The organism is Mesorhizobium sp. M1088, from assembly GCF_040318575.1.
In the GTDB taxonomy this organism is placed as follows: domain Bacteria; phylum Pseudomonadota; class Alphaproteobacteria; order Rhizobiales; family Rhizobiaceae; genus Mesorhizobium.
Genome location: NZ_JAMYMO010000001.1, coordinates 502874 through 558851, shown reverse-complemented (window position 1 = coordinate 558851; position 55978 = coordinate 502874). Strand labels below are relative to the sequence as shown.

Genomic DNA, 55978 nt, shown 5'->3' with positions numbered 1-55978 from the left:
CATCGAGCCGGCGCCGCCGAACAGGCTGGTGCCGCCGATGACCACGGCCGCGATGGCCGTGAGCTCATAGCCCATACCGTCATTGGCGCTGCCGAAGTTGAACTGACCCGCATGCACGACGCCGGCAAGGGCGGCGGCAAATCCGGTAATGGCATAGACCGAGATCTTGACCATAGAGACAGGAACGCCCGAAATGCGCGCCGCTCGCTCGTTGCCGCCGACGGCAAAGACATAGCGGCCGAAGCGCGTGGTATTCAGTACCAGGGTAGCAATGGCGGCGAAGACGATGAAGACGATGGTCGCCACCGGCACTGTGTTGTTGAACAGGCGCTCGCCCAGTACCGCGAAGACAGGTGGCGCCAGGCCGGGCCCCTCGCCATAGGAAATATTAATGTACTGGTTGCCGGAAACGACCAGCGCGAGACCCCGCGCCGCCTGCAGGCCGGCGAGCGTGACGATGAACGGCTCAAGCCGAAAGCGGCTGGAAATGGTGCCCTGGATCACGCCGAAGACGGTGCCCATTACCAGCACCGCGAGAATGGTCGGGATAAGCCCGAAGCCGCCGGAGATCATCATCGTCGCGGTGACGACGCTGGAGAGACCAAGCACTGCCCCCACCGAAAGGTCGATGCCGGCGGTGATAATGACGAAGGTCATGCCGATGGCGATAATGCCGGTCTCCGACACGGCGCGCACGATGTTGGCCATGTTGTCGGGCGCAAGGAACAGTATCTCGCCATGGCGCCTGGGCGAGAAGATGACGCCGCCGATCGCCACCAGCACCAGGCCGATCAAGCTTTGGAAGCGCACGATCAGCGCGAGTGGATCGCGATGCTTTGCGGCCGGTGCGGCTAGCACCGGACCGCTCGCAACCGAAATCTTCTGTTCGGACATCACGCCTCCCTGCCATTTGCCGCTGCCATCACGGTGTGCTCGTCAACGCCACCGGTGAATTCCGCTACATTGCGCCCCTGGCGCAGCACCACGATGCGGTCGCACAGGCCAATCAGCTCCGGCATTTCGCTGGAGGCAACTAGGATGCCCAGGCCTTGTGCAGCCAACTGCCGCAGCCGCTGATAGATCTCGCCCTTGGCGCCGACATCGACGCCGCGCGTCGGCTCGTCGAGCAGCAAGAGCCGGGGATTGCCAAGTATCTCCTTGGCCAGCACCACCTTCTGCTGGTTGCCGCCGGACAGCGCGCCGACCGCGATGTCGGGATTCTTCGGCCGAATGTCGAACTGGCCGAACGATTGTTTCACCGCCTCGGCCTGGCGGCCCGGCGACATCAGTCCGCCCGGCGATATTCGCCGGATCACCGACATGACGAGGTTGAGGCCAACCGCCATCCTCAGCATTAGGCCACTGCCACGGCGGTCGTCGGTGACGAAGGCGATGCCGGCAAGGCGCGCGGCTCTGATCGAATCAAGCTTGATCGGACGGCCGGAAATGACCACGCCGCCCTCCCATTGGCCGGAAAGGCCGGTGCCGTAAAGCGCGCTCAAGAGCTCGGTGCGCCCTGCCCCCATGATGCCGGCCAGCCCGACGATCTCGCCTTCATGCACCTCGAGTGAAAGCCCTGTCGGGGCCTGCCAGCCGGCGCTTTCGCGCGCTAGCCGGAAGCTGGCATTGCGCAGGCTGAGCAGAGCCCGGCCGACGGCCGTGGTGCGCTGGGGATAGAGTTCGTCCAGTGGGCGCCCGACGAGCAGCCGCACCAGTTCGGCCTGCGGTGTGTGCGGATCGGTGATGCCGGCTACACGTCCGTCCCGCATCACCGTCACCCGGTCCGCGATCTGCGGCACTTCCTCCAGACGGTGGGAGATATAGACGATGCCGACGCCACTGGCGGCGAGCTTGCGCATGATGTCGAACAGCCTCTCGACCTCGCCCACCGTTAAGGCCGCCGTCGGCTCGTCCATGATCAAGACCCGCGTCGCATAGGACAACGCTTTGACGATCGCAACGACCTGGCGTTGCCCTATCGAGAGGTCGCCGACTAGCCCAGCGGGATCGATAGCCAGTTCGATAGCTTCCAGACGCTTGCGAGCTTCGCGGCGCATCCCCGCCACATCGAGCAGTCCGCCCGAGCGCATCAATTCGCGGCCAAGGAAGAGGTTTGACGCCACATCGAGCGTTGGAACGAGATCAAGCTCCTGAAAAATGGTCGCAATTCCGGCCGTCTGCGCCTCGCGCGGGTTGTTGAACCGCACCGGCTTGCCGTCAATCTGGATTGTACCTTCGTCGGGTGCGTAAACTCCCGACAGCAGATTCATCAATGTCGATTTGCCGGCGCCGTTCTCGCCCAGCAGGGCGTGGATCTCGCCTGGCTTGAGATCGAAATCGACACCGCGTAGTGCCTGAACGCCGCCGAAGCGTTTCACGGCCCCTGTCACCGATAGAAGCGGCGCGCTCATGCCGGCCTCCCGCAGGATTGACGGGTATGCAGCGTCGCCTGAAGCCGCACCGAGCGGGGCTCTGTATCCGTTGATGCAATTCGGGCGCTAAGCAGCGATGCGGCCTGCCGCCCGATTTCGGCGCAAGGCTGCGCAATAAGGGTCAGTTGCGGCTCAAAACAATCGGCCCATTCGAAGTCGTCAAAGCCGACAAGTGAAAGATCCCGAGGTATTTCGAGACCTTTTTCGCGAACCGCTCGGACCGCTCCGATCGTCGCCATATTGTTGCCGGTGACCAAGGCCGTAGGCGGCGAAGGCAACGACAACATCGCGCGGGTCGATGCCGTAGCGCTCGCCGTGTCGACGTTCCCTGGCTGCAGATATTCCGACACGTAGGCAAGTCCGTTAGCCATCAAAGCTGACTTGAACGCATCGATACGTTCGCGAGTCGTAGCAAGGCCCGGCTGCCCTGCAATGAACCCAATCCGCTGATGGCCGAAGGATGCGACGTGATCGATAAGAGCGCGCATCGCAGATTGGTTCTCAACGCCGATCTGGTCAAATCGTTCGTCGGCAAACCGGTCGATCAGAACGCAGGGAACCATTTTCTCGGCAAGGTAATTGGTGGCTCGCTCTGGGGCACCCGAGGGCGCCAAAATAACGCCGTCAACACGTCGTTGATGGAAGGCGCGAACGACCGCAAGCTCCCGATCAGGATCGTCCTGCGTGTCGGAAAGGAAAACCATGAGGCCAAGACGCGCGCATTCCGCTTCCACGGCACAGATGATGTCAGTGAAATACGGGTTCGAGATCGCCGAAATCGCCAAGCCGACGCTGTTGGTTGAAGCGACCTTGAGGGAACGCGCCAGCCCATTGGGCTGATATCCAAGCAAAGCAATCGCTTCGTTAATGGCTCTCGATTTCGCAGGCGAGACAAAGCGCGTGCGGTTGATCACATGTGACACCGTTGAGACCGACACCCCGGCACGAAGGGCTACCTCAACCATCGTTGCCATTGCGGCTCAAACGGAGTGCTACTCGCAAGCGCTCCTCCCTGATGTTGCGCTTTAAACCCGCTCTGTCCTGGCGGATACAATAACCCTAGTGCCATCGAAACGTTTGCGCAATCGATTCGATAGTCGTTTTGATCTGATTAGACTAATGTTGTCTCGAATGAAGCAAAGCAGACATACGACGTCCGCTCGCTCACCACCCGAACTTTGTGGGCACGTTTAGGAACGGTGCGCGAGCAGATACCAACCCGTCGGAAAGATCACGGTCCCGAGAGACGCTTCAATCTGGCGTCACGCACCTTATCGGCTCGCTGGCGGCACTGGCGGGACATCGTCGGCTATTTCCTGCCTGAGCCTTGGTCCTTTGCTGAGCCGGCGACCGAGCGCATCGACGAAATTGTCGTAGCGCTGCAAGCCCTTGGCGCGCGCCTCCGCTTGCGCCGATTCCGGCAAGGCTGGAGTCGATTTGAGCCAAAACCGGACGAACAATGCTAGCGTCTCAATAGCAATTCCGACGTCACGCTCGACCCGCTGCACGCGTCGATCGATCTGGTCGAGGCGGCGAGTGATCGCCGCTTGCTTTCGTTCTTCGGCGTCCGGCGACAGGAACGACGCGAGCGCAGCCTCGGCGACCAGTGACAGCGAGACCTCGCGCCGCCCAGCGTAATCCGCCAGTGCCCTCATTATGTCAGGGTCGAGATAGGCAGACAGACGTCTTTTCTTGGCGTTCTTCATGCGCTCAAAGCTCAATGCCATCATTGGGGTCAAGGGCGGCCTGACGAGCTGCGCGTCTCATGGCTTGATCGACACTGCGGCGACGAACGGCGTCATCATCGGGCTCGTCCCTGTCGAGGTCGAACTCATCGTCGCAGCGTGCCGTTCGTTCCGGCGCGATGTCTTCGTGTTCGGGAAGCTCGGGCTGGCGGCGAATGCCGCCATTGGCCGGATCCTCGTCCTGCTGATCCCTGGCAAGCCTCAGCTTGCGAGATTTGCCTTCCGGCTCAGCAAGAAGTGTCGTGTCGGTCCAGTCGTCAGGGCGAGCGTTCTGCGTTGTCCCTCCGGTCCTTGGTGGCGGCAAGACGCGCTCGGCAAGACGCGGGTCGGCAAAGTAGCGTGCCTTCTTCGCACGGACTGGGAACTGGCCCGAGATCATAATGATCGCCTCGGTCGGCGGCAGCTGCATGATCTCGCCCGGCGTCATCAGTGCACGCGCCGTTTCCTGCCGCGACACCATCAGATGCCCGAGCCAGGGCGACAATCTGTGCCCCGCATAGTTCTTCATGGCGCGCAACTCGGTCGCGGTCCCCAGAGAGTCTGAGACGCGCTTGGCCGTCCTCTCGTCATTCGTGGCGAAGCTCACCCGCACATGACAATTGTCGAGGATGGAATTGTTCGGTCCGTAGGCCTTCTCGATCTGATTGAGCGATTGTGCAATCAGGAACGACTTGATGCCATACCCGGCCATGAAGGCCAGCGCGCTTTCGAAGAAATCGAGCCTGCCAAGCGCGGGAAACTCGTCCAGCAGCATCAAAAGACGCTGCCGGTGATGAAGATCTTCGGCGAGCCTGCGGCCGATCTGGTTAAGCACGAGTCGGATCAGCGGCTTTGTGCGACTGATGTCCGATGGCGGCACGACCAGATAAAGCGTCGTCGGCCGTGCCTCCTCGACAAGGTCTGCGATCCGCCAGTCACAGCATGACGTCACCTTGGCCACAACTGGATCGCGGTAGAGGCCCAGAAAACTCATGGCCGTCGAGAGCACGCCGGAACGCTCGTTCTCGGACTTGTTAAGCAGTTCCCGAGCAGCCGACGCAACGACGGGATGCGGGCCTGCATCACCCAAATGCCGCGTCAGCATCATGGCGCGCAGCGTTGCCTCGATTGGCCGCTCTGGATCGGAAAGGAAGTTCGCCACGCTTGCGAGGGTCTTGTCTTTCTCCGCATAGAGCACGTGCAGTATTGCGCCGACCAGCAACGCATGGCTGGTCTTCTCCCAGTGGTTGCGGCGTTCCAATGTGCCTTCTGGGTCGACCAGGACATCCGCCACGTTCTGCACATCTCGAACTTCCCACTCGCCCCGTCGCACCTCCAGCAGAGGATTGTAGGCTGCTGATCCAGCATTGGTCGGGTCGAACAGAAGCACCTGGCCGAAACGGGCCCGCCATCCGGCCGTCAGTTCCCAGTTTTCGCCTTTGATGTCGTGGACGATTGCCGAACCCGGCCAGGTCAGTAGTGACGGCACCACCAGGCCGACGCCTTTGCCGCTTCGGGTCGGTGCGAAACATAGCACGTGTTCCGGACCGTCGTGGCGCAGATAGTGTCGGCCCAACATACCCAGGATCACCCCATCCTGACCGATCATCCCAGCGGCCTTGATTTCGTCTCGCGTCGCCCAGCGCGCCGAGCCGTAAGTCGTGGTGTCCTTTGCCTCGCGCCCCCGCCACAGCGACATCCCGATCGCTGCGACGATAGCCATGAGGCTTCCGCTCGCCGCAATCGCCGCGCCCTCCAGGAAGACCTTCGGCGCGTAGGCGTCGTAGAAAAACCACCACCAGAAAAAGGCTGGCGGCGGATAAACGGGCTGTCCAGCCAATTCGAACCACGGCGGACCGAGTTGGCTTTGAAAGCCGAGCCGCCCTGCCGTCCACTGTGTTGCTCCCCATGTCGTCGCGACGACGATCAGAAAGGCGGTGAGTATCTGGCCCCATAAAACCTTGCTTGCCGGCATCGGTCGTTTCCCAAATGGATGATCGGAACAACCGAAAAGCTCGAATTCCTAAATCCGCAAGAAGAAAGGGGCGGTCGAAGCAGCATGGCGTACCCGGACGTGGAAAGACTTGCCCGATGCGGGCTCGAATGTTGAACGAGCATCGGGGGGCTGCTTTCTTCTGGAGCCGTTGAGCCGCTACTTTGCCCAATGATAATTAGTTGTCTCGGCTCAGATGCATTTGACGAGATGGACGGGTTCTTGGAGAACCGCGGATTGCCCACGACCAAATGAACAAGAGCCCTCGGCGGCGCGCCGAGCCGGAGAACGCTCTAGTCCCGGCAAGTGGTGGTCAGCCGGAATTGACGTTCTGCTGAGCTCGAATCTTACCGCCTCCCTGATCGGTAGCGCGATAGATCCAGAGCCGACTCGATGAGCAGACCCATCAAGTCTGTTCAATTTTGTTAATCAATTCAGTCACATCAACTATTGCCATGGACTTTCGTTGGAACTGTTGCAAGCCGCGCCGGCCTCACGGGTCGCGGAATCTATTGGGCCGCACCAAAGTTCCAGATGTCCCGATGCAGGCGCCACGTCCCGTCGTCCCCTTTTTTCCAAACGACAATGTACTTGCCCGCAACGGTGGAAGGGGCACCGCCTTTGCTCGGCACACCGAGCGTAAATGCGCCAACTTCGTAGGCGAGATTCCCGCTCTCTTCCACTTCCAGCGCCTTCAGGGTGAGATTCTTCATCCCGGCCTTGATTGCGCCCTGCCAGAATTCTTCCACGCCCTTGCGGTCATCGACGCGTTTGCCGTCGGGTGGCAGCAGGGCGGCATCGTCGGTATACATTTGACCTACCGCTGCTGCGTTTCCGCTGTTGAAGGCGTCCATGAATTTTACCAACGCCGCTTCGATGTCCTCACGAGCCGAGTGGGCGGCCGCAGACAATGCAGACGAAACAAGCAGCACAGCAGCAAATGCAAATGACTGAACCAGTCTCATTTCGTCCTCCCTTGCGTGCCCGACATGCCCACCCGATGAATAGCGCCGACCCAAGGGCGCCGCGGCGCGTTCGATGGCCAGGCGCCTATTTTATTAGACTTATCTGATATGACGGCGCAAGCGCAACTGCGACCCTCGGAATGACCAGCGTAGCAGCTGCCGGAGAACTTCAAAGCGGCGGCTACCGCCTCACTGCCCTCCTCGTCTCGACGAAAGAGTTCGTTCGAATGATGCTTTTCCGTGGCTTTGCTCGCAAGTTTTCGTCAGCCAGCACAGGGCCTCCTCTTACGGTCGCTGGTCGTCAAGGCCCAGCGGCCACTAGCTGACAGTCCCCCCCGTAGCCAAGCCGCTGGGCCCCTCGACGTGGGGAACGAGCATTGGAGAGATGTCTCGCTTTCCGTTACAGCCCGAAGGCGGGTGACAGATGACCGCGTCAGCCTCTCCACTCCGAGCTACGTTTTCACGCATTCGATCAGGCACAGCTCTCTCGGGCTAGCGCGCCAAGCATGAGTCAGCTCCCGAATGAGCAGGTGCCGCCCAGTTCAGCTTCGGCCCTTGCGCGCGCAAAGTATTGGGCGAGATCGATCGGCAGTCCGATCGGCAAATTGGGGCAGCGATGGCGAGAATGAATGCCAGGAACTTCCCTTCGGTGCCGCTTCGTCGATCTGTCTGCCGAGAAGACGCGCGCTGCGTGCCGCCCCTCATACCGCAGAGAACTCACTTCAGGTCACACACACACGACGCCACCGAGATCCTGCATCACTTTTCTACTCCGACGCCGCCACGTCACCAAGATCAGTCGCAAGCGTGATCGCGGCTATCGATCGCGCACCAGAGCGCTCTATGAGTGAGCCCCGAACGGCGCGCTCGAGCAATCCGGCTCGACGTAAGGCGGGCCATCCGTGCCGGCCTCGTGACTAAGACGGGCGAATGGCGGTTCCTGGACTCACCTTTTTGGTCTGAAGTCGCTTCCTTGAGCCGGTGGCGGAGTTCTTGCTTGATCGACCTCAGCACTGTTTTAGAATCGGTTTTCGGAAAATTTGTCTTGTGGCATCAATTTTCATGGGATAGGATCATTTTTCATAGGTTTTGCCGACTAAACCAAAATTCAATGGAAGGATTCGCGTTTCATGCCTGCGGTGCAACAGCACCAATTTTCAGGTCCTGTTACCGTTTTTCAGGAAATCCGCCTTCCTGAAACGGCGACCCCGGCCGGGTACAGCGCCCTGATCGGAGCCTACAGGCTCGCCGCGCCCTTGCCCCGTAGGTTGTTCGCCACTGGCGAGCATCATCGCATTACCGAACGGGATGGCTGGCGGATCATGACCCCCCGCCATGCCCCAAATCCTACCCTCGAAGGCCACCTGACCTTTGCGCTCAAGTACGAGGGACTGGACCTTGCCGTCCTCAAGCGGCTGTTCCAAGTGACCGGTCCCGCGCCGATCGAGGCGCTGGTCCGTGAAAGCCCGACCGGCAGTTATGCCCGCCGCATCTGGTTTTTATATGAATGGCTGAGGGACGCGCGTATCGATCTGCCGGACGCGGAGGCCGGACGATACATTCCGGTTGTCGATCCCGAGCTGCAGTGGCCCGGACCCGACAAGACCGCTTCGCGCTATCGCGTAAGGGACAATCTCCCCGGCACGCGTGAGTTCTGCCCTCTGGTGTTCCGCACCAAGATTCTCGAAAAATTCATCGGCCTTGAACTACCGCGGCGCGCGGAGGCAATCGTAGCGGACGTGCCGCGCGACCTCCTTGCTCGGACCGCCGCCTTTCTTTTGCTCAAAGACTCGCGATCAAGCTATGCGATCGAGGGCGAGCACCCGCCGCAAGATCGCATCCAGCGCTGGGGCCGCGCCATCGGCGAAGCCGGCCGCTGGCCGATCGATCGCGATGAGCTGCTGCGTCTGCAAAGAATTGTACTTGGTGACGCTCGTTTCGTAAGACTTGGCTTCCGAAAAGAAGGAGGTTTCGTCGGTGAGCATGATCGAGACAACGGTACGCCCTTGCCCGATCACATCAGCGCTCGGCCCGAGGACCTGCCGCGGCTAATCGATGGAATGGCGGCGTTCGATCAGGGCCCCGCGCAAAAGCTTGATGCAGTCGTAGCCGCCGCAATCCTCGCCTTCGGCTTTGTCTATATTCACCCGTTCGAGGACGGAAACGGCCGCATTCACCGCTACCTAATCCACCACGTCCTTGCCATGCGCGGCTTCAATCCGCCGGGAGTGGTCTTTCCCGTCTCGGCCGCGATCCTGGACCAGATCAACGAGTACAGGGGCGTGCTCGAGAGCTATTCGCAGCGCCTTCTGCCGTTGGTGGAATGGGAACCGACGCCGCAATTCAACGTCCGGGTGCTGAATGACACCGGTGATTTCTACCGGTTCTTCGATGCAACCCCGCACGCCGAATTCCTCTATGCTTGCGTTCAGCGGACGATCGAACGGGACCTTCCCGAGGAAACCGCATTTCTGCAGCGCTACGATCAGTTCCGGCAGCAGGTGGACGCCTTTATCGACATGCCCGAGCGGTTGACCGATCTGCTCTTCCGTTTTCTTCACCAGAATGATGGCCATCTATCGAACCGCGCGCGCGAGAAGGAATTCGCCGCGCTGACCAGTGACGAGGCAGGAAGAATCGAGGCGATCTACGCGCAAACCTTTGGTGCCCATTGAAGGTGTGATCATCAGGATCGATTTTTAGTCCGACGCTTTGCGATTCCCTTGTCCTTGCCTTCATCTCCGACGCTTGACTTGTCACCGAGACATGCACGATTTTTTCCGCACGGTCTGACCGGCCGCCGATCAGCCGCGGCCAGAACGCGCTTGACAAACCGGAGCCGTCCCGTCCAACCTCACGCATTCACCAGGGGAGTCCCGGCAAGGGGCTGAGATACTGCTGGCTTTCGCGGCGCAGTGACCCGTTGAACCTGATCCAGTTCATACTGGCGTAGGGACGGTGCAAGCGCTTTGCGGGAGTTCACGCCCGAGGTCCTGTTTCGGCAGGTCGACAGAAGCGTCTTTTCATCCTTCCGGCACAGAACTGGGTCTCCAATGCACGAGCAAAGGAGCCTCAAGATGAATGCCCTCACCCCCGCCGTGTCGACGGGACCGCTGCCTGCCTCACGCAAAATCCACAAGCCCGGTGCCATCCACCCGCAGATCAGGGTGCCGATGCGCGAAATCTCCGTCCATCCGACGGCAGGCGAGCCGCCGGTGACCGCTTACGATCCGTCCGGCCCCTATACCGACCCGACTGTCGAAACCAGCATCGAAAACGGCCTTGCACGGCTTCGCCATGAATGGGTCACCGCGCGCGGCGATGTCGAAGCCTATGACGGCCGCCACGTCCGGCCAGAAGACAATGGGTTTGCGGCGGGCGAGCGCCTAACACCGGAATTTCCAGTCCGCAACCGGCCACTCCGGGCCCAGACCGGCAAGGCGGTGACACAGCTTGCCTATGCGCGCGCTGGCATCATCACGCCCGAAATGGAGTTCGTCGCCATCCGCGAGAACCTTGGTCGCGAGATCCTGCACGGCAAGCTTGAGCGCGACGGCGAGGCCTTCGGCGCGGCGATCCCCGACTTCGTCACGCCTGAATTCGTGCGCAACGAGGTGGCGCGCGGACGGGCGATCATTCCCGCCAACATCAACCATCCCGAGAGCGAGCCGATGATCATCGGCCGGAATTTCCTGGTCAAGATCAACGCCAATATCGGTAACTCCGCCGTCACATCGTCGATGGCTGAAGAGGTCGAAAAGATGGTGTGGGCGATCCGCTGGGGCGCCGACACGGTGATGGATCTGTCGACCGGCCGCAACATCCACAACATCCGCGAATGGATCGTCCGCAACTCGCCGGTGCCGATCGGCACGGTGCCGCTCTACCAGGCGCTCGAGAAAGTCGGCGGCATTGCCGAGGATCTTACCTGGGAGGTTTACCGCGACACGCTGATCGAACAGGCCGAACAGGGCGTCGACTATTTCACCATCCACGCCGGCGTGCGGCTGCATTACATCCCGCTGACCGTTGACCGGGTCACGGGTATCGTCTCGCGCGGCGGCTCGATCATGGCAAAATGGTGCCTGCACCATCACCGGGAAAGCTTCCTCTACGAGCACTTTGCGGAGATCTGCGACATCTGCCGCGCTTATGACGTCTCCTTCTCGCTCGGCGACGGCCTTCGTCCCGGCTCGATCGCCGACGCCAACGACGCGGCGCAATTCGCCGAGCTGGAAACGCTCGGCGAGCTGACGCAGATCGCCTGGGCGAAAGATTGCCAGGTGATGATCGAGGGGCCCGGCCACGTGCCGATGCACAAGATCAAGGCGAACATGGACAAGCAGCTCGCCGTCTGTGGCGAGGCGCCGTTCTATACGCTTGGACCGCTGACGACCGACATCGCGCCGGGCTACGACCACATCACTTCCGGCATCGGCGCGGCGATGATCGGCTGGTTCGGAACGGCCATGCTCTGCTACGTCACGCCCAAGGAGCATCTCGGCCTTCCCGACCGCGATGACGTCAAGACCGGCGTGATCACCTACAAGATCGCAGCGCACGCGGCCGACCTGGCGAAGGGCCACCCGGCGGCGAAAGTCAGGGATGACGCCCTTTCCCGCGCGCGCTTCGAGTTCCGCTGGGAGGACCAGTTCAACCTGTCGCTCGACCCCGAAACCGCACGGTCCTTCCACGACCAGACCTTGCCCAAGGAGGCGCACAAGCTGGCACATTTCTGCTCGATGTGCGGACCGAAATTCTGCTCGATGCGTATCTCTCACGACATCCGCGCCGAGGCACAGAAAGAGGGCATGGCGGCGATGGCGGCGAAATACCGCGAGGGCGGCGATCTCTACGTGCCAGCGGACGAGATCGGCGCACCGGTCACGCCTCAGCCAGGTAAGCCATCATGAAGGTGCTGATAAAGGGGGCCGGCGTCGCCGGCCTCACCGCCGCCTTCGAACTCGCCGCCCGCGGCGCGACGGTTACCGTTGCCGAGACAAGGCCTGCCCTTGGGGGCAATGCGTCGTGGTTCGCCGGCGGCATGCTGGCGCCATGGTGCGAGCGTGAAAGCGCCGAGCAGCCGGTGCTGGACCTTGGACGTGACGCTGCCGACTGGTGGGATGCGGTGCTGCCGGGTCAGGTGACACGGGGCGGAACACTTGTCGTGGCCGCCCCGCGTGATGCCGGCGAGCTCGACCGCTTCGCCAGCCGCACGTCGGGCCATCGGCGTGTCGATGAAGACGAAATTGCGCTCCTGGAACCCGACCTCGCCGGCCGCTTCCGGCGCGGACTGCTCTTCCCAGATGAGGCTCATCTCGACCCGCGCCAGGCGATGGCAGCACTTCATGACAAGCTCGCAGCCATGGGTGTCAAATTCCACTTCGGCACCGACGCCCGGCATGTTTCCGGTTTCGATCGTCAGATCGACTGCCCGGGGATGGCCGCCGTCGATGACAGGCTTCGCGGCGTTCGCGGCGAAATGCTGATCCTAAACACGCCAGACTTCTCGCTGTCGCGCCCGGTCCGGTTGCTGCATCCGCGCTTTCCGCTCTATGCGGTACCGCGTGCCGACGCCCAGTTCATGATCGGTGCGACGATGATTGAAAGCCGGTCCGCCAGACCGGTCACGGCGCGTTCGATGATGGAGCTTCTGGGTGCTGCGTATGCCCTCCATCCGGCCTTTGGCGGGGCCGGGATCGTTGAAGCCGGCGTCGGCGTCCGTCCAGCCTTTCCCGACAATCTGCCGCGCGTCGAAATGAGCGGAGACACCGTCGCGATCAACGGGCTCTATCGCCATGGCTTTCTTCTCGCCCCCGCCATGGCGCGCCTGGCGGGCGAAATTGTCTTCAATCACGACAAACCCGTGGAGCTTGCTCATGAAACTGATGGTCAACGGCAAAGTGCATGAGGTTGCCGCCACCACGCTGGCCGAGCTGCTTGCCGCGCTTGACTATGAGGGCGATTGGCTCGCGACCGCCGTCAACAACGACCTCGTGCACAAAGCCAGCCGGGCGGAATTCCAATTGAACGACGGCGACCGGATCGAAATCCTCTCGCCGATGCAGGGAGGCTAGCATGTTCGATCTTCTCGGGACGACGCTTCCCTCCCGCCTGCTTCTCGGCACCGCTCAATATCCTTCGCCGGCCATCCTTGCCGATGCAGTCAGGGCATCGGGCACCTCGGTGGTGACCGTCTCGTTGCGCCGTGAGATGGGAGGCGGCAGGGCCGGCGAAAAATTCTGGTCGTTGATCCGGTCGCTTGGTGTCAGAATCCTGCCCAACACTGCTGGCTGCCACTCCGTCAAGGAAGCGGTCACGACCGCACAAATGGCGCGCGAAGTCTTCGGCACGCCCTGGATCAAGCTCGAAGTGATCGGCAATCACGACACGCTGCAGCCGGACGTGTTCGGTCTGCTCGAAGCCGCCCGCATCCTGTGCGAGGACGGTTTTGCGGTGTTCCCGTATACTACCGACGACCTTGTCGTCGCCGAGCGGCTGCTTGCGGCGGGCTGCAAGGTCTTGATGCCCTGGTGCGCACCGATCGGTTCCGCCCTCGGGCCGGTCAACATCACGGCGCTGCGCTCGATGCGCGGACATTTCCCTGATGTCCCGCTGATCGTGGATGCTGGTCTCGGACGGCCATCGCACGCGGCAACAGTCATGGAGTTCGGCTTTGATGCCGTGCTCCTGAACACAGCGGTCGCCAAGGCGGCCGATCCGGTCGGCATGGCGCGTGCGTTCGGCAAGGCGGTCGACGCCGGTCGAGAAGCTTTCAGCTCGGGGATGCTCGAACCCCGCGACGTCGCGGTGCCATCGACACCAACATTCGGCAGGGCGGTTTTCTCATGAAGCTCGATCCCTTCTACCTGATCGTCGACAGCGCCGCCTGGATCGAACGGCTGGTGCCACTTGGCGTCAAGCTGGTTCAGTTGCGCATCAAGGATAGGGACGAGGCCACGCTGCGGACGGAAATCCGCCGCGCGAACGGCGTCTGCGCGGTCCATGGTTGCCAACTGATCGTCAACGACTATTGGCGGCTCGCCATTGAGGAAGGCTGCGACTTCGTCCATCTCGGCCAAGAGGATTTGGCTGCGGCTGACCTGCTGGCGATTAAGTACGCCGGATTGAAGCTCGGGCTCAGCACGCACGATCATCTCGAACTGGAAACGGCCATCGCTGCCGAGCCCGACTATATCGCGCTCGGCCCCATCTATCCCACCATCCTGAAGCAGATGAAATGGGCGCCGCAAGGGCTCGAGCGGATCAGCGAGTGGAAGCATCGGGTGGCGCCGATCCCATTGGTCTCCATCGGCGGCCTCAACCCCGACCGGCTCGACGGTGTCTTCGAGGCTGGTGCGGACAGCGCGGCGGTGGTCACCGACATCACGTTGAATGCCGATCCCGAAGCGCGCACGCGAGAATGGATCGAAAAGACAAAGCCATGGCGCTGAGGCGAGAACCGCGTGTGCTCGTGGTTGGCGGATCAGACTCCAGCGGTGGGGCTGGAATTGCACGTGATATCGAGACGATCTCTTCCATTGGTATGCGCACCTGCCTGGCTGTCACAGCGCTGACGGTGCAGACGCACGAAGCCGTAATGGAAATCCATCCTTCGAAGCCCGATCTTGTGGCCGATCAGATGTGCGCCGCGCTGCAGGCCAACAAGGTGGCGGCAATTAAGATCGGCATGCTCGCAACGGCCGAGATCGTCGTTGCCATTGCCGGCGTGCTGCGCGAAAATCCGCAGGTGCCGGCAGTGCTCGATCCGGTGCTGGCCTCGAGCTCCGGCCGGGGGCTTCTGGAAGCAGGTGCCATCGCTGCCATGAGGCGCGACCTGATGCCGCTTTGCTGCCTTGTGACCCCCAATCTCCTCGAGCTGGCGCTCCTTGTTGGTGCGGAACCGCCAGCCGACGAGAGCGACGCGGTGAGACTGGGACGGAAATTGCTGGCAGCCGGCGTGCCGGGCCTGCTGATCAAAGGGGGCCACGCATCAGGACCTCGATCAACCGATATTCTGTTGCGTTCCGATCAAGAACCAATTCGCTTCGACGCACCTCGTCTTGTCGCATCAATCCGCGGGACGGGTTGCATGCTGGCTAGCGCGATTGCGGCGCATCTGGCGAAGGCGAAGCCGCTCGAAGACAGTGTGCGCGAAGGCAAGCGGCTTGTCTTGGCCATGTTTAAGAAGAATGCAGCAGACCGACGAAACTTGTAAAATTTTCCAACTCTCGAAAGACACGCCTGCCTCTCGCGGGTCCGGGCTGGTAATTTCGCCTCGTAATTCACCTCACTCGAGAGGAGTAGTTTGACGGCCTCGCCAGGCGGCGACCGCGAGATCAACGATGGCGAGGCGGCCGTCGTGCGCCGTATCTAGTGCGTTGGCATCCTTTCCCCACATCCGACTGCGATCCTGGAATTCACCTTGGTCGCGAGCTCCTGCTAAACGACGCCCCTCGACGGGAGCGGTCGATCCCGCGTCTCGGCTGCGGCGGCGCTAGGCTGACGCTCCCTAGGCCGTCCTGTTGAATCGGACTCGGGATCACGAACTGCCTCCGACAATGAATGAACATTGTCCGTCTTACGGCCATTTCATCGTCACCGCCGATGTGCTCAAGCGATGCAGGCCATTCCTGTCATTCAAGGGATTATCGGCTTCGAAAAACAGTGAAGCTTCATCCGTCCTTGCATCCGCTTCGCTCAGGCTCAGCAGACGTCAGCAGGTTCTTCACCAGGTTAAGAGCGAGGGCGTGTGGCTCAAGCCGGCTTGGCACGAGGGCCGGGAGGTGATCGCGGTGTTCGAGACCGAGCCGACGCGAAACCCAACCACTTTATGTGGCTCGAGTGGTGTGAAGGTCGGATCAGCTTCATTCGCGACTACCGCAATGCCCGCTATGTTGCCGATGATGCGGAGCTGGCGCTGGACGCCACGTCCCACGGCGACGGAACCGGCAACTATGCTCGTCGCGACGCCTAATCAAGCCCGATGGCAGCTCCATCCGGCACTCGTTGACAAGCCTGCCGTGATATGAACAGGATTATACAGGCTCACTGAACAGGTACCCATATGAAGCGGCGCTCGGTTCAACTGTCTCCCGGCACGGGCAAGCCCGAACAGATCGCCACCGTTCTCGAACATGAAATCCGCTCCGGTGTTCTCGGCTTCGGCGACCGGCTGCAAAGCGAGAACAAGCTCGTCCAGCGTTTCTCCGTCAGCCGCAACACCGTCCGCAAAGGCCTCGAGGAACTGTCCAACCGCGGGCTGATCACGACCAAAGTCGGCATCGGCTCTTTCGTCACCTTCGATGGCAAGCCCGTTGATGACTCCATCGGTTGGTCGCGGGCGCTCGCCAACGCCGGCGCCAACGCCGAGACGCGGACGCTGCGGCTCGAGGTGATCGAGGACCCCGGTCTTGCCGCACTGCTTGGTATAGAAAACCCGTTTTTCATCGCTGTCGACCGGGTGCGCACCAATGCCAGCGACGGCCACGCCATCTCCATCGAGCGCAGCCGCCTGCCATTGTCGCCGGAACTGGAGGACGTGCCGTTGCGCGGCCTGCGCGAAGGCTCGCTGCACCAGACGCTGCGCGGCGCGGGCCTCATTCCCGACCATGGCGAGGAATGGGTCGGCATCGAAATGCTCAACGCCGAGGACTCTGCAATCCTCGGTTGCCCGCAAGGCACGCCGTTTCTTCGCGGTCGCCGGTTGACCCGCGCCGCCGATGACCGGCCGATCGAATATGTGACCAGCCTGCTCAACCCGGCGCATTTTGCGCTGCATATGAGGTTCTGAGTGATGCCGGACGACAACACCGGGAATATGACTGATCGGGCCATGGGGGCGCTTGTCGGCGGGGCACTGGGGGATGCGCTGGGCATGCCGACGCAGCTTTTGTCGCCGGCCCGGATTGCCGAACTCTACGCCCATGTAGAGGGCTTCATTGCTCCTTTCGCCGACCATCCGGTGTCGAAGGGGCTTCCCGCTGGAACGATCACCGACGACACCGAACAGGCGCTTCTGCTTGGCCGTATCCTGGTTGAATCCGGTAACCGCTTCGATCATGCGCGGTGGGTCAACGCGCTGCTCGACTGGGAGCGCGACGTCAAAGCGCGCGGCAGCTACGATCTGCTGGGACCATCGACCAAACGCGCCATCGACGCCATCAACAATGGCGTGCCGGCCGAGGAAGCGGGGCGCAGCGGCGACACAAATGGTGCGGCCATGCGCATTGCGCCGGTCGGCATCATGATGCCGCCAGAGCCGCTGGACGCGCTGGTCGCCAAAGTTGCCGAGACCTGCCGGGCCACGCACAACACCTCGGTTGCCATTGCGGCCGCAGCCGCCGTTGCGGCGGCCGTCAGCCGCGGCGTCGCAGGCGGCGACTGGCGCGCCGCTTCCGACAGCGCCATCGCCGCGGCGAGGTGCGGAGCAACGCTCGGCCATTGGGTGACCGGCGGTGACATTGCTGCGCGCATTGGGTGGGCGCAGGAGCTTGTGCGCGGCAAGGCGACGAAGGACGCGATCCGGCTGATCACCGATCTGGTCGGCACCGGCGTCGCCAGTCAGGAGTCCGTTCCGGCTGCATTCGCCGTGCTGGAAGTCGCCGGCGGTGATCCCTGGCAAGCGGCGGTCATCAGCGCCAATCTCGGTGGCGACACCGATACGATCGGCGCCATCGCGACCGGCATGGCCGGCGCCTGCACCGGCTTTTCCCGACTGCCTCAGAACCGCATTGCAGACCTCAAGGGCATCGACATTGCGGCGGTTGGCGCGCTCACCGCCGACCTTGTTGCGGCCCGTATATCCAAGCGCCGTGCCGACAGGACGGGTCCCGGCAAGGATGCGGCGGCATGAGTGGGCGTCTCGTCCATGTCGGCAGCGCGGTGGTCGACTATGTCTACCGCATCGACGCCTTGCCGGCGCCGGGTACGGAGAAGACGGCGTCGAGCTACACGCAAGTCGCCGGCGGCGGCTTCAACATGATGGTCGCGGCCAGCCGCACCGGCATGAAGGTGGTGTTCGGCGGCCAGCTCGGCAGCGGACCCAATGGCGACTTCCTGCGCACGGCCTTAGCCAATGAGGGGATCGAGACGCTGACGACGCCATCGCCCGTCATGGACAGCGGCAATTGCGTCGCCATGATCAGCAGCGATGCCGAGCGCACCTTCGTCTCGTGGCCTGGTGCGGAGAGCTTGCTCAGCCTTGACATGATGGCGCCCGTCTCGGTCGCCCCGGGGGATTGGGTGTTCACCTCCGGCTATACGCTTAGCTATCCGGGAAGCCGAGACGCGCTTGTCGACTGGATCGAGGCACTTCCGGCCGACACACCGCTTGTCCTCGACCCGACACCTGTCGTCGTCGACATTCCCCGCCCTATCCTGCCTCGGATACTCGCCCGCACCACCTGGTTGAGCTGCAACAGGATGGAAGCGGCCGCGATTGCCGGTCCGGGCGACGTCGAGGCACTCGCGTCACGGCTTCTTAGCGACCACTCCCCGAAGGCCGTCGGCGTCGTTATTCGCGCCGGACCGAAAGGCTGCCACATACGGCTGGCCGATGGCTCGGCGCAAACGAGTGCCGGCTTCGAGGTCGACGCCATCGACACCAATGGCGCCGGCGACACCCATATCGGCGCTTTCGTCAGTGCGCTGGCGCGCGGCGCGCCGCCTTTTGAAGCAGCGCGCTACGCCAATGCGGCGGCGGCCATTTCCGTCACCCGCCACGGTGGTTCATCAGCGCCGACCGACCACGAAATCCAGACATTCCTAAGCCATGCCGGCGGTCCGCCGATCGGCCTCCATGGCCGGAAGCAAGAGGCCAAACGCCCGACAGCCTGACAAAGCCCGGGAAGCGGGCAAACACAGAGAGGAACGAACATGCGCATGCCCGACTTGACTGCCCTGCTGACGGCGACCGCCGTCTTCACCTCCGCACTCGCATTTGCCGCCAAGGCCGACGAGGTGCACGTACTCAACTGGAAGGGCTACGGCGCCGACGAGCCGTGGGCCATCGAAGCCTTCGAGAAGGCGACCGGCCACAAGGTCGTCAACGATTTTTTCAATTCCGAACAGGAGATGCTGACCAAGCTCAGGACCAATCCCGGCCTTTACGACGTGGTCATGATCAACGCCGCTTTCAACGACCAGGCGATGGCGGAAAAGCTGATCCAGCCGATCGACACGTCCAAGCTGCCGAACTTTCCCGACATCAGCAAGGACAAGGCCGGATCGCCGATGCTCGTCCATGACGGCAAGGTCTATGGCGTGCCGTGGGTCTGGGGGCTGACGGCGCTCGCCATCAATGAAAAATCCTTCGATAAGCCGCCGACGAGCATCGCCGAAATGTGGGATCCCGCTCACAAGGGCCGCGTCACCATCCGTGATGATGCCGTCGAGGCGGTTCAGTTCGGCGCCATTGCCACCGGCCAGAACATCAACGACATCAAGGATATCGAGGCGGTCAAGGCGAAGCTCACCTCGCTGATGCCGCAGATCAAGACGTTCTGGAGCTCGGAGAACGACTGGAACCAGATGGCTGCCTCTAACCAGATCGACATCGGCACCTATTGGAGCGGCTCGGCCGATCGCGCCAAGACCCATTTCAAGCTGCCGGTCTCGCTCGTGATCCCGCAGGAGGGCGCTGTCGCCTGGCTCGACGCCTTCTCAATTCCGGTCGGTTCCAAGAATGTCGCCGGCGCCGAGGCCTTCATCAACTACATGATCGACCCGAAGTTCTATGTCGAATGGGTCACCAAGGTCGGAGCCCCGGTATCCGCCAACACCAAGGCTGTAGAAGCACTTCCCGGGGATGCGTTCAACCGCAAGGTGATGGGTGACCCGGCAGTCGCCAAGCGCATTCAGTTCCAGGCGCCGATCACAGACGCCCAGCGCGAAACCTATCTGTCGCTCTGGCAGCAGCTCAAGGTCGACGTGAAGTAACAGCAGAAGCCGGGATCAGCCGACCATCCATGTCGGCTGATGCTTCCCCATCCTGGGAGGTGGATGTCATGGCAGCACAGGTTGCGGCCGCGTCGCGCAGCGGATTGAGATCGGCCTTGCCACTGCTGGCGCCTGCCTATCTCTGGCTGACGGTTGCGATCTTCCTGCCGCTCTCAGCCATGGTCTTCTTCTCCTTCATGACCGACCTGCCGCTGTCGGGAAAGCCGTGGGCGTTCACGCTCGAAAACTATGCCGCCTTCTTTTCACAAAGCCTTTATCTGACATTGCTTTTGGCCTCGCTGCGCCTCGGCCTCGAGGTGACGCTGTGGTGCATCGTCATCGGTTATCCCGCCGCTTATGTGCTGGCCAAGGTGCTGAAAGGCCGCACCCGAGAGGCGATTTTCCTGCTCGTCATCCTGCCGTTCTGGTCGAACGGGCTGGTGCGTATCTTCTCCTGGGCGATGGTGTTGCGTGAAGGCGGCATTCTCGACACTGCGCTCAACGCCGTCCTGCCGTTCAAGATCAACATCGACCTAATGTATTCCTATCCGGCCGTAATCATCGGGCTGGTGCACTCCTACGTGCCTTACATGGTGCTGACCTGCTATCTGACCCTGCAGGCCATCGATGACTCGCTAATCGAAGCCGGGCGCTCGCTCGGCGCCTCGCGGCTGCAGGTGCTGAATCGAGTCATCATTCCGCTGTCGATGCCGGGGCTGGTGGCGGGCGCAGCGCTCGTCTTCGTCCCGGTTGTTGGTTCGTTCATGGAACCGCGCATCCTCGGCGGCCGTACCGGCACCTTTTACGGCACTGTCATCGAGGACCAGTTCGTCGCCGTGTTCAACTGGCCGCTGGGTGCTGCGCTCTCCTTTATCCTGTTGGCCGTCGTGCTGGTCATCCTGGCGGTTGCCTCGCCGGTGCTGCGGAGGGCTACGTGATGGCGACGACACGTGTTCTCGAATGGCTCGGCCGCCTTTACATCTGGCTATTGCTCGCCTTCCTCTATGTGCCAATCATCATCATGGCGCTAATGTCTTTCAACGTTTCGCCCTTCTACCAGCTGCCGTTCGAATGGACGGCGGAATGGTATGTCTCGCTGTGGCAGAACGACCAGCTTATCTCAGCCACCTGGAACAGTGTCGAAATCGCAGTCATCACTACCATCATCTGCGTCGTGCTTGGCTCGGCGGCGTCACTTGCGCTCTACCGCTATGAGTTTCGCGGCAAGAAATTCCTCCAGGCGCTGCTGTTTCCGCCAATCGCCATTCCGTGGCTGATAACCGGCACAGCGATGTTGATCTTCTTCTTCGGCGTCGGCATTGGGCGCGGCCTGTTCGCCATCCTGCTTGGCCATGTCGCGCTTGCGCTTCCCTACGTCATTGTCGTCGTGTCGGCCCGACTGCAGACCTTCGCGCACGAGCTGGAAGAGGCGGCGCGCTCGCTCGGCGCCAATCAATGGCAGTTGACGAACCGCGTCACGCTGCCCTGGATCATGCCGGGCGTCATTGCCGGGGGGCTGTTCGCCTTCGCCGTGTCCTTCGACCAGTTCGTCGTATCCTACTTCTTGTCGACGCCGGGCCAGACGACGCTGCCGGTCGAAATCTACGCCGCGATCCGCAAGGGTTTCACGCCCGAGATCAATGCGGTCTCGACGATCATCATTGTCGTGTCGATGGCGCTGATGCTGCTGACAGCGCGCTTCTTCAAATTCGGCGGAGAGAAATAATGGCTGGCGTCCAAGTAGCGAACGTGTCGCGCGCTTTCGGTGCCCACAAGGCGCTGGACGATGTGTCTATCGATTTCGCCGACGGCGGCTTCTACGCCCTGCTCGGTCCCTCCGGCAGCGGCAAGACCACGCTGCTGCGCCAGATCGCCGGCTTCGACTTTCCCGACTCTGGCCGCATCTCCATAGGCGGCGAAAGTGTCGAGCGGGTGCCGGTGGAGAAGCGGCGCATCGGCATGGTGTTCCAGAACTACGCCCTGTTTCCCAATATGAGCGTTGCTGGCAATGTCGCCTTTGGCCTGTCGGTGCGCGGCGAGCCCAAGGCGGTGATTGCCAGCGAGGTACAGCGCGCACTCGACCTTGTGCAACTCGGCAGGCTCGGCGGCCGCCGGCCGCATCAGCTGTCCGGCGGCCAGCGCCAACGGGTTGCGCTCGCTCGCGCGATCGTCATCCGGCCGCGCGTGTTGTTGCTCGACGAGCCGCTCGGAGCGTTGGACAAGGCGCTGCGGGTCGACATGCAGATCGAGCTCAAGCGCATCCAGCGCGAGATCGGCATCACCACCATCTTCGTCACCCACGACCAGGAAGAAGCGCTGACGATGAGCGACCGCATCGGCATTCTGCGCGATGGCAAGCTGGTGCAGGAAGGCTCGCCCGAGGAGATCTACGATCGGCCGAAGAGCGAGTTTGCCGCCACTTTCCTGGGCGACGCCAACATCCTTCGCGGCGACAGCACGGGCAACGGCATCCGACTGCCGGACGGCACAGCGATTGCCGCCGGCGCGGGTGCCAAGCTTGCCGCTGGGGCCAAGGCAAGCTGCGCCGTGCGGCCCGAACGCATCCGCATCTTCACCGATGCCGAGGCTCCGGATGCGGCCAACGCGAATCTGCTGCGAGGCCAGGTATCGAAGCGCATCTTCGCCGGAAATAGCAGCACCTACTTTGTCGAGCGTGCTGGCCAGACGCTCAAGGTGATTGTGCAGAACACCGGCGCTGGCAGGCTGGCGGAAGGTCAGGATGTCGTGCTGCATTGGTCGCCGGAAAGCACAGTCTTGATCGTCGCGGGGTAGCAGGCCAGAGATAGACCACTGACCGACTCAGATGGGGCTTTTGTGATGGTAAAAGATTGCGACCTCCTGGTTGAGGTCCGCGCCAGAAACGCCGATACGTCCCGCCTACGAGACCATGCCATTTTTTGGTGGTCTTGCGGCCCGGAGCAACCGATCCCGGCAATGATGATGGACAACGACATGGTTGGCATCGCCAAGGTCTTGCCGATTGACAGTTTCACTCAGAAGCGGTGCGCCGGGCTTGCGGCTAGTGCGCCGTTTGCTGCTGTTTTGAGATTTGGCCAGGCGCGTATTCATTGGCCTCGAAGACAAGCCTCCGTCAAGCCAGGCATCACGATCTTTGCCTCTAATCCTCCCAGATTCAATGTCGCTTTCGGGACCCGGCAAACCGATCCAAGGCACGGCTGCGAGCACGCGCCCTGGGGAGCCGGAGTAGACCTTTGAGCGGGGTGCGGATGGCAGTTTTGAACGTGCGATCCCATCGTCCCGAACGATGTGGATTTACCAGCAAGTCGTTATTGTTCCTGGGCTCCTTCGCCACGTTCGCTCACGACTGGTCGCGTTTCCTTTCGCCGTTTCTGTGGGAAACCTGTGGGATGAGCACACCGCGTTCGTGTCTTGTGATTTGAGTTATACTCGGAACGGTTTGCGGCGACTTGGAGAAAACCGGCTTCTTCGTGATCTTCTCGGCGGCGTCTGCCAAGAAATTAGGATGATGATGGCCGTAAGTTTCGATCAGGACATCCACTGTAATGCCAAGAAAGCCCGCAGCCTGCCACAGATCGGTGCCGGCCTGCATCATCCAAGTCGCCGCGGTGTGGCGGAACACGTGCGGAGTAACGTCGGGCCCTAGGCCGGCGATTTCGCGCGCCGTCTTGAAGCTCTTGTCTATCGACTGCACCGGCTTTCCATTCCATTCCACGACAAAATCCTGCGATATCTTGCGACCGATGTTCGCACTTTTGCCGCGCGATTTGGTCTCGAGGTGAAGATCAGTGCGCGCCCAGCGCCGGAGGTGCGCCAGCAGTCGCTCGGGCAACGGTACAGGGGGTTGGCGCTTCTTGGTCTTCCTTGCGCCGGTGGCACCGCGATAGAAGATACCGCGGTCTAGGTCCACATGACCGCGCCCTTTCGTTGGGCGCATGGCGGCACCGCAGATTGCGGCCGAGCGCGTTCCTGTATAAAGTGCGACGAGGATGAAGCGCGCGAGATGTCGCCCAGTGCGCCGGCCACTCGCTTGGCCCTTCCATGTCTGCTTCATTCGCCAAGCTGCCCAGATCAGTGCGGCCGCCTCACTGCGGGTCAACCAGCGTTCGCGGGCGGCGGCCTTGTCTGGCAGGGTGATGACCGGTGCGGCGGTTGTATAACCCTCCTTGCGGTAGTAGTTGATGGCGGCACGAAGATCCTCGAGTTGGCGGCGCGCCGCGGCTTCGGTGGGGCGCGACGCAATGTACTCGCGGCAGAGTTTGCCATTGATGGCGGCGAGAGTTTTTTCCCCGAAGTAATCAAGGACCTTATCCAGCCGAGCCGCCGTCTCTTCTGGTGTCGCGTGCTTCGGTGCAACCTCTTTAAGGTAGAGGTTGACCACATCGGCAATTAAGACGTCCTCGGCTCCCCGCGCTCGGTGGTATTTGCTTCCAATGTAGGCGGCGAGCGCCTTTTCAGCTTCAGTTCCTGGACGGCCTTTTTCGCCGCCGCCAGCGCTGATGAAGCTGGTTCCATCGCGGATAAACCATCCAGCTTTGTTTCGGCGCGTTCCATCTTTTTTCCAGCTTTCGTCACGCCATACCAGGCGTGGCCCTTTCGAAGTCCGCGGCATAGTTCCCTCATCCTCGCGATTGCCATCAAGCTGACGTATTCCTTTCCGGCGATTAGCTCCGTTTCAAGTCGACCGGCGTCACGTTCCTTGCGTAGGCCTGCTGCGCTCATCGAGCCGTCGGGAAAGGCAATTCGCGCAGCGATTTCGACGCGCAGTGGTGTGGTCTCGTCGAATTGGTCGGGGATTTTCATAAGAAGTCCTCAGCAGTTCTTAGGTCTGAGCTGTTCGCCGACCTCGTTGAGCACTCCGTCCTGTCTCGCCGTTCTGGACACGGTCCTGCAGGAGAACTCTTCTCCAAAAAACCGGCTGCGAAAACCGCCCGCCGGAGGTGCTGCGGCGAAGAGGCGCCTTCGACCTGTCAATCGGAGTGGTTGCGCAACAAGTCTATGGCTGGCCTCTGCTTCCAGTCCGGCCAGACACACTCCTAAAGGGATCCGACCATCGTTTCAGTATCGATACGGCCGGCAGGGCCTATTGCGTCGCAACGCCCGCGCGCGCCGCGCCGCGTTCAGGCGAGCAGGGCAGCGGAGTACCTCCTTCGCTTCTTGGCTGGCAGCGTCATTGCTGGCGACGATTAGCGGCAAGCCGCCCGTGATGACCAACCACGTCCAAATCGATTTCCCGTCGCAAAAAGCGCTCTGTTCGCTCTCGAACTCAGCCGCATGCCCTCGGTGTCGCACGCCACAGCGCCGAAGGCGTGATGAAGAACGCAGATACTTCCAATGGGGCGACCGGCCCGCTCGTCGTTCATCGCCGCGCTGTGGTCCTTAATCGCTACTGCTGCACGTTTGTATGTTGCAGCCGCGTTTGTAAACAGGAACGCCGTCACTGAGTTGCTACCCCGCAACAACCTCGGTTGGCTGCCAAGCACAAGAGGACGAGGAGTGCCGGGATCTCCATGACGAGTTTGAAGGTCGAGAGAGAGGCTCTCGACTGCCCGTCTCGGAGTACATCCCGATGGCGACTACCCCTCAGAAAATTACCCTTCTGTCCTCGCGAGACATTGCCTTCAAGAACGTGGAGTTCTCCATGTCCCAGGTCCGCGTCAAGGCTGACATCTGGATCGAGGACCTACCTGACCTCGTAGCCGAAGTGACGACCCACTCGCACCTCCTCGTGCGCAAGACGACCAGTGGTTGCATCGAGCGCCTTGCCGTCGAGATTCGCGCAGGGTCGGCCAGTCCCACTGAGCCACAGGCGCCCGAACCCGCAATTCTGGGCAAGGTGCTGGAGCGCTATCAGCGCATCGACTCGCGGGAGGATGCATGATGCCCCGACGCGACGCGTCCGAACTGGCCCACCGCCTGGGCCGACAGGCCGAAGCGGTTTGTCGCCACTATCTTTCGAACGGACATCGCGAGGGACGCTACTGGCTTGTTGGCGATGTCCGAAACACGCCGGGTCGCTCTATGTTCGTGCGGCTCGTCGGCTCGCAGAGCGGAAAGGGCGCAGCCGGCAAATGGACTGACGCGGCGACCGGGGAGCATGGCGATCTTCTCGATATCATCCGCGAAAGCCGCGGTTTGAGCGACTTCAGGGACGTTGCCCATGAGGCAATAACGTTTCTCGGCCTACCGCATCCCGGACCAGAGCAGACATCAATGCGGTCGAAGTTGCTGGCCGCGCCGTCGGAAATGTCGGAGAAAGCGCGTCGGCTGTTTGCGATGTCGCAGCCGATTGCGGGTACGGTCGTAGAGGCGTATCTGCACAACCGCAGTATTGCCGCTTTGCACGGGACCGGAAGCCTGCGTTTTCACCCGCGCTGCTACTACCGGCCCGACGAACAAGCGCCGACTGAGACCTGGCCGGCGATGATCGCTTCCGTTACCGATCTCGACGGCCATTTGACTGGCGTACATCGCACATGGCTTGATCCTTCCGGCAGGGGCAAGGCACCGGTCAGTACGCCGAGGCGCGCGATGGGCGATCTTCTCGGTCACGCGGTTCGCTTTGGCCTACCGGGCGACGTCATGGCGGGCGGCGAAGGCATCGAGACCGTCTTGTCGCTTCGGTGCATCCTGCCCGATATGGCCATGGCAGCGGCACTCTCGGCCGCCCATCTTGCTGCCATGCTGTTCCCCCTCACACTGAGACGGCTCTACATCGTGCGCGACGCCGATCCAGCCGGTAACGGCGCGCGTGACACCTTGATCGAAAGAGCGAATGCTGCCGGGATCGAGCCGGTCGTGCTCTCGCCGGCACTTGGGGACCTCAACGAAGATCTCTGTACGCTAGGCTTGGATGCCGTTCGAGCAGCAGTCCGTGTTCAGCTCGCCCCGCAGGACATCGCCCGTTTCATGGCAGTGGCGGGATAACTCGGAACGAACAGCCTGTCCGCTGTCGCCATCATCACTTGGATGCTCCTGAAGTCGGAGAGAACCGCGCCTGCGGGCCTTCGAGAGGGCGATCGGCCAGCAAACGACTCGGCCCCGCAATGTCTCCGGCCGACTATTTTCCGGCGCGCTCCCCAAGGGAGCGCTTTCCATCGCGAAGCAAAATAGCCGGCCTCCACCCTCCTCCGCTGACACTCCGGCCCTTCGCTTCGCTGCGGGTGCAGGTCCGTCCCGTCCGCCGGCTTCCGTCGCCATGAAGGCCGCGAGGGTCGCGGTCCAACCGGCGGAGCATCCAATGAGCGAGCATGACGACTACGAACCACAGCACTCGTCTTCACCCATCGACCACGTCCTCACCGAACTCCAGCTCTATGGCTACCGTCCCTTCGTGGATGAGCCTGATCCTCGACCGCTTCCAGAGGGCCACTGCGTCGCCGGCGCGATGGCCGACATCTTCGACGCCCTCATCGTGGCACTGCAAGACACTCGCCTCGAGCCCGATCTCGACGATCTTCTGTGGTCGACCGTCAACATCTTTCACCGCGCCGCAGATCGGATCGAGCGCGAACTCGATCACAACGAGCAGGCGCAACGCCGCAGCCAGCGTGAGCAGGACGGCAGCGAAGTGAAATCCGTCGAGCTGGAACGCCTGACGGCCGAAGGGCAGACGCTGATCGAACGCCAAAGCGCCTTCGAACTGATGCGTGATCAGGCCGCGGAGCACTACGAGCGCCACACCGGATCGAGTTGGCGACCGCGCAGCGGATCGATGGTCAACCATCGCAACATGACCTCTGCGCTGATCGACAGCCGCGATTTTCTCAGCGCCAAGAAACGCGCCTCGCAGGAAGTCCTTCTGCCACCTGGCCCGAAAATCGCCTTCACCGCTGGGCTCGACTTCAATGACCACCAGCTGATCTGGGCCAAGCTCGACCAGGTCCACGCCAGGCATCCCGACATGGTATTGATGCACGGGAAATCGCCGAAGGGTGGCGAAAAGATCGCCGCCTGTTGGGCAGACCATCGCAAGGTACCCCAAATCGGCTTTGCCCCTGAATGGACAAAGCATGCCAAAGCCGCCCCGTTCAAGCGCAATGATGCAATGCTGGAGGCGCTGCCGATAGGCGTCATCGTCTTTCCCGGGACCGGAATTCAGGACAATCTTGCAGACAAGGCAAAGAAGCTCGGCATCCCAGTCCTCGACTTCCGCCCCAAGGGAGGCGGCGCGTAAGCGCTGCCCGCCGCTACCCTTTTTTCGATTGTACGATACGGCCGCGATCGGGCAGCGGGTACTGTATTTGCAGCTCGCTGGAGTGCTTGGCCCGGGATGCCGGATCTCCGGCTTCCTGCGCCGCCCGTCTTTTTGCGATACTCAAGTCCGCGCCCTAGCAAAGGCGCGCGACGCCGTCACGCTTGCCGTCAACGTTCAGCTGCGTCGCAGCTGGCATCACAGCTGCGAATAACGACGCCCGTTCAACCGAACAGGGCCTGGATCTAGGCGAACTCACCGAACAACCGGCGTGGGCAGGATGCTTTTTTCGGCCATCGCATTGTTAGGATCGTCGCTGACACGGCATCGCGCGACGCACAGTTCGAATCCACAACGGCGTGCCGTCTCGCTCCAAAGATAGCGCATATCCGGTGGTGCACGTCAGCCGTGACTTGAACCGTCACGTGCGTGTCTTATGCGCGTTTCCGACAACAGCTTGCGGCTTCGCGATGCCTGTACAGAGGAGCATCGACGCCGGTGATCGTCGTAGCCGGGATTTCGCCAGCGACGGTATCGCCAGGTTCTCCGTTGATGTCTCTATCTGGTGGGCCGCTCCAAACGGCCTCTTTAATGGGCTGATCTGGCCGAAGGTCGGCTGCGCCTCGATCGCCTAAGCCGCAATGGCGCCGATCGACTTTCTTCCCCTGCCGGCTGCGCCGTCATTCCTCGCGAAACAACAAAGTCACTTGGCTGCCATCCTCCGCTGGCGCTGCGGTCGCAAGCGATGCGGCGTCGATCGCCTCCGGCCCGCCGATCGCTATCGAGGCCGCAATGGTGCGGGCTCGAAACAGAGTTCAAGGAGAAAACTCATGGCGATAATCGGAAGCTTTAAGAGGACCGGCAACAACGAGTTCACCGGCGAAATCGTCACCCTCTCGCTCCAGGCCAAGAACGTCCGCATCGTCCCCGAGGCCAACCGCTCTGGCGACAACGCCCCCAGTCACCGTGTCTTCGTCGGGCGGGTCGAAATCGGCGCCGCTTGGTCCAAGCGCTCCAATGAGGGCCGCGACTTTCTCGGCCTGAAGGTGGACGATCCGAGCTTCACTGCTCCGATCTACGCCAACCTCTTCAACGATGAGCAAGGCGAAGACTACAGCCTTATCTGGTCCCGCCCCAACGGCCGCCGCAACGCGGAGTAAGGCCCCGACCAAGGCTCCGCCCGGACGAACAGGGCGGGGCCGTCCTCCTTTTCACGGCAAGATGAGCGCAGTCGCTGCCCAACGAGCTCCGTCGGACTTTGGGGCGACTACCTGTCGTGTTCGCGACTGGAGACTTCATTCCTGCATGTCGCCTCGCCGATCATCGAAAATTCGAGGTGTTTCCCGCGTCAACTCACGGTGCCGATTTTCTGATCAACTCGCATGGGTCCACATTCAGCGCAGTTGCGATCCTCCCAAGAACACTGATGCTGGCCGAGACCCGAGCGCGCTCGATCGATCCGACGTAACGCATGCTCAGTCCAGAGCGGGCGGCCAGTTCCTCCTGCGTCACGTTCTGGTCATGGCGCAGGCGACGCATGTTGGCCGCCATGATCTCCTTGAGATTCATGGCGGATTAGGGACCAGAAAGGGAACTATCGTTCTAGGAATGATCGTTCCTATTCGCTATGATTGGTGCTCGATCTAAAGGACGGCTCCTTCGAGATCGCGATCGAAATATGGTCAAATACCATGCTTAAACCGCTGCTCGATCCTGACGTCGCCGACATTGCGCCGGATGCCTCGGTCCTGACCGGCTATGACGAGGAGCGTCTGCTCACCTACATTCGCCTGCTTGACGCGGCGGCGGAAGATGCCGATTGGCGAGAGGTGGCCAGGATCGTCTTGCATATAGACCCGGAGCAGGAGCCGGAACGAGCGTACCGGTCCTGGGAAACCCATCTTGCCCGCGCGCGATGGATGACGACCAGCGGCTACCGATATCTTCTCGCTGGCGGCGCTCCGCACTGACGCGGCCGTCGCTCCACTTTGCTGAGTCGGCATAATGGTTTGCCGACTCTCCAACTATTCAACTTCCTTATCCGCCGGGAATGTTGACGCCGACGCCTCACATCCGGGTACGCGGAGAGGACAGGAACAGTGCAAGGCGATTGGACCGATCCGGCGGCGTATGCACACATGTGCAGCTACCAGGCTACGGAATTCGCTGCCGAGTATCTGATCCGGAATGACGAATTCGTGGCAGAGTGCAGCCAGCTTGCATCGCAACTCGCTGGTTCTGGAGAACCTGCCGGTCAGCCCGATCTCGCCGCCCGTTGGGGCGCGCGATTTCAAAACTGCCGGTGCCGGACTTCCGAAAGCTGACAATATCATCTGGACGGAACAGGCCTCGCCGCGCGTGCTCCGGGTCATGCGGGTATCTACATCCCATCAAACAGTTCGACCTTCCAGCCTTGCCGGAGCCAGCGTTTGGCCGCAGGACGAAGGCCTTCACATTATTTGGTCTACCTTAATTGGGAAAAGTCATCTCGTCGCTGATGACCGCGCCGGTGAATTCAACGCTACCCTTCTGCCGCTCGACGCTGCATTCGAGACGCGGCTCGATGCAGCGCGCCGGTTCTGGCGCGCACTGAACGGCCGGGCAGGAAGTTCATCTTACGGCGCGCTGCCGCAACAGACCAAGACCAGGCATATCCTCAATTTGCGCGCACATGATGGTCACCGCATGGGTGCAACCTATCGTCAGCTCGCGGAGGTGCTGTTTTCGCAAGAGCCGATTGTGCCGCGAGATTGGCGTGATCATCATCTCCGCCACAAGGTCCGAGCTATCTTACGCCGTGCAGCTTTTTTAGTCGCCGGCGGCTATCGCGATCTTCTCTTCTATCCCCACAACCGCAGCGAAAAGTCCGGCCGCCGAAGTCCTTCTTCGGGATAGCAAAGGGGTAGCAAAAACGCGCCCCCCAATCTTTGCCCTCCCTCGCCTTTCCTCATTTCGATCATGGTCCACTTCGCGCGTCCCGGCAGGCCAGGACGACAGCAGAACCGAATGGAGATCGAGCGATGTCGAAGGGTCCCGCGGACGCGCCCCAAAAGTATTTGCGCACGAAGGAGGCAGCACCCATCGTCGGGCTCTGCGTCCGCACACTCGAAAAGCACCGGACCTACGGCACCGGCCCAAAATACCGGAAGGTCGGCGGGCGCGTTCTCTACGACATCAACGACCTGCACGCCTGGATAGAGCTGGGCGCACGCACCTCCACCAGCGATGCCAACGCGACCTATGTTCCGCCGGCAAAACCCCATGCAGCCCGCGCGCCCGCCTATGTCGGCCGGCGCGACCGCAGCTCCTGATCTGTGGCGCACCGAAAATGCAGTATCGCGAGACCGTTCAGCAGCAATTTGCGCTGTCTTATGTCCCCTCAACCGGCTTCCCTCCACGCGGCACGCGGGACGTCGTGGCGCGGCAGCTCGTCTTATTGGTGAAATCCCGCCGCCTGACACCGATCCACCCTCATGCGGGCGAAGAATCGACCTGCGTTGAGGCGGCAAGTGTGCACGGCATGGGAACGATTTGGAACGCTGCCATCCTGGTCTGGGCTGCGTCGCAAACCATCCACGCGCAAGCCAGGAGATTGCAACCGCGCCGCTTGGTAGCGGCGAAACAGCAGCAAATCCTGACCTTCATGTCGCCGCGTCAACGGCGGCACGTCCACAGCCGGATAGCCGCACGCGAGCAGCCGAGTCCATACACCGGCAAGCGTCGTAAAGCTTTCCTGCTGCGCCCCGGGATCGAGTCATGAGCAAACGCACAAAGATCATCGCCACCATGGTTGGCGGCGCAGTGCTCGCCGCGGCGCCGGCATGGATTAGCCATCCGCCGCTGTCCATCTGGAACGCATCGGCGAGCATCCCCGTCGGGCTCTATCGCGTCCAGCCGGCCGACAAAATCGGTATTGCCAATATCGCCGTCATCATGCCGCCCGAGCCATTGGCGGCCTTCATGGCAAGACGCGGCTATCTGCCGAAAAATGTGCCGCTCCTCAAGCATGTTTTGGCACTCGGGGGCGCAACCGTCTGTCGCCAAGGCACAATGATCATTGTCAACGGCAAGACGTATGGACATGCGCGCGAGCGTGACAGTCGTGGTCGATCCCTGCCCATCTGGCAGGGCTGCCGCGACGTTGCCGAGGCCGACGTCTTCCTTATGAACCCGGGTGCAGCCGACAGTTTTGACAGCCGCTATTTCGGCCCGCTCCCGCTCTCATCGATAGTTGGCCGCGCGGTTCCAGTCTGGACCACGGAGCGCACCACTCCGGTACTGGATATCACCAACGATCCCCTCGCTAGCGAGCCGTGAGGGCTCGGCTCGACGCGCACTAACACTCAGAAAGGAGCACTGCAATGACCCAGATCGGAACCTTCACGCGCAATGATGACGGCTTCTTCGGCAATCTCTCCACGCTAACAATCGAGGCGAAGATTGCCATCCTGCCTGCCGAGAAATCCAAAACCGAAAACGCGCCCGACCATCTGATCTATTGCGAAGGGATGGCGGTCGGTGCGGCTTGGGACCGCGCCGGAGACAAGGCTGGGGATTACCTCTCCGTCTCAATTGACGACCCGTCCTTTACGCAGCCGATCCGCGCCAAGCTGTTTCGGTCCGATGCAGAGAACAGCGTCTGGAGCCTGCACTGGAACCGATCATCGAAGCGCGACGGGCGAGGCTGAACAGATGCTTCTGGAGCCCTTCGACGAATCTTTCTCGCCAACCCTTTTGATCCATTGCGCGCCGGTCAAACCCTTCGACCCGACCGCCCGCGAGGCAGCCCAGAGGGGGCCGGACACTTGCTTGTGGCTGCGGACGCCGATTTCATCACAATTTTGGCAAAGCCGGTTCGATTGGCGAGCCCCTGCCCTTAACGGAAGCGAACACCGTCGCAGGCTGGCGGCGCATCGGTTCTGCGGTCTGCGGGACGCAGCCCACAGAGGCATGACGACGTTTGCCGCATGTGTGATGCTCGGCTTCGTGGCGCCCGAAACTGGTGCAGCGGCTTCCTCTGCTGGTGAACGGCCGGCGCACTCCGAGTCGACGATCTTGTCGGCTGGCCCGTGGTCGCGGCATATCCGGGAAGCGTCAAAACGCTTCGCCATTCCAGAGCAGTTGCTGCGCGGCGTCATGCATGTTGAGAGCGTCGGCGATGTTCGTGCGCTTTCAAGCAAGGGCGCAATGGGCTTGATGCAGATCATGCCGGCGACGTGGCAAGAACTGCGCATCAAATACCGTCTCGGTGACGATCCGTATCAACCGCGTGACAACATTCTTGCAGGTGCAGCATATCTTCGCGAAATGCTCGACAGCTTCGGGCGCAGCGGCTTTCTTGCCGCTTACAATGCCGGTCCTGGTCGGTACACGGAACATCTCTTAACCGGCCGTCCGCTGCCACGCGAGACGGTCGACTACGTCAGGAAACTTGCGCCGCTGCTCGATGGTGCAGTTCTCACTCCGCGGCGCGCGCGGCACGGAAGGGGCAGAGCCAGCTCACTCCGTGCAACGATCTTTCCGCATCCCCATGACATTCGGAACGCCGCTGCATCGGATGGCAATGGTTATGCCGAGACGATCTTTGCGGCGATTCATTCGTCTGCAATGCGGTCGCCAATGGGCAATCCTGTTGCGGACCTGACCGCGATCGAGCCACAGCCGGGTGAAACCGATTTCCAATCGAACCACGCTGGTTCCGGCCTATTCGCTCAGCCCTCTTTAGCCATATCGCAATGATCGCCACGTTCCTCCTCAATTGCATTCCGGCCTGTTCCGTCGCGGAAATTCCGGCGGAAGGGTTGGCTGTGGATGAGAACAGAGAGATTGGCAGGATAAAGGGCCGCGAGGTGCGGCTCGGTTCGGCCGATTGTTTTCCTTACAATTTTCGTCTCATTTCGCAATGTGCTGGCACAATCAGCGATGTGCGCTATTCCCAATTTTTCAGTGTTTCAATGGAAACCGCACCTCGTGGCCGTCTAGCATGAAGCGTGACCATAGCTTTCGCGTCCGCCCTGGTCGCATCCGCTCCCGCGCCGGCCAGCGCGCACGACCCTTCATCTTCCAGGCTCTTGCGGCCACACAGCGCGCCGGCGGTCACCTTACACGCGAGGGTCGGATCACCTCCCCGCGAGCTTCAACGTTTGGCCGCGGCAGGTCAGCGAGCATCCGCGCCAGTCGCCTCATCTCTGACCGGTCACGCGGCGCCGTCGTCAAGACCCGTGTGGTACGGCAGTTCAGAGGGTCTGGGCCACTCGCTACCCATCTCAAATATCTTCGCCGCGAAGGTGTTACACGTGATGGTGAGAAGGCGAGGATGTTCGGTCCCGACACTAAAGATGCAGACCATGACGCCTTCTGCGACCGCTGCAAGGATGATCGGCATCACTTCCGTTTCATCGTTTCGCCGGACGATGCAATGGAGCTCGGCGACCTCAAGAACTTCGCTTGTGACCTGATGGCCGACATGGCGCGCGACCTCGGCACGAGGCTCGACTGGATAGCCGTCGATCACTGGAACACCGAACATCCGCACGTTCACATCCTCGTTCGCGGCGTTGCCGACGATGGCGAGAGCCTTGTCATCTCGCGGGACTACATCCGCCAGGGCATGCGCGATCGCGCGAGCGACATTCTCACCCAGACGCTTGGGCTCCGCACGGACCTCGACATCCGCCGGGCCATCGAGCACCAGGTCGACACTGAGCGCTGGACGCAGCTCGATCGCCAGCTTGTTCGTGACGCCGACCGTCATGGTATCATTGATCTCGCGCCACACCCTGATCGCCGGCCCGACGAGTTCCTGGGGCTCAAAGTCGGCCGGCTGCGGCAACTGGAAAGCCTGGGCCTCGCGAACGAGATCCGTCCCGGCCAGTGGATAGTGGTCGAAGAGGCCGAGCCCACTTTGCGCGCCCTCGGTGAACGCGGCGACATCATCAAGCGCATGCACCGCAGCCTCACTGTGCATGGGCTAGAAAAAGGGACGGCCGACTATGTGCTAGCCGCCGAAAAGATTGATGCGCCCGTGATCGGCCGACTGCTCGAACGCGGCCTTTATGACGAACGGCGCGGCGCGGCCTATGCCATCGTCGATGGCATTGATGGACGCACGCACCACATTCGCTTCCATGACCCTGATGCGGCCGGAGACTCCGACCCGGGCTCGGTCGTGGAGTTGTGCCGCGATGCGAGTGCAAATGGCGGTGGCCGGGTCACCCTCGCGGTCCGCTCCGACCTGTCAATCGAACAGCAGGTCCATGCTTCCGGCGCGACTTGGCTCGATCGCCAACTCGTTGCACGCGAGCCTGCCGAATTCGGTGACGGCGGCTTTGGTAGGGACGTAAGACAGGCACTGCAAGATCGGGTCGACCACCTTGTCAGCCGCGATCTGGCCAGGCGCGAGGGACAGCGCGTCATTCTTGTGCGCAATCTGATCGATACTTTACACGATCATGAGGTGGAATCGCTCGGTGCCCGCCTCGCCGCCCAGACGGGCCTCTCGTTCACGAAGGCTGCCAACGGCGATCATGTGGCTGGGATTTACCGGCGGCGTTTCTCGCTGGCTTCAGGCCGGCTCGCGATGATCGACAATGGACTTGAATTCAAGCTCGTGCCCTGGTCGCCGTCGCTCGAAAAGCGATTGGGTAATCAAGTCATCGGGGTCGTGTGCTCGGATATGGGGGGCGTGGATTGGAACCTGGGAAAGAAGCGCGGCATCGGGCTATGAAGGTTACAGGCGTATGCTCTATCCTGATGCTGGGAAGCCAGCACGATCGCACATTCTATTTGTACCTGCACAGTGAAGCGCCGATTGCCTCGCAAGAAACAGGGACTTTGCGCATCCTCGATTCAGTCTGGCGCCGGCAATCGCGGCACTGGCGCTGTTTGCCTTCGTCTATCACTGGAATAGCTATCTCTGGCCGCTGACCGTTCTACAGGGCAAGGCACACGAATATCCGATCGTCATCAGCCTTAGTCGCCTGCTCAGCTACAACAGAGGCGCTCTAAACACGGGACTGGTGATGGCTGGCGCGACGCTTGCCGTGCTCCCGCCACTGGTGCTCTTCGTCTTGCTGCAGCGCTTCTTTGTGGATTCGATCGTCGGCTCGGCGGTCAGGGGATAATGGATCAGCGGCGCTCTGTGCTAAGGTGTACACAGATCAACACAGGACACCGCTATGGCCGCTAGCACCACTATGACAATTCGCGTCAGTCCCGATGTAAAGGAAAGCTCGACCGGATCGCAACCGACACCCGGCGTAGCAAGTCGTTCCTCGCAGGTGAAGCCGTCGCAGCGTATGTCGATCGCGAGCTTGAAATCATTGAAGGTATCAAGCCCGGCCTTGCTGATGTCGAAGCTGGGCGCATCGTGTCTCATGATAAGGCTATGGCAGAAATTTATGCCGCGATTGATGCCGGCACGGGCCGCAAGGTGTGACGCGAGCCGTTCAGTGGTCTCGCGGTGAGCTGGACGACATCAAGGAACAGATCGCCTATATCTCGCAGGATAATCCGCGCGCTGCGCGCCTGGTAGCAGACCGGATTCTGGACGCAGGGGCCGCGCTTGGGGAAATGGCAACCGGGCGACCCGGCCGTGTATCCGGCACCTATGAAAAGCCTTTGAGCCGCCTGCCCTACATCATCGCTTATGCCGTGACCGCCAAGGGCGCCCGAGAAAGCATTTCAATTTTGCGGGTGATCCACGCAGCGCGCGATTGGCAGGACGAGGAATGGCCGAACTGAACGAAATCTCGTGACGAAGGGCTTTAAGCGCGAGCGGATTTGCTGCCAACAATTTTGACAGCAAGCTGCCGGGTATTGCTCCCGAGTTTAACCGGAGACCTGGGTGGGAGCATATACGTCGAGCCCGTTCTGAGTTTCGTCCGTTCGCAATGAGTTATGGCTGCTAACGATCTGGCAAAACCACGATTCAGTCCGCGGTCAGCACGACCTTGACACTCTGTGAACGGTCGGCGGCAAGTCGGAACGCGTCTGGGGCGCAAGAAAGCGTGCGCTCCGCTGTCATCAGCTTCAGGACGTCCACCTCCCCCGACACGATGAGATCGACCGCCCGGCCGAACTCCGTGCCGAAGCGGAATGTGCCTTTGAGGTCGATCTCCTTGGCCATCACTGCATTGGCAGGCAGCGGGATCTGGCCACCGGGAAGATTGCCGACCTGGACCACCGTGCCGCCGCGCCGGACACTGGCGATCGCCGCGGCAAGGCCGGCGGCAGTGCCTGAAATCTCGAACGCGACATCAAGCGAATCCCCGGCAGCAAGCGCCTGGAGTTCGGCGTCGCCGCCGGAAAGGTCGATCGTCCTGTCGGCGCCAAGCCGGCGGGCGAAGGCGAGCGGCGCGGCGGCGATATCGACGACGGTCAGTTCAGCGCAGCCGGCAAGCCTGGCCGCGAGCATGGTCAAGAGACCGATGGGGCCGGCACCGAACAGGACGACGTTGCGGCCCCTGACGTCGCCCACCCGCGCGACGGCGTGCAGGCTCACCGCCAACGGCTCGGCAAGTGCGGCCGCCTGGTAGGCCACGTCAGATGGAACCTTGAAACATTGCGCGGGCGTGGCGTCGAACAGGCTGGCGAATCCGCCCTGCATATGCGGCGTCTTCGATGCCGAGCCCATGAAATAGATGTTCTCGCAGAGATTGGCGCGGCCTTCCAGGCATCGCGCGCAACGCCCGCACCAGCGCGACGGATTGACCGCGACATGGTCGCCGATGCCGAGGCCGGGCGCGGCGCCGTTGATCTCGACGATTTCGCCTGAGATTTCGTGGCCGAGGACAAGCGGCGAAGTGACGACGAAGTCGCCGGTACGGGCATGGCGGAAATAATGCAGGTCGGAGCCGCAGATGCCCCCTGCCCCAAAGCGCACCCGCACCATGCCTGGTGCCAGCGGTTCAAGCGGACGCTCCACGACGCGCAGGTCCTGCGGGCCGAACAGCGTCGCGGCAATCACCTGACCACTCACCGGATCAAGCCCATCTCGGTCGGCAGCCAAAGCGTGATGGCGGGTATGAAGGTGATCAGAAGCAGCGCCACGACAAGCGGCACCAGCCACGGCAGGATCGCCATGGTGGTGCGCTCAACCGAGAGCTTGGCGACGCGCGACAACACAAAGAGCACCATGCCGAGCGGCGGGTGCAAAAGCCCGATCATCAGGTTGAGCGTCATGATCAGCCCGAAATGCACAGGGTTGATGCCGTAGACGGCGGCGACCGGCAGCAGGATCGGCACCAGAATCGTGATCGCGGCGATCGTATCGAGGAAGCAGCCGACCACCAGCATCAGGATGTTGACCAGGATCAGGAAGACCCACTTGTTTTCGGTGAGCGCGAAAATGAAGTTCGAGAACAGCTGTGCTGCCTGGCTGACGGTGAGCAGCCAGGCGAAGATCGATGCGGCGGTGACGATGAAGAGCACCGAAGCGGTCGTCTCGATCGTGTCAAAGCTGGCCTTGGCAAGCAAACGCAGCGTCATCGTGCGGTAGCGCACCAACCCGAGGAAAAGCGACCAGATCACAGCCGCCATCGCCGCCTCGGTCGGCGTGAACCAGCCCATCGTCATGCCGCCGATCAGGATAACCGGCGTCATCAGCGCCATGACCGCGGAGAAATCGAAATACCAGTCCGCCACGATCAGCACCAGCAGCGCTATGCCGACCGCGATATTGATCGACAGGCCAAGCTGCACCAGCACATAGCAGCCAATCGGAAAGGCAGCCACCACCAGCACCTCGCCCGCCGCTTCGGCCAGCCGCCGAAGCTCGAAGGATGTGTCGGAGCCCCAGCCGCGCCTATAGGCGAAGATAGCGACCGTGATCATCATCAGCACGGTCATGACCACGCCGGGCAGGATGCCGGCCATGAACAGCGCGCCAATCGAGACATTGGCCATCATGCCGTAGATGACGAAGGGCAGCGAGGGCGGAAAGATCGGCCCGAGCGTGGCGGAAGCGGCGGTAACCCCGACCGCGGCGTCGATAGGATAGCCGTGGTCCTTCATCGCCTTGATCTCGATAGTGCCGATGCCGGCGGCGTCGGCGAGCGCGGTGCCCGACATGCCGGAAAAGATCACCGATCCGATGATGTTGACCTGCGCCAGGCCGCCTTTCATCCAGCCGACCAGGGCAAGGGCGAAGGAATAGATGCGCCCGGTGACGCCGGCGATGTTCATGAGGTTGCCCGCCAGGATGAAGAACGGAACGGCGAGCAGCGGAAAGCTCTCCACCCCGGCGATCATGCGCTGGGCCGCGATGATATCGGGCGCGACGCCGTAGATGACGAGGTAAAGGATCGAGGCGGCCGCCATCGAAACGGCGACCGGCACGCCGATGAGCATCAGGACAAGAAAGCCCCCGACCAGAAGCAGCATCGCTCAGACCCCCGCCGTCTCGAACGCGCCAGGACGCTCGAGCACCGAATAGCCGCGCCTGTAATTGCCGATGAAGACCTGGATCGAGCGCAGAAGCATCAGCACGAACCCGGCCAGTACGGCGTAGAAGAACCAGCGCCGCGGCAGGTTGACGGTGACCATGCGCTCATGCGCCACGATCGTGACGTAGCGCCACATCAACCAGGATCCGTAGCCGAAGAATGCAATGCGGATAACATCGACGGCGAGCGCCAGCCAGCGGCCGACGCGCTCCGGCAGATAGTGGTAAAGCACGTCGACATGGATATGGCGCGAAAGGCGCACGCACATGGCGGCGCCCAGAAAAACGACGACGACGAGCGCGTTGATGGCGATCTCCTCGGTCCAGGCAAGGCTGTTGTTCAGCGCATAGCGGGTGAAGAACTGCAGGAAGACACACACGACCATGCCCCAGAAAACGGCAAGCGTGATCCAGTCCTCGACGCCGTGGTCCGACAGGTCGACGTGTACCGGCACCTCCTCGAAGGCGTGCGCGATCTCTTCGACGGTGATCTCGATGTGGTGTTCCTCGGCCATCGGCGCGGGCTCCCGAAGCTGGTGGGTCGTCAAGGATTGAAAAGGCCGTCCGGCGCAATTTGGAGCCGGACCGAAGAGCAGGTTAAAGCAGCAAATCCGATTGCCGCTCTATCCTCTTGATCAAGCATCTGATTTCCCGGTGCCCTACTTAATGGCGCGGATCGCTTCCCAATCGGCCTTGTTGTAGCCGAACTCCTCGAAGGTGACCTTCTCCAGCACATTCTTCTCGAAGTCGGCACGGTCGACATCGGTTACGCTGATGCCGCGGTCCTTGAATACCTGCACCAGTTCCTTTTCGCGGGCGACGATCTTTGCCGTGGCGCGGGCGGCAGCCTCCTGCATCACCTCGGTGAAGATCTTCTTGTCCTCATCGGAAAGCGAGGCCCAGCGCGACGCCGATATGATGGTGTTTAGATGATCGACGATATGGCCAGTGAGCACGATGTTCTTCTGCACCTCGTAGAATTTCTTCGCCTCGATGGTGGTCAGCGGATTCTCCTGGGCCTCGACCGTGCCGTTCTGCAGGGCCAGATACACCTCGGCGAAGGCAATCGGCGCCGTGTTGGCGCCGCAGGCACGCGGCATGGCCAGATAGGCCGGCACGTCGGGAACCCGCATCTTCAGGCCCTGCATGTCGGAGCACTTGGCGATCGGCCGATTCGAGGTGGTCTGCCGCGTCCCGTAATAGGTGGTGGCGGCGATGTGATTGCCGGTCTTGTCCTCATAGCCCTTGGTCAGGGCCTTGTAGACGTCGCTCTTGGTGTATTTCAGCAAATGGTCGGCATCGCGGAAAGTGTATGGGAAATAGGTGACGCCGATCGGTGGATATTCGCGCGCCGCGAAGCTCGATCCGGAAATGATGATGTCGACGGTGCCGAGCATCAGGCCCTGGTTGATGTCCGCTTCCTTGCCAAGCTGCGAGGCCGGATAGACGTCGATGGCGTAGCGGCCCTGGGTGCGCTTCTTGATTTCGTCGGCCGCCCACACGGATTCGGTGTGGAAGGGCTCCGTCGTCTCGTAGACATGTGCCCATTTCAGGACCGTTTCCGCCGAGGCCGACGCCATGGGTATGGCAATTGCGGCGATCGCACCGAGCAGAACTGCGTATTTTCTCAGCATCTAATTCCTCCCTGGTTGAACTTGACGGCCGGATCTCCCCCCGGCCAACTGCTATTCCGCAACCTCCTTGGCTGCGGCTCTCTCATCGAAATTGCGTGAGAATCTGATTTGCGACTGGCGCAGATGCTGCTGCATGGCGGCCTTGGCCCGCTCGGGGTCGCGCGCGGCAATTGCATCACGCACGGCACGATGTTCCTTTGCCGCGACCTGCCAGGAATCGCTGGTCTCGAAATAGATCGACAGGCGTTCGAAGTACGGGTTCATGCGCTGGTCGAAAAGCTCGCCGATGAAGCGCACCAGCACCGCGTTCTCGAGAATGCCGGCGACAGCGGTGTGGAATTCCCGGTCGAGCGCAATGGTCATCTTGTTGGGGTGACGCATGGCCTCCATCCGGCGCAGCACGTCGTCGAGCCGTTCGATATCTGCAGGCCGGACATGGAGGGCCGCTTCGGCGGCGATCGCGCCTTCGACGAATTCGCGCGCGCGCAACAGCTCGAACGGGCCTTCCTCGACTTCGGGTTCGGAGGCGGGGGCGCTCGGCGGATCGGTGACGTAGATACCCGAGCCGACGCGGATGCGTATGCGGCCTTCGACCTCCAGCGCTATCAGCGCTTCACGGACTGTCGGGCGGGAAATTCCGAGCTGGTCGGCCAGATCCCGCTCGGTCGGCAGGCGGTCGCCCACGGAAAACTCGCCGGCATCGATCAGCTGCCTGAGCTGATCGGCGACCTGTCGGTAAAGCCGGCGTGGTTCAACGGCCTGGATCGGCATGTGCGTTTAGTTCCCTCCCGGGCCAACCCTGGTACATTGGTCTGACCCATTGACCGCAGCTTAGACAGAGGACGCGGAGAGTCAAGCTCGATGGAACCGTGGCCCGCACAACCGGAACGCGGCGGCATTGCGCAAGCATTCCATGCGTCAGCGCCGTCCCCCGCGAATGACCAGGACGTTCCCGGCGGCGACGAGGGCGAGCCCGGCGACCGCGTAAGCGGTCCAGGCATAGCCTTCCAGCGCCGTGGAGATCAAAAGCGCAAAGACGGGAAATATGACGGTCGCATAGCCGGCGCGGGCGCCGCCAATGCGTCCGAGCAGCGTCAGGTAGGCGGCGAAAGCCATGACCGTCGATATGACGGCGAGGAAGACCAGCGAGCCGATATAAGAGGCGGTCGTCGCGAACACGAACGGCTCACCAAGCAGGAAGGCCAGCAACGCCGACCACAAAGTGCCATAAAGCATGCCCCAGGCGCTCGTTGAAACGAGCGGCAGGCCGCGGCGCTGGTTGGCGACGGAGACGAGATTGCCGGCGCAGAAGCTCAGCGTGCCGCAGAGGCACAGAAGAAGACCCACCAGCGTGCCGCCGGAAAGCCCGTTGGCGGCGATTTCGGGAAAGAACATCAGCGCTATTCCGGCGAAGCCGATGGTGCCGCCGGCGAGAATGCGCGGCGCCGGGCGCTCGCCGACGACCAAGGCAGCGAGCAGCATGTTGATGACCGAGGCGAGCGAGAAGACGACCGAGAGCAAGCCGCTGACGAGGTAGCCGGCGCCGTAATAGAAAAACAGGAAGTTCGACGAGAAGATGAGGATGCCGAGCACAGCAAAGCGCAAATGATCGGTGATCGGAAAGCGGAGCCGCCGACCGGAAAAGCCCGCCCAGGCAAACATCAGCAGCGTGGCGATGGCGAAGCGCCAGACCAGATTGACCTCGTTCGACACGCCGCTGCCGACCTGAAGTTCGATCGCGAACCACGATGCGCTCCAGGCAATGACCGTCAGCGCGTAAAGCCCGTAGTCGACCGGTTCGAAGGGGCGGTCGCGCGTCGTCATGCGCATTTCCACGTTAGCCGGTTCCGCCGCGCCGTTTGGTTCTCTTGTTACTGACATGCTGGCCAACACTCTTCCGCTCACAAGACGCTTACAGACCGATTGTCCTCCTTCGCCGCTTCTGAACCCAGAAGACGAGACCGAGCAACAACAGGGCCGGGATGGTAAACCAATAGCGCGATGGCCGTTCCGCAGGGACTAGCACCTGGTTGATTTCGTCGCCGGGCTGCAGGCCGAATTTGGCTGCCTGGCTGCCCAGTCGCACGACGCCGACCGTCACGCTATCGCCAAGCGCACTGACGTCCAGGCCCGCCGCCTTCAGGCGTTCGGCCGATGAATTTGCAGGCCCGAGCTGCAGCCGAACCAGCTTCGATATCTCATCGCCGTTGAGGTTCAGTGTCGTCAGGCGCAAGCGAACCGCGCCTGCCTCGGCCGTCTCGTCGACGATACGGCTGAGTTCGGTGGCGGGTACTGCCCGATACGGTTCACTCACCTGATCGAGCAACAATCCCGGCCTGAATAAGATGAAACAGGCCACAAGCAACGCAATCGTCTCGTACCAGCGGTTGCGCACGAGCATCCAATTCTGCGTCGCTGCTACAAACGAGACCATGGCCAGCGTCGATGTCGCCACCATCGCGACGAAATCGAACGGACCTTCGAGATCGACCATCAGCAGTCCGGTGTTGAAGATGAAGATGAACGGCAGCAGGCCGGTACGGATCTCGTACTTGAAGCCCTGAATGCCGGTCTTCACCGGATCGGCGCCGGAAATTGCAGCAGCAGCATAAGCTGCCAGACCCACTGGCGGCGTCACGTCCGCCATCAGCCCGAAATAGAAAACGAACATGTGGACGGCGACCAGCGGCACGGCAAGATCGTTCTGCGCCGCCAAATCGACGATGACCGGCGCCATCAAGGTGGCGACGACGACATAGCTCGCAGTGGTCGGCATGCCCATGCCGAGAATGATGCAGATCACCGCGGTGAACAAAAGCATGACGATGAAGCTGCCGCCCGAGATGAATTCGACCAGCTCGGTCATTACCAGCCCGATGCCCGTGAGCAGAACCGTGCCGACGATGATGCCGGCCGTCGCAGTGGCAATGCCGACCGTCGTCATGTTGCGTGCGGCGGCGGACAGCCCACCGACCAGATCGTCGAAACCGTGAAGCCAATGCTGCGCCAGCGCGCGGTCCTTGCGGAAAAAGGCGGTGAGCGGCCGCTGCGTGACGATCAGCGCCATAAGGGCGACAGCGCCCCAGAATGCCGACAGGCCGGGCGACAACTCCTCCACCATCAGGCACCAGATCAGCAGGATCACAGGCAGCAGAAAATGCAGGCCGGTGCGTGCCGTCTCGCCGAAGTGGGGAATCCTGACGATCTCGCCCTCCAGATCCTCCAGCGGCAGGTCGGGATAACGCGCCCGGTAGGCGACAAGGCCGATGTAGACGGCGATCAGCGCGGCAGTGATCATCCAGGTCGCGGCCGCGCCGAAAACGATCTTCGTCCAGCCAATGCCGTAATAGACAAGCCCTGCGAGGACGATGAAACCGCATACGCCCATCAGCCCGCGCAGCGCGCCCTGAAATGCGGAGTGCGTGCTGCGTGACGGCAGGCCCTTCATCCCCGTCTTCATCGCCTCGATATCGACGATGTAGAACAAGGAGCCGTAGGTCAGCAGCGCCGGATAGAAGGCGTGCTTGACCACCTCGGCATAGGAGATGCCGACATATTCCGCGATCAAGAACGCGGCGGCGCCCATCACCGGAGGCATCAGCTGACCATTGACGCCGGCCGCGCATTCGATGGCGCCCGCCTTCACCGCAGAATATCCGACCCGGCGCATCAGCGGGATGGTGAAGGTTCCGGTGGTCACGACATTGGCGATCGACGACCCGGAAATCATGCCGGTCAGGCCGGAAGCCACGACACCGGCCTTGGCCGGACCGCCGCGGTATCTGCCGAGCAGCGAGAAGGCAAGCTGAATGAAAAAGCCGCCGGCGCCGGCGCGCTCCAGCAATGTTCCGAACAGAACGAACATGAAGACGACGTTGGTGGACACACCGAGGGCAACACCGAAGACCCCCTCCGACGTCAGCCACATCTGCGAGGCTGCGCGCGATAACGTCGCGCCCTTATGGCCGAGCAGGCCAGGTAGGTGAGGCCCGGCAAAGATATAGATCAGCATGCTCGCCGCGATGACGGTGATGGCAGGCCCGACGGCGCGACGGGCGGCCTCGAGCAGGATGAGGACGCCGGCGATCGAGACGACCAGGTCAGCCGTAGTAGGAAGACCCGGCCGATGGGCGATATCGCTGTAAAAGACCAACAGATAGAGGGCGGACGCCGCCCCGGCGATGCCTAGCACCCAGTCGGGCAGCGGCACCCGGCTGCGCGACGAGGTCTTGAAGGCCGGAAACGTCAGCATCGCCAGAAACAGGGCGAAGGCCAGATGGATAGAGCGGGCGATGCCGTCGCTGACGACACCAAAATTGAGCATGAACGGAAGGGACGAGGCATACCAGAGCTGGAACAGCGACCATGCCAGCGATACGCCGAGGATCAGCTTCGCGGTGCGGCCGGTCGGCTTGCGCCCACCGGTGTCGGCCTCGGCGACGATCTCGCTAAGCTTGTCAACGTCGATAACGGGTTGGTCAGGCCCTGCCGCCCGCTGGCTTTGATCTGTCATCGTTCCCCACAATTATTTGCAATGCGAGGCGCCTGTGGCGCCTCGCATTGAAGGCCTAGAGCCACCCCTTCTCCTTGTAATAGCGCTCCGCGCCCGGATGCATTGGCGCCGACAGACCGGTCTTGATCATCTCCTTGGGATCGAGATTGGCGAAAGCCGGATGCAGTTTCTTGAAGTCGTCGAAATTTTCGAAGACCGACTTCACCAGTTCGTAGACCACCTCATCGGGCGTGCTGGCATTCGTCACCACGGTCGCGCGGACGCCGAATGTCGTCACGTCGTCCGGATTGTTGGCGTACATGCCGCCCTTGATGGTGGCGACTGAATAGTACGGATGAGCTGCCAGCAGCGCGTCCACTGCCGGACCGGTCAGCGCGATGAGTTTGGCACCACAGGCCGTGGTCGGATCCTGGATCGCCGCGGAAGGATGACCAACGCCATAGAAGAAACCGTCGATCTTGTTGTCGCACAGCGCGCTGCCCTGCTCGTCCGCCTTCAGCTCCGCGGCAAGCGAGAAATCGCCGAGCGTCCAGCCCATCTGCTTGAGCAACTCCTCCATGGACGAGCGGGTGCCTGACCCGGGATTGCCGACGTTGAAGCGTTTGCCTTTGAAGTCCTCGAATTTGGTGACGCCGGCGTCTGGCCGCGCCAGCACGGTAAACGGCTCGGGATGGACAGAGAACACGGCCCGCAGATCCTTGAACGGCTTGCCGTCGAAATTTCCGGTCCCCTCATAGGCCTGGTACTGGACGTCCGATTGGGTCAAGCCGAAATCGAGGTCGCCCGTCTGGATGGAGTTGACGTTGAAGACCGAACCGCCGGTCGACTCCGTCGAGCATCGGATGCCGGTTTTCTGCCGGTCCTTGTTCATCAGTCGGCAAATGGCGCCGCCGACGGCGTAGTAGACGCCGGTGACCCCGCCGGTGCCGACCGTGACGAAGCGCTGCTCGGCTCCGACGGATGGCAGCGCCAGCAGCATGCAGGCCGCCGCGCCGATCAGGGTTTTCATTGAACTGTACATGGTTGCTACCTCTCTGGTGGGTGTCCCGGCCCGTCGCCGATGACGCGTTGGAACTGGTTGAGGCGGTCCGCGTCGTGCGGCTCAGGCCGCTGAAGCGATCGCAGCGTCGATCGCCTCACCGAGCCGTTCGACGATCCGATCGATATCCTGTTTGGAAATGATGAATGGCGGCGCCACAAGCACATGAACGCCCCGCACACCATCAATCGTCCCGGCCATCGGATAAATCATCAGGCCGCGGGCCATTGCTTCGCGCTTGATGCGGGCGTTGAGTTCAAGCCTCTGGTCGAATGGTTCCTTGCTGGCGCGATCAACCACCAGCTCGATTCCCCTGAATAGACCCCGCCCGCGAATGTCGCCGACGTGATGGTGGTTATCGAAGCGTTGGTGCAGGCGTTCGTCCAGCTGCGCGCCCATTGCGCTGACGTTGTCGAGCAAACCGTCACGCCGGATGACCTCCTGCACGGCAAGGCCGGCCGCCGCTGCCATTGGATGGCCCATATAGGTATGTCCATGCTGGAAGAAGCCCGAGCCTTGGGCAAAGGCATCGAATATATGCCGGCCGAGCAGCACCGCGCCAATCGGCTGGTAGCCACCGCCGAGTCCCTTGGCGATGGTCAGCAGGTCGGGAGCGATGCCGTCCTGCTCGCACGCATGCAGCGTGCCGGTACGGCCCATGCCGCACATCACCTCGTCGAGAATGAGCAGCACGCCGTAGCGGTCGCAAATCGCGCGAATGTGCTTGAAGTAGTCCGCGACCGGCGGCACCGCGCCGAGCGTGGCACCCACCACCGGCTCGGCGACAAAGGCGATGACCTCGTCCGGGCCGAGTTCGAGGATCTTGTCTTCGAGCTGCTGGGCGGCGCGCGCCGCATAGGCTTCGTCGCTTTCGCCATGCTTTTGATAGCGATAGGCGTAACAGGGGTCGATATGGTGGGTCTCGATCAGCAACGGCCTGAACTGGGCGCGCCGCCATTCGTTGCCGCCGGTGGCGAGAGCGCCGAGCGTAGTGCCGTGATAGCTCTGCCGGCGTGCGATGAGATGGCGCCGTTGCGGCTCGCCTTTCTCGACAAAATATTGCCTGGCCATCTTGAGCGCGGCCTCGACCGCCTCCGAGCCGCCGCTGACCAGATAGACGTGGTCCAACCCTTTCGGCGCGTCCTCGACCAGCCGGTCCGCCAAGCGCTCCGCCACCTCGGTGGTGAAGAAGCTGGTATGGGCGTAGGCGATGCGGTCAAGCTGGGCGTGCAGCGCGGCAATCACGTCGGGATGGCCGTGGCCGAGACAGGACACGGCCGCGCCGCCCGATGCGTCGATGTAGGACTTGCCCTCTGCGTCGAACAGTTCGATGCCTTGGCCGCGAACGGCGACCGGCAGCGTCGAGTGGATGGTTCGATGAAGAATGTGTGTCATCGACGGTCCCTCAGGGGCATTTTCTTCGGCGCACGCTGGTTCAGGTGGGTCTTGAGGGCGGCGCCCTGCTCATCGAAGCGTCGCAGCGATTCAACGGCGCCCTCGCCTGCCTGTCCTGCGACAAGAGCACCGAGGATCTCAGCAACGATGAAAGCTGGCGTCATGGTGTGGAAAAAGGACGGGCTGCCGGTCGGCACGACGACCAGGTGATCGGCAAGCAGCGCCAAGGGGGCTACCCCGCTGTCGGTGATCGCAATGACCGGTACGCCGCGGCCGGCAGCATACTCGACAAGCTCGATGGTGAAGCGCGTGTAGGGCAGGACGCTGGCGGCGATCAGCACGTCGTCCTTGGTCGCATGGGCCAGAGCGTCGCCATCGGTTCCGCCGATGCCGTGCAACAGCACCGACTTCTCGCCGATCAGCGACAGGATGTAATGCAGATGCCAGGCCACCGCATGGCTCGAGCGCAGGCCGAGGCAATAGACGCGCCTTGCCGCACTCAGCGCCCTGGCCGTCTCGACCAGACGGTGGATCGACCTGCTTTCGGCGAGATGGGCAAGCTGGCTGGAAATCGAATCCAGAATATCGGCCGCCAGCGCGTGGTCGCCCTTGAGCTTTTGGCTGGCCACCTGAAGGCCCGCCTTGCCGGCGAAACCGATTTCGCCGTCCCGGATCGCGGCGGCGTAGATATCGCGTACCGCCTCGTAGCCATCAAGGCCGAGATGCTGGGCCAGCCGCGTCATCGTCGCCGGCTGCACTCCTGCGTGCCGGGCCTGCTCGCGCATGGACAACAGCGCGACATCATACGGCTTGTCAAGGACATAGCGCGCAGCGGACCGAAGCTGCGCCGACATGCCGTCGAAGGCAGTGACGATCTGTCCAGCAAGCTCTCCCTGGTCCATGGATATTGCTAGCTCGCCAGCCCAGCGATTGCAACGTCTGTTTCAGTGTGATCAAAGATTGATTCATATGAATCTTGTCGCTCACAGAACGTCCCCATGAAGCCGGCCACTGGTCTCGACCGCATCGCCATAGCCGTCGCCCCGAATGGGGGACGTCGCAGCAAGGCCGACCATCCGGCGATTCCACTGACACCAGCCGAACTTGCGAGGACGGCCGCGGAATGCGCCGATGCCGGTGCGGCTATGATCCACGTCCATGTCCGCGACAGAAGCGGCAATCATCTGCTCGACCCCGACGCCTACCGCCAGACGATCGCCGCCATCCGCGGTGCTGCCGGCGACCGCTTGATAATTCAGATCACCTCCGAAGCGCTCGGTATCTATTCGCCGGCCCAACAGATGGCCGTCGTACAAGATGTGAAGCCGCAAGCTGTCTCGCTGGCGCTTCGCGAAATCGTTCCTGATGCCGGATCGGAACTCGCCTGTGTGCGCTTCATGGCCTGGCTGCACACCGAGGGGGTTGCGCCGCAGATCATCCTCTATTCGCCCGAGGAGGCCGTCAGGCTTTCGGACATGCAGCAGCGCGGACTGATCCCCTGGGCAAGCATACCGGTTCTCTACGTGCTGGGCCGATACACGCCGGGACAGGCGTCCGTTCCTGCCGATCTCCTGCCATTCCTCGCGGCGAACATGCCGCGCTTCGACCATTGGAGCGTCTGCGCCTTCGGCCGCAACGAAGCGGCGTGCGTGACCGCCGCCGCGTTGCTTGGCGGCCATGTCCGGGTCGGCTTCGAAAACAATCTTTTCCTTCCGGACGGCAGCATAGCCTCGTCCAACGCCGAACTGGTAGCGACCGTCGCACGCATACTCGCCGACTGCGGCGTCAAGATCGCCTCGGCCGCCGAGTTGGCGGCTCAATGGAACGCGCCGTTTCGTTCCATATGACAAACCAAAGCCTATTTTCGGCGGCAAGCTCGCGCAAGACATAGAGAGGCGGCTGCAATGTCATCGCCACGGAAGAACGACGTGTCCCCGCCCGCGGCGCGGCGATTGCAACAACAGTGCCGGTCGTTGTAACCATTCCGGCCGCTTGATATTGGAGGAGACGCAGCATGGACCGATTCACCGGCGGTTGCCTGTGCGGCAACGTCCGAATTGTCGCGTCAGGGCGCCCATACCGGGTCGGCCTTTGTCACTGTCTCGACTGCCGCAAGCATCATGGCGCCCTTTTTCACGCTTCCGCGATTTTTCCTGAGGATGCGGTGACGATCGACGGCGAAACACGCGACTACGCCGGGCGGTTTTTCTGTCCCCGCTGCGGCTCCTCCGTTTTCGGACGCACCGCAGACGAAATCGAAGTAAACCTGGGGTCCCTGGATGCGCCTGACCAGCTGATGCCAACCTACGAAAGCTGGATCATCCGACGCGAGTCCTGGTTGCCGCCGTTTCCGCTCACCAGACGGTACGAGCGCGATCGTGACGCCACGGGTCGCTTTGAGGAATAGGTCGCAGGAACGGTGCCGAGGAGGCAACGACATCAGAACATGGATTTTCACAGGCCGCCTGCTCACGCCGCTAAAATGTGAACTTGCATGCTTACAAGGTGCGCTGCCTTCATCCACATTGCCCCATGGGCATTCGTGAGCGCCTAAGGCGACCCGTGACAGCCAAGGCGCCGGACCTTAGAGGAGGATCGCAGGGGATGGGATTCATCGTCGCGATCCTGACGCAGGCTTTGTACAGAGCGCCGCGTTCAAAGCTGGCCGTTTAGGAGGTCACGCCGGAAGATCGGCCTTGCGGAAGCCATCAACGAAATGCCCAAGCAGCGCAGCGTCGTGGAATGGCTCTGTCGTGGTCCAGTGGCCCGCCGCCTCGAAACGATGATCACAGGCTAGTGGTCGCGGCGACAATCAACCCGCCCAAGACGGCGACATTGATGGTGAAGCCGGTACGAAGCGCTTCGCGTTCATCGCCGCTGTAGCGCCAGAAGTTGAGCGCCATGAACGACGCCGCAATGGTGAATACGGCCAAGGTCGCGGCGGGAAAGGGTCCACCAAGGCCCGCTGCTAGGCAAAAGCCGCCTGCGATCTCCAGCACCGATCCGGCCGCGAGAAGAGGCCTGGGAGCAGGAAAGCCCCGCTCGGCCAGGGACGCTGTAACTGCCCGGAACCTGAGGAAATGCTCGGCGCCCGCCCAGATAAAGACGCCGCCGAGCAAAACCAATCCAAGGTGGTGGAGGAACGCGATCATTCCTTGCTGCCGTCCTCGGTGTAAACCGCTAGCTCGTAACCATCCGGATCCGCGAAATGAAAGCGCCGGCCGCCGGGGAACCCATAAATCGGCCTGACGATCGTGCCTCCCGCTTCCTCGACCCGCTTGACCGTTGCCGGCAAATCATCGGCATAGAGAATGACGAGCGGGCCTCCTCCGGACCTCGCTGGGCCAGCGGCGAAGCCACCTGACAAGCGCCCGTCGTTGAACTCGCAATATTGCGTGCCGTAGTCAGTGAAGGTCCAGCCGAAGGCCTTTCCGTAGAAGTCGCGTGACCGCTGAATGTCTTTCACGTTGAATTCGACGTAGTCGATCCGTTGATCGTTGTTGTTGCTCATGATGCATACCTCTCGTGTGATGTACGACGGCGAAAGATAAGCACGCATCTCGCCTGCCGGATTGAACAAAACGGCCATCGACGTATGGCTTCACACGGCGCCGCCGAGGCGATGCATCTGACATGATTATTCACCTACCCTCTTCCTTCCGGCCGGAAGAAACAACCGATTCTTGCAACCGTTTTCGATTGGCAGACGTTGTCGGTCGTGCAGATTGTTGTCTCGAGCGACGGCGGGCGCAGCCACTGCGTCGTAGGTTCACCGCCGGTAATCCGAAGAGGAGCGAGATGAGCGATCCCGTCCCAGCGCAGGCAACGGGTTCATTTCAGCAACGTCCAGCGTCGGCGCGGCTTCACGGGAGCTTTGCTTCGGTGTGGGCGCATCGAATGGACCCGGCGGGCGCACCGCCAATCGTCGTCATGCCCGATGCAACGATCGACCTGCAATGGATCGGAGGCAGCTTCCGAATTGCCGGCCCCGACAAGGAGCCGCAGACCGAGGTCCTGGCGGCAGGCGAGATCGTGATCGGCTTGCGCTTTCATCCTGCCACGGCGGCGGCATGGCTCGGCGTGCCACAAATCGAGCTTGTCGGCCAGAGGCTGTTGCTCGACGATTTATGGGGCGCGCGAGCCCGGCGCCTCGCCAGCCGCGTGCGCGCAGGCGACAATCTCGAGGATCTGGCCTGTTCGCTCGAACAGGTCGTCGCCGAGGAGGCGGCCTCCCGCGCGCCAGACGTTCCCATGCAGGCGGCATATCGCCTGATCGAGCGCGGGCCGCCACCCGACGCGCCGCTCGTCCCTTGGTTGATGCGCGCACTCGAGATGAGCGAAAGGACGTTGCGCCGGCGCTTCGACGAGAGCTTCGGCTATGGCCCCAAGACGCTTGACCGTATCCTCCGCTACCAGCGCTTTCTGCGGCTTTCGAGCCAATCAAACAGCGCCACGGCCATCCTGGCAGCCGAGGCGGGCTATTCCGATCAGGCGCATCTTGTCCGCGAGAGCCGACGCCTGACGGGAAGCACCCCGCGACAGATTCATCACCTGCTGCAGAACGGGTGAAACCACGTCGCGCTCTTCATTGGCCGTTTTGTTCAATTCGTCACTGTCGCCCGACTTTATCCTGGTGTCTCCGACAACCAGAGGAGATCGCCATGAAACCGCGCATTTCGGTTTTGACTATCGCTGTCGCCAACCTCGAGAGTTCTCTGGCGTTCTACCGCGACGGTCTCGGCTTGCCGACGGAAGGGATCATCGGCCGCGAGTTCGAGCATGGCGCCGTCGCGTTCTTCACGCTGTCCGGCGGGTTGAAGCTCGCGATCTGGGCGCAGGACGACCTCGCCTACGACACTGGCCTGCCCAAGGCGCCGATCAGCTCGACCTCGTTCACAGTCGGACACAACGTTGTGCGCCGCGAAGAAGTCGATCAAGTGATGGATGAGGCCGCTCGCGCCGGAGCCGAGATCATCAAGCCTGCCCGGGACACGTTCTTTGGCGGATATGCCGGATACTTCCGCGATCCGAACGGACACCTGTGGGAGGTCGTCTGGAACCCCGCCAACATACCGAATGAGGACGCTCTCTGAGGGCAGGTATGGCCCTGTAGGATCGGGCCGTTCCGGTCATTCCCGGTGCTGGCAAATTCTATCGGCATCGGGGCGGGCGGCCTGCTTTCCCTGGCAAACGAAGCCAGTTCGACGGCAGTCCACCAGCATAATCTTACGGGGCTGATTATGTAGCTCTATCCAGATTCGCCTCGCCTGCATGGCGCATCATGCGGCGGAAGCTCATTGAGATATGCGCCCGCCTTATGTGCCCGATGGACTCCCAGTCGCCGATTTCGGCCGCGGCAAGGACCTCTTCCATTTCGCGGCGGAATGCGGTGAATTCCTCGACGAGGCCCAATTGCGGCATCAGCTTCAGGACGACGCGCGCGACCTGAAAATACAGGCGCTCGCTGATCTCGCGCAGTGGCTGGTTGCCGGTCATCGCCGTGAGCTCGTAGAAAAAATCCATGTTGAGGCGCAGGAAAGCGCGCTGGTCGGGATTGAGTATATCGGCATCGCAGCGCGCGATGAGCGCCCGTATCCGGTCAAGATCGTCCGCCGTGCGCGGAATCGGCGAAAGCTTGCCGACGAGGAGCGCCAGCTCCAGGCGCAAATGATAGACCTGCTGCAATTCCTCGATGTCGACGTCGGTGACGATCGTGCCGACGCCGTGGACGGATTGAACCAGACCCTCGGATTCAAGGCGCGCCAGCACGCGCCGGACCGGCGTGCGGCTGATCTGGAATTCCTGGGCAAGTTCTTCCTCGGACAGGTGGCTTCCCGGCGCATAATCGAGCAGGCAGATGCGGTCGCGCAATATCCGGTAGATGCGCTCGAACCGCTCCCGCGCGGAGAGCGGGCGCGGCGGCGCGGCGGTCACCGTCGTGGGCGGCTTGGCCTCTGTCTCGATCGTCACCCAGCCTCCAGGACAGCATGCAGGAATTGCCGTGTCCGCTCGTTCTTGGGAGCACCAAACAGTTCGCTTGGCGGCCCCTGCTCGCAGATCTTGCCTTGATAGAAGAAACAAACGCGGTCGGAAAACTCCTTGGCGAAGCCCATCTGATGGGTGACCATCAGCATGGTGAGATCATGCTCGCGCCCGATTTGCCTTATCACCTGCAGCACTTCGCCGACAAGCTCCGGGTCGAGCGCCGACGTCACCTCGTCGAACAGCATGATCTTGGGCCGCATTGCCAGCGCCCTGGCGATGGCGACGCGCTGCTGCTGGCCGCCAGAAAGCTGTGACGGATAGTGGTCCTTCTTCTGGGCCAGACCGACCAGCTCCAGCAGTTCGGCCGCTCTTGCCTCGGCGTCCGCCCGCTTCATTCCGAGCACCGTTATCGGCGCCTCGATGCAGTTCTGCATCGCTGTCATATGCGGAAACAGGTTGAACGACTGGAACACCATGCCGATCTTGGCGCGGATCTTGCGGATGTGGGCGAGATCGGCGGGAACAAGCTTGCCGTTCCTCTCCATATGGGTCAGCGGCTCGCCTTCGACCCAGATGACGCCGTCATTGATCGTCTCCAGCGTCATCAGCATGCGCAGCACCGTCGTCTTGCCCGAACCCGACGGACCGATGACGGAGACTTTTTCGCCGCGCGCTATTTCGAGATTGAGCCCGTCGAGAACGGTTAACGTGCCGTAGCGTTTCGATACATTGTCGAAGCGGACCATCGGTTGTTCAGTCATCGGGTGGTCCTCCGGTTGAGCAGCCCTTCGAGAGAGCGGATGAGCGCCGCCGAAACCAGGCTCATGGCAAGGAAAAACAGGCCGACCAGCGTGATCGGCTCGGTGTAGCGGAACGTTTCGGAGCCGATGATCTTGGCGGTCTGCATCAGTTCCATCACGGCGATTGCGGAAAGCAACGGCGTTTCCTTGAACAAGGCCACCAGATAATTGCCGAGCGCCGGAACGATCGGCGGGATCGCCTGCGGAATGATGATGTCGCGGAACGTCGTCCAGGACGAGAGATTGAGCGCGATCGAAGCTTCCCACTGGCCGCGATGGATGTTGTCGAAACCGGCGCGATAGACCTCGGAGCAATAGGCGGCGTAGTGGATGCCGATGGCCAGCACCCCGGCGGTGAAAGCGTCGAGCACGACACCGAATTTCGGAAAGACGAAATAGAGAAAGAATATCTGGATGAGCAGCGGGGTCGAGCGGATCAGCTCGACCAGCACCGAAATCGTCCAGCTGGTCCATGGCACGGCGATGCGGACAACGGCCAGCACCAGGCCGAGCGAGGCGGCAAGCGCAAAGCCGATCAGCGTCGCTTCGATGGAAATGACGGCGGCGCGGGCAAGCACCGGCAGGATTTCCAGGGCAAATCCCCAATCCCAGATCATGCCGCCTTCCCCCGCGCCAGTCCGAGCGACGCTCGCCTTTCAAGAAGCCGCATGCCGATGGTCACAACCAGCGACATTGCCAGGTACATCAAAAGAACGAGGGTGAAGATCGGAATGGTCTTGAACGTGTTCTGGTTCATTTGCTGCGCCTTGAAGGCGAGATCCGAAAGCGTGATCAGCGAGACCAGCGCCGTCGATTTCAGAAGCTCGATGAACAGATTGCCCCAGGGCGGGATCATCGCGACAAAGGCCTGCGGCAGGATGATCCGGCGCAGCATCTGCGGGCGGCTCATGTTCAATGCAGT

At 61.9% G+C, this 55978-nt stretch carries 58 protein-coding genes, 1 pseudogene and 1 riboswitch (2 of these 60 cut by a window edge); of the genes and pseudogenes, 34 read left to right on the top strand and 25 right to left on the bottom strand.

The features are described 5' to 3' along the window. The 6 genes from NKH49_RS02810 to NKH49_RS02785 form a co-directional block, all read right to left on the bottom strand. A protein-coding gene (locus NKH49_RS02810; protein WP_352502907.1) for an ABC transporter permease crosses the window boundary here: on the bottom strand, window positions 1-894 show its 5' portion. 162 nt of this gene lie to the left of the window's left edge; the window shows 894 of its 1056 coding nt (coding positions 1-894); its start codon is at window positions 892-894; its stop codon lies off the left edge, out of view. Beyond that, window positions 894-2411, bottom strand: a complete 1518-nt coding sequence (locus NKH49_RS02805) for a sugar ABC transporter ATP-binding protein (RefSeq protein WP_352502908.1) — start codon at window positions 2409-2411, stop codon at window positions 894-896. The genes NKH49_RS02810 and NKH49_RS02805 overlap by 1 nt, the downstream gene beginning before the upstream one ends. After that, complete coding sequence (locus NKH49_RS02800; protein ID WP_352502909.1) at window positions 2408-3406, bottom strand: LacI family DNA-binding transcriptional regulator; 999 nt, start codon at window positions 3404-3406, stop codon at window positions 2408-2410. Before NKH49_RS02800 ends, NKH49_RS02805 begins: the two co-directional genes overlap by 4 nt. 297 nt (window positions 3407-3703) lie before the next feature. Then, complete coding sequence (locus NKH49_RS02795) at window positions 3704-4159, bottom strand: CopG family transcriptional regulator (protein ID WP_352925124.1); 456 nt, start codon at window positions 4157-4159, stop codon at window positions 3704-3706. Then, on the bottom strand, window positions 4143-6131 hold the full coding sequence (locus tag NKH49_RS02790; RefSeq protein ID WP_352925122.1) for a conjugal transfer protein TraG: 1989 nt from the start codon (window positions 6129-6131) through the stop codon (window positions 4143-4145). Before NKH49_RS02790 ends, NKH49_RS02795 begins: the two co-directional genes overlap by 17 nt. Before the next feature lie 527 nt (window positions 6132-6658). Next, window positions 6659-7114: a YybH family protein gene (locus NKH49_RS02785; RefSeq protein ID WP_352502912.1), complete on the bottom strand. Its 456-nt coding sequence runs from the start codon at window positions 7112-7114 to the stop codon at window positions 6659-6661. A 1130-nt stretch (window positions 7115-8244) separates the two neighbouring features. On the opposite strand from NKH49_RS02785, the gene NKH49_RS02780 reads away from it, so the two are divergent. From NKH49_RS02780 to NKH49_RS02715, 14 genes are all read left to right on the top strand, one after another. Next, window positions 8245-9789: a Fic family protein gene (locus NKH49_RS02780; RefSeq protein WP_352470527.1), complete on the top strand. Its 1545-nt coding sequence runs from the start codon at window positions 8245-8247 to the stop codon at window positions 9787-9789. A 182-nt stretch (window positions 9790-9971) separates the two neighbouring features. After that, window positions 9972-10088, top strand: a riboswitch (TPP riboswitch). A 103-nt stretch (window positions 10089-10191) separates the two neighbouring features. Further along, window positions 10192-12027 carry a phosphomethylpyrimidine synthase ThiC gene (thiC, locus tag NKH49_RS02775; RefSeq protein ID WP_352612565.1) on the top strand — a complete coding sequence of 612 codons (1836 nt, stop codon included), beginning with the start codon at window positions 10192-10194 and terminating at the stop codon, window positions 12025-12027. Continuing rightward, window positions 12024-13025, top strand: coding sequence for a glycine oxidase ThiO (thiO, locus tag NKH49_RS02770; RefSeq protein ID WP_352612563.1), 1002 nt, complete (start codon window positions 12024-12026; stop codon window positions 13023-13025). Before thiC ends, thiO begins: the two co-directional genes overlap by 4 nt. Beyond that, on the top strand, window positions 12994-13191 hold the full coding sequence (thiS, locus tag NKH49_RS02765) for a sulfur carrier protein ThiS (protein WP_023679205.1): 198 nt from the start codon (window positions 12994-12996) through the stop codon (window positions 13189-13191). The genes thiO and thiS overlap by 32 nt, the downstream gene beginning before the upstream one ends. 1 nt (window position 13192) lies before the next feature. Next, entirely contained in the window at window positions 13193-13966 is a 774-nt protein-coding gene (locus NKH49_RS02760) for a thiazole synthase (protein ID WP_352502588.1), read from the top strand. Next, the gene (locus NKH49_RS02755; RefSeq protein ID WP_352470532.1) at window positions 13963-14568 is read left to right on the top strand and encodes a thiamine phosphate synthase; all 606 of its coding nucleotides are present in this window, start codon (window positions 13963-13965) and stop codon (window positions 14566-14568) included. The genes NKH49_RS02760 and NKH49_RS02755 overlap by 4 nt, the downstream gene beginning before the upstream one ends. Then, window positions 14559-15332 carry a hydroxymethylpyrimidine/phosphomethylpyrimidine kinase gene (locus tag NKH49_RS02750; protein WP_352502600.1) on the top strand — a complete coding sequence of 258 codons (774 nt, stop codon included), beginning with the start codon at window positions 14559-14561 and terminating at the stop codon, window positions 15330-15332. Before NKH49_RS02755 ends, NKH49_RS02750 begins: the two co-directional genes overlap by 10 nt. A gap of 849 nt (window positions 15333-16181) precedes the next feature. Continuing rightward, window positions 16182-16907 (top strand): GntR family transcriptional regulator, encoded by a 726-nt coding sequence (locus tag NKH49_RS02745; protein WP_023679209.1) that lies wholly within the window; start codon window positions 16182-16184, stop codon window positions 16905-16907. A gap of 3 nt (window positions 16908-16910) precedes the next feature. Beyond that, a complete protein-coding gene (locus NKH49_RS02740; protein WP_352925120.1) occupies window positions 16911-17969 on the top strand; it encodes an ADP-ribosylglycohydrolase family protein in 1059 nt (352 codons plus the stop codon). Continuing rightward, entirely contained in the window at window positions 17966-18952 is a 987-nt protein-coding gene (locus NKH49_RS02735; protein ID WP_352612560.1) for a PfkB family carbohydrate kinase, read from the top strand. Before NKH49_RS02740 ends, NKH49_RS02735 begins: the two co-directional genes overlap by 4 nt. 39 nt (window positions 18953-18991) lie before the next feature. Further along, window positions 18992-20053: an ABC transporter substrate-binding protein gene (locus NKH49_RS02730; protein WP_352470536.1), complete on the top strand. Its 1062-nt coding sequence runs from the start codon at window positions 18992-18994 to the stop codon at window positions 20051-20053. 68 nt (window positions 20054-20121) lie between these two features. Beyond that, the gene (locus NKH49_RS02725; RefSeq protein WP_352470537.1) at window positions 20122-20991 is read left to right on the top strand and encodes an ABC transporter permease; all 870 of its coding nucleotides are present in this window, start codon (window positions 20122-20124) and stop codon (window positions 20989-20991) included. Beyond that, window positions 20991-21779, top strand: a complete 789-nt coding sequence (locus NKH49_RS02720; protein WP_352470538.1) for an ABC transporter permease — start codon at window positions 20991-20993, stop codon at window positions 21777-21779. The genes NKH49_RS02725 and NKH49_RS02720 overlap by 1 nt, the downstream gene beginning before the upstream one ends. Continuing rightward, window positions 21779-22846 (top strand): ABC transporter ATP-binding protein, encoded by a 1068-nt coding sequence (locus NKH49_RS02715; RefSeq protein ID WP_352502585.1) that lies wholly within the window; start codon window positions 21779-21781, stop codon window positions 22844-22846. Before NKH49_RS02720 ends, NKH49_RS02715 begins: the two co-directional genes overlap by 1 nt. A 547-nt stretch (window positions 22847-23393) precedes the next feature. Here the strand turns inward: NKH49_RS02715 and NKH49_RS02710 are convergent. Further along, window positions 23394-24434, bottom strand: coding sequence for a site-specific integrase (locus NKH49_RS02710; protein ID WP_352612556.1), 1041 nt, complete (start codon window positions 24432-24434; stop codon window positions 23394-23396). A gap of 8 nt (window positions 24435-24442) precedes the next feature. Next, window positions 24443-24856: an excisionase gene (locus tag NKH49_RS02705; RefSeq protein ID WP_352470541.1), complete on the bottom strand. Its 414-nt coding sequence runs from the start codon at window positions 24854-24856 to the stop codon at window positions 24443-24445. Window positions 24857-25622: 766 nt separating this feature from the next. Between NKH49_RS02705 and NKH49_RS02700 the strand changes: the two genes are divergently transcribed. The 4 genes from NKH49_RS02700 to NKH49_RS02685 all read left to right on the top strand — a co-directional run bounded on the left by NKH49_RS02700 (window position 25623) and on the right by NKH49_RS02685 (window position 29407). Next, on the top strand, window positions 25623-25934 hold the full coding sequence (locus NKH49_RS02700) for a hypothetical protein (RefSeq protein ID WP_352502583.1): 312 nt from the start codon (window positions 25623-25625) through the stop codon (window positions 25932-25934). Next, the gene (locus NKH49_RS02695) at window positions 25934-26980 is read left to right on the top strand and encodes a DUF7146 domain-containing protein (RefSeq protein WP_352612732.1); all 1047 of its coding nucleotides are present in this window, start codon (window positions 25934-25936) and stop codon (window positions 26978-26980) included. Before NKH49_RS02700 ends, NKH49_RS02695 begins: the two co-directional genes overlap by 1 nt. 313 nt (window positions 26981-27293) lie before the next feature. Next, a complete protein-coding gene (locus NKH49_RS02690) occupies window positions 27294-28229 on the top strand; it encodes an SLOG family protein (RefSeq protein ID WP_352612554.1) in 936 nt (311 codons plus the stop codon). Window positions 28230-29077: 848 nt separating this feature from the next. Then, complete coding sequence (locus tag NKH49_RS02685) at window positions 29078-29407, top strand: DUF736 domain-containing protein (protein ID WP_352502581.1); 330 nt, start codon at window positions 29078-29080, stop codon at window positions 29405-29407. Between the two features lie 193 nt (window positions 29408-29600). Here the strand turns inward: NKH49_RS02685 and NKH49_RS02680 are convergent, their stop codons facing one another. Next, window positions 29601-29816 (bottom strand): helix-turn-helix domain-containing protein, encoded by a 216-nt coding sequence (locus NKH49_RS02680; RefSeq protein WP_023674290.1) that lies wholly within the window; start codon window positions 29814-29816, stop codon window positions 29601-29603. A gap of 122 nt (window positions 29817-29938) precedes the next feature. Here NKH49_RS02680 and NKH49_RS02675 point away from each other — a divergent pair, with 122 nt between their 5' ends. The 12 genes and pseudogenes from NKH49_RS02675 to NKH49_RS02620 all read left to right on the top strand — a co-directional run bounded on the left by NKH49_RS02675 (window position 29939) and on the right by NKH49_RS02620 (window position 36989). Then, a complete protein-coding gene (locus NKH49_RS02675) occupies window positions 29939-30217 on the top strand; it encodes a DNA -binding domain-containing protein (protein ID WP_352612552.1) in 279 nt (92 codons plus the stop codon). Window positions 30218-30385: 168 nt separating this feature from the next. Then, window positions 30386-30571 (top strand): transcriptional regulator domain-containing protein, encoded by a 186-nt coding sequence (locus tag NKH49_RS02670; protein ID WP_352452199.1) that lies wholly within the window; start codon window positions 30386-30388, stop codon window positions 30569-30571. Window positions 30572-30617: 46 nt separating this feature from the next. Next, window positions 30618-31142 (top strand): DUF2285 domain-containing protein, encoded by a 525-nt coding sequence (locus tag NKH49_RS02665; RefSeq protein ID WP_352470697.1) that lies wholly within the window; start codon window positions 30618-30620, stop codon window positions 31140-31142. Between the two features lie 125 nt (window positions 31143-31267). Next, the gene (locus NKH49_RS02660; protein WP_352502580.1) at window positions 31268-31558 is read left to right on the top strand and encodes a helix-turn-helix transcriptional regulator; all 291 of its coding nucleotides are present in this window, start codon (window positions 31268-31270) and stop codon (window positions 31556-31558) included. Window positions 31559-31575: 17 nt separating this feature from the next. Further along, window positions 31576-32007: a replication initiator protein A gene (locus NKH49_RS02655; protein ID WP_352470547.1), complete on the top strand. Its 432-nt coding sequence runs from the start codon at window positions 31576-31578 to the stop codon at window positions 32005-32007. Next, the gene (locus NKH49_RS02650) at window positions 32004-32564 is read left to right on the top strand and encodes a S26 family signal peptidase (RefSeq protein ID WP_352470548.1); all 561 of its coding nucleotides are present in this window, start codon (window positions 32004-32006) and stop codon (window positions 32562-32564) included. The genes NKH49_RS02655 and NKH49_RS02650 overlap by 4 nt, the downstream gene beginning before the upstream one ends. 44 nt (window positions 32565-32608) lie before the next feature. Continuing rightward, complete coding sequence (locus NKH49_RS02645) at window positions 32609-32935, top strand: DUF736 domain-containing protein (RefSeq protein WP_023674284.1); 327 nt, start codon at window positions 32609-32611, stop codon at window positions 32933-32935. 262 nt (window positions 32936-33197) lie between these two features. Continuing rightward, window positions 33198-33986 carry a lytic transglycosylase domain-containing protein gene (locus tag NKH49_RS02640; RefSeq protein WP_352470550.1) on the top strand — a complete coding sequence of 263 codons (789 nt, stop codon included), beginning with the start codon at window positions 33198-33200 and terminating at the stop codon, window positions 33984-33986. Next, window positions 33983-34234 carry a hypothetical protein gene (locus NKH49_RS02635; protein ID WP_352470551.1) on the top strand — a complete coding sequence of 84 codons (252 nt, stop codon included), beginning with the start codon at window positions 33983-33985 and terminating at the stop codon, window positions 34232-34234. The genes NKH49_RS02640 and NKH49_RS02635 overlap by 4 nt, the downstream gene beginning before the upstream one ends. Then, entirely contained in the window at window positions 34231-35973 is a 1743-nt protein-coding gene (locus NKH49_RS02630) for a relaxase/mobilization nuclease domain-containing protein (RefSeq protein WP_352612549.1), read from the top strand. The genes NKH49_RS02635 and NKH49_RS02630 overlap by 4 nt, the downstream gene beginning before the upstream one ends. 451 nt (window positions 35974-36424) lie before the next feature. Next, window positions 36425-36684, top strand: a pseudogene (locus NKH49_RS02625) (CopG family ribbon-helix-helix protein). Next, window positions 36681-36989 carry a type II toxin-antitoxin system RelE/ParE family toxin gene (locus tag NKH49_RS02620; RefSeq protein WP_352849832.1) on the top strand — a complete coding sequence of 103 codons (309 nt, stop codon included), beginning with the start codon at window positions 36681-36683 and terminating at the stop codon, window positions 36987-36989. The pseudogene NKH49_RS02625 and the gene NKH49_RS02620 overlap by 4 nt, the downstream one beginning before the upstream one ends. Before the next feature lie 187 nt (window positions 36990-37176). Here the strand turns inward: NKH49_RS02620 and NKH49_RS02615 are convergent, their stop codons facing one another. The 10 genes from NKH49_RS02615 to NKH49_RS02570 all read right to left on the bottom strand — a co-directional run bounded on the left by NKH49_RS02615 (window position 37177) and on the right by NKH49_RS02570 (window position 49173). Next, complete coding sequence (locus NKH49_RS02615; RefSeq protein WP_352612545.1) at window positions 37177-38226, bottom strand: L-idonate 5-dehydrogenase; 1050 nt, start codon at window positions 38224-38226, stop codon at window positions 37177-37179. Continuing rightward, entirely contained in the window at window positions 38223-39629 is a 1407-nt protein-coding gene (locus NKH49_RS02610) for a TRAP transporter large permease (RefSeq protein WP_352612543.1), read from the bottom strand. The genes NKH49_RS02615 and NKH49_RS02610 overlap by 4 nt, the downstream gene beginning before the upstream one ends. A gap of 3 nt (window positions 39630-39632) precedes the next feature. Beyond that, entirely contained in the window at window positions 39633-40205 is a 573-nt protein-coding gene (locus tag NKH49_RS02605; RefSeq protein WP_352612542.1) for a TRAP transporter small permease, read from the bottom strand. A 144-nt stretch (window positions 40206-40349) separates the two neighbouring features. Continuing rightward, window positions 40350-41324 (bottom strand): sialic acid TRAP transporter substrate-binding protein SiaP, encoded by a 975-nt coding sequence (locus tag NKH49_RS02600; protein WP_023717039.1) that lies wholly within the window; start codon window positions 41322-41324, stop codon window positions 40350-40352. A gap of 51 nt (window positions 41325-41375) precedes the next feature. Beyond that, window positions 41376-42095: a FadR/GntR family transcriptional regulator gene (locus NKH49_RS02595; protein ID WP_352612540.1), complete on the bottom strand. Its 720-nt coding sequence runs from the start codon at window positions 42093-42095 to the stop codon at window positions 41376-41378. Between the two features lie 147 nt (window positions 42096-42242). Beyond that, window positions 42243-43148: a DMT family transporter gene (locus NKH49_RS02590; RefSeq protein WP_352612538.1), complete on the bottom strand. Its 906-nt coding sequence runs from the start codon at window positions 43146-43148 to the stop codon at window positions 42243-42245. Between the two features lie 88 nt (window positions 43149-43236). Then, the gene (locus NKH49_RS02585; protein WP_352612536.1) at window positions 43237-45837 is read right to left on the bottom strand and encodes a TRAP transporter permease; all 2601 of its coding nucleotides are present in this window, start codon (window positions 45835-45837) and stop codon (window positions 43237-43239) included. A 55-nt stretch (window positions 45838-45892) separates the two neighbouring features. Continuing rightward, a complete protein-coding gene (locus tag NKH49_RS02580) occupies window positions 45893-46846 on the bottom strand; it encodes a TAXI family TRAP transporter solute-binding subunit (RefSeq protein ID WP_352502597.1) in 954 nt (317 codons plus the stop codon). A 93-nt stretch (window positions 46847-46939) separates the two neighbouring features. After that, on the bottom strand, window positions 46940-48271 hold the full coding sequence (locus NKH49_RS02575) for an aspartate aminotransferase family protein (protein WP_352925118.1): 1332 nt from the start codon (window positions 48269-48271) through the stop codon (window positions 46940-46942). Beyond that, complete coding sequence (locus NKH49_RS02570) at window positions 48268-49173, bottom strand: MurR/RpiR family transcriptional regulator (protein WP_352470560.1); 906 nt, start codon at window positions 49171-49173, stop codon at window positions 48268-48270. The genes NKH49_RS02575 and NKH49_RS02570 overlap by 4 nt, the downstream gene beginning before the upstream one ends. A gap of 96 nt (window positions 49174-49269) precedes the next feature. On the opposite strand from NKH49_RS02570, the gene NKH49_RS02565 reads away from it, so the two are divergent. Beyond that, window positions 49270-50118, top strand: a complete 849-nt coding sequence (locus tag NKH49_RS02565) for a beta-keto acid cleavage family enzyme (RefSeq protein WP_352470561.1) — start codon at window positions 49270-49272, stop codon at window positions 50116-50118. Between the two features lie 167 nt (window positions 50119-50285). Then, window positions 50286-50678, top strand: a complete 393-nt coding sequence (locus NKH49_RS02560) for a GFA family protein (RefSeq protein ID WP_352452141.1) — start codon at window positions 50286-50288, stop codon at window positions 50676-50678. 379 nt (window positions 50679-51057) lie between these two features. On the opposite strand, the gene NKH49_RS02555 is transcribed toward NKH49_RS02560, so the two are convergent. Next, entirely contained in the window at window positions 51058-51423 is a 366-nt protein-coding gene (locus NKH49_RS02555; RefSeq protein WP_352470562.1) for a DoxX family protein, read from the bottom strand. Beyond that, on the bottom strand, window positions 51420-51785 hold the full coding sequence (locus tag NKH49_RS02550; protein WP_352470699.1) for a VOC family protein: 366 nt from the start codon (window positions 51783-51785) through the stop codon (window positions 51420-51422). Before NKH49_RS02550 ends, NKH49_RS02555 begins: the two co-directional genes overlap by 4 nt. Before the next feature lie 383 nt (window positions 51786-52168). On the opposite strand from NKH49_RS02550, the gene NKH49_RS02545 reads away from it, so the two are divergent. After that, window positions 52169-52840, top strand: coding sequence for a helix-turn-helix domain-containing protein (locus NKH49_RS02545; RefSeq protein WP_352470563.1), 672 nt, complete (start codon window positions 52169-52171; stop codon window positions 52838-52840). Window positions 52841-52932: 92 nt separating this feature from the next. After that, the gene (locus NKH49_RS02540) at window positions 52933-53364 is read left to right on the top strand and encodes a VOC family protein (RefSeq protein WP_352470564.1); all 432 of its coding nucleotides are present in this window, start codon (window positions 52933-52935) and stop codon (window positions 53362-53364) included. A 145-nt stretch (window positions 53365-53509) separates the two neighbouring features. Here the strand turns inward: NKH49_RS02540 and NKH49_RS02535 are convergent, their stop codons facing one another. The 4 genes in view from NKH49_RS02535 to ehuC are tightly spaced (each overlapping or abutting the next) and all read right to left on the bottom strand, a layout consistent with a single transcriptional unit that may run on beyond the window. Next, entirely contained in the window at window positions 53510-54241 is a 732-nt protein-coding gene (locus tag NKH49_RS02535; protein ID WP_352470565.1) for a GntR family transcriptional regulator, read from the bottom strand. Next, entirely contained in the window at window positions 54238-55017 is a 780-nt protein-coding gene (gene ehuA / locus NKH49_RS02530) for an ectoine/hydroxyectoine ABC transporter ATP-binding protein EhuA (protein ID WP_023717024.1), read from the bottom strand. Before ehuA ends, NKH49_RS02535 begins: the two co-directional genes overlap by 4 nt. After that, entirely contained in the window at window positions 55014-55673 is a 660-nt protein-coding gene (ehuD, locus tag NKH49_RS02525) for an ectoine/hydroxyectoine ABC transporter permease subunit EhuD (protein ID WP_023674259.1), read from the bottom strand. Before ehuD ends, ehuA begins: the two co-directional genes overlap by 4 nt. Next, window positions 55670-55978, bottom strand: the end of a protein-coding gene (gene ehuC / locus NKH49_RS02520; protein ID WP_352612531.1) for an ectoine/hydroxyectoine ABC transporter permease subunit EhuC. Its footprint extends 420 nt past the window's final position; the window shows 309 of its 729 coding nt (coding positions 421-729); the start codon falls outside the window, past its right edge; its stop codon occupies window positions 55670-55672. Before ehuC ends, ehuD begins: the two co-directional genes overlap by 4 nt.

Coding starts and splice junctions, on each gene's coding strand:
- NKH49_RS02675 (WP_352612552.1), top strand. CDS start 29,939: ATGCTTAAACCGCTGCTCGATCCTGACGTCGCCGACATTGCGCCGGAT.
- NKH49_RS02740 (WP_352925120.1), top strand. CDS start 16,911: ATGCCGGACGACAACACCGGGAATATGACTGATCGGGCCATGGGGGCG.
- NKH49_RS02560 (WP_352452141.1), top strand. CDS start 50,286: ATGGACCGATTCACCGGCGGTTGCCTGTGCGGCAACGTCCGAATTGTC.
- NKH49_RS02715 (WP_352502585.1), top strand. CDS start 21,779: ATGGCTGGCGTCCAAGTAGCGAACGTGTCGCGCGCTTTCGGTGCCCAC.
- NKH49_RS02635 (WP_352470551.1), top strand. CDS start 33,983: ATGATCGCCACGTTCCTCCTCAATTGCATTCCGGCCTGTTCCGTCGCG.
- NKH49_RS02695 (WP_352612732.1), top strand. CDS start 25,934: ATGCCCCGACGCGACGCGTCCGAACTGGCCCACCGCCTGGGCCGACAG.
- NKH49_RS02580 (WP_352502597.1), bottom strand. CDS start 46,846: ATGAAAACCCTGATCGGCGCGGCGGCCTGCATGCTGCTGGCGCTGCCA.
- NKH49_RS02570 (WP_352470560.1), bottom strand. CDS start 49,173: ATGGACCAGGGAGAGCTTGCTGGACAGATCGTCACTGCCTTCGACGGC.
- NKH49_RS02790 (WP_352925122.1), bottom strand. CDS start 6,131: ATGCCGGCAAGCAAGGTTTTATGGGGCCAGATACTCACCGCCTTTCTG.
- NKH49_RS02595 (WP_352612540.1), bottom strand. CDS start 42,095: ATGCCGATCCAGGCCGTTGAACCACGCCGGCTTTACCGACAGGTCGCC.
- NKH49_RS02750 (WP_352502600.1), top strand. CDS start 14,559: ATGGCGCTGAGGCGAGAACCGCGTGTGCTCGTGGTTGGCGGATCAGAC.
- NKH49_RS02660 (WP_352502580.1), top strand. CDS start 31,268: ATGTCGAAGGGTCCCGCGGACGCGCCCCAAAAGTATTTGCGCACGAAG.
- NKH49_RS02735 (WP_352612560.1), top strand. CDS start 17,966: ATGAGTGGGCGTCTCGTCCATGTCGGCAGCGCGGTGGTCGACTATGTC.
- NKH49_RS02590 (WP_352612538.1), bottom strand. CDS start 43,148: ATGACGACGCGCGACCGCCCCTTCGAACCGGTCGACTACGGGCTTTAC.
- NKH49_RS02805 (WP_352502908.1), bottom strand. CDS start 2,411: ATGAGCGCGCCGCTTCTATCGGTGACAGGGGCCGTGAAACGCTTCGGC.
- ehuD (WP_023674259.1), bottom strand. CDS start 55,673: ATGATCTGGGATTGGGGATTTGCCCTGGAAATCCTGCCGGTGCTTGCC.
- NKH49_RS02575 (WP_352925118.1), bottom strand. CDS start 48,271: ATGACACACATTCTTCATCGAACCATCCACTCGACGCTGCCGGTCGCC.
- NKH49_RS02800 (WP_352502909.1), bottom strand. CDS start 3,406: ATGGCAACGATGGTTGAGGTAGCCCTTCGTGCCGGGGTGTCGGTCTCA.
- NKH49_RS02730 (WP_352470536.1), top strand. CDS start 18,992: ATGCGCATGCCCGACTTGACTGCCCTGCTGACGGCGACCGCCGTCTTC.
- NKH49_RS02655 (WP_352470547.1), top strand. CDS start 31,576: ATGCAGTATCGCGAGACCGTTCAGCAGCAATTTGCGCTGTCTTATGTC.
- NKH49_RS02785 (WP_352502912.1), bottom strand. CDS start 7,114: ATGAGACTGGTTCAGTCATTTGCATTTGCTGCTGTGCTGCTTGTTTCG.
- thiS (WP_023679205.1), top strand. CDS start 12,994: ATGAAACTGATGGTCAACGGCAAAGTGCATGAGGTTGCCGCCACCACG.
- NKH49_RS02665 (WP_352470697.1), top strand. CDS start 30,618: ATGCGGGTATCTACATCCCATCAAACAGTTCGACCTTCCAGCCTTGCC.
- NKH49_RS02760 (WP_352502588.1), top strand. CDS start 13,193: ATGTTCGATCTTCTCGGGACGACGCTTCCCTCCCGCCTGCTTCTCGGC.
- NKH49_RS02700 (WP_352502583.1), top strand. CDS start 25,623: ATGGCGACTACCCCTCAGAAAATTACCCTTCTGTCCTCGCGAGACATT.
- NKH49_RS02720 (WP_352470538.1), top strand. CDS start 20,991: ATGGCGACGACACGTGTTCTCGAATGGCTCGGCCGCCTTTACATCTGG.
- NKH49_RS02705 (WP_352470541.1), bottom strand. CDS start 24,856: ATGAAAATCCCCGACCAATTCGACGAGACCACACCACTGCGCGTCGAA.
- NKH49_RS02780 (WP_352470527.1), top strand. CDS start 8,245: ATGCCTGCGGTGCAACAGCACCAATTTTCAGGTCCTGTTACCGTTTTT.
- NKH49_RS02645 (WP_023674284.1), top strand. CDS start 32,609: ATGACCCAGATCGGAACCTTCACGCGCAATGATGACGGCTTCTTCGGC.
- NKH49_RS02690 (WP_352612554.1), top strand. CDS start 27,294: ATGAGCGAGCATGACGACTACGAACCACAGCACTCGTCTTCACCCATC.
- NKH49_RS02610 (WP_352612543.1), bottom strand. CDS start 39,629: ATGCTGCTTCTGGTCGGGGGCTTTCTTGTCCTGATGCTCATCGGCGTG.
- NKH49_RS02565 (WP_352470561.1), top strand. CDS start 49,270: ATGAAGCCGGCCACTGGTCTCGACCGCATCGCCATAGCCGTCGCCCCG.
- NKH49_RS02650 (WP_352470548.1), top strand. CDS start 32,004: ATGAGCAAACGCACAAAGATCATCGCCACCATGGTTGGCGGCGCAGTG.
- NKH49_RS02725 (WP_352470537.1), top strand. CDS start 20,122: ATGGCAGCACAGGTTGCGGCCGCGTCGCGCAGCGGATTGAGATCGGCC.
- NKH49_RS02600 (WP_023717039.1), bottom strand. CDS start 41,324: ATGCTGAGAAAATACGCAGTTCTGCTCGGTGCGATCGCCGCAATTGCC.
- thiO (WP_352612563.1), top strand. CDS start 12,024: ATGAAGGTGCTGATAAAGGGGGCCGGCGTCGCCGGCCTCACCGCCGCC.
- ehuA (WP_023717024.1), bottom strand. CDS start 55,017: ATGACTGAACAACCGATGGTCCGCTTCGACAATGTATCGAAACGCTAC.
- NKH49_RS02670 (WP_352452199.1), top strand. CDS start 30,386: ATGTGCAGCTACCAGGCTACGGAATTCGCTGCCGAGTATCTGATCCGG.
- NKH49_RS02680 (WP_023674290.1), bottom strand. CDS start 29,816: ATGAATCTCAAGGAGATCATGGCGGCCAACATGCGTCGCCTGCGCCAT.
- NKH49_RS02755 (WP_352470532.1), top strand. CDS start 13,963: ATGAAGCTCGATCCCTTCTACCTGATCGTCGACAGCGCCGCCTGGATC.
- NKH49_RS02630 (WP_352612549.1), top strand. CDS start 34,231: ATGAAGCGTGACCATAGCTTTCGCGTCCGCCCTGGTCGCATCCGCTCC.
- NKH49_RS02540 (WP_352470564.1), top strand. CDS start 52,933: ATGAAACCGCGCATTTCGGTTTTGACTATCGCTGTCGCCAACCTCGAG.
- NKH49_RS02745 (WP_023679209.1), top strand. CDS start 16,182: ATGAAGCGGCGCTCGGTTCAACTGTCTCCCGGCACGGGCAAGCCCGAA.
- NKH49_RS02685 (WP_352502581.1), top strand. CDS start 29,078: ATGGCGATAATCGGAAGCTTTAAGAGGACCGGCAACAACGAGTTCACC.
- thiC (WP_352612565.1), top strand. CDS start 10,192: ATGAATGCCCTCACCCCCGCCGTGTCGACGGGACCGCTGCCTGCCTCA.
- NKH49_RS02795 (WP_352925124.1), bottom strand. CDS start 4,159: ATGGCATTGAGCTTTGAGCGCATGAAGAACGCCAAGAAAAGACGTCTG.
- NKH49_RS02585 (WP_352612536.1), bottom strand. CDS start 45,837: ATGACAGATCAAAGCCAGCGGGCGGCAGGGCCTGACCAACCCGTTATC.
- NKH49_RS02640 (WP_352470550.1), top strand. CDS start 33,198: ATGACGACGTTTGCCGCATGTGTGATGCTCGGCTTCGTGGCGCCCGAA.
- NKH49_RS02545 (WP_352470563.1), top strand. CDS start 52,169: ATGGACCCGGCGGGCGCACCGCCAATCGTCGTCATGCCCGATGCAACG.
- NKH49_RS02605 (WP_352612542.1), bottom strand. CDS start 40,205: ATGGCCGAGGAACACCACATCGAGATCACCGTCGAAGAGATCGCGCAC.
- NKH49_RS02555 (WP_352470562.1), bottom strand. CDS start 51,423: ATGATCGCGTTCCTCCACCACCTTGGATTGGTTTTGCTCGGCGGCGTC.